We start from the raw sequence: 57671 nt of genomic DNA, 5'->3' as shown, positions 1-57671 counted from the left end.
AATCCTATTTCAATTTTACTAATTACTGCAAATATGTTAATCATGATTGTATTGGTTGGATTTGAAATTATCTGTTTGCTGGAAAATTATAGAGCCTCTAATTATAATGTTCAACTAAAAGCGTATAAGATATTTTTAGTAGGAATATTTAAGGTTGGTAAAATAATAAAGGACGGGAATATTTTAAAGGTAATTCCTGGACTAATGATAGTACCTTTTATTAGTATTCACTTTATAATTCAAGAAGTTTCAAGCATAAAAATATTAAATTATTTAGCACAATCTATTTATGAGAGCTTCCATTATAAGGATATGATTTACTTGTTGATTTTTGTTATATTAGTAGTAAGTCTGCTCTCAGCATTTATTTTTCCTTTTGTTACGCTGGGAGAAAAAAATGCAATTGATGCATTTTTGGTTAGCTTTCGTGTCATTGGTGGAAAAGCAAAGAAATCTTTTCGTTATTTGATTGAATGGAATATCATGCTGTCTATATTTATTTTGCTTATAAATGCTCTTGCAATTGTAATTTCTGCCTTGATTATATCATTATTGTATAGCTCGGATGTTGCACTTGCCAATTTGCTGATTGTATACGACTGGATTAAATTATTAAGTGGTTTTTTTAGTAATATGGTCGGGATAGCAGGAAATATAGCATTTATATTTAGTATTTATTCGCTTTATCGTTTTAATACACTTGAGGAATATAAGGATGAATTAAATATTTATACTGCGTTGACAAATAAAACTTTCAAAGCGGCAACCTTTATGATTAGTCTGTTGATTGTAGTGATTGAATTCGTATATAGCTATAAGATGATTGAAAAGAGTACACAAATAGCGCAAGAGATATTAGTAACAACTCAAGTTACAGCTCATAGAGGCGGAGCCTCATATGCACCGGAAAATACAATGATAGCATTAAAGGCAGCCGTAGAGGTAAAGGCAGATTACGCTGAAATTGATGTTCAGGAGACGAGAGATGGTGTTGTTGTTTTATTGCATGATTCTAGTTTAAAAAGAACAACGGGCTATAACAAATATATTTGGGAAGTTAATTATGATGAAGTAGCTAGATTAGATGCAGGAAGTAAGTTTGGAAGTAAGTTCGCAGGGGAGAAAATCCCGACATTAGATGAGGTGATTGAGTATTGCAAGGGAAAGCTGAATCTAAACATTGAGATAAAAAATAATAGACATAATGAAAATATAGCTCAACGTGTTCTTGAGGTAATTGAAGAAAATGATGCTCAGGATTTTTGTGTTATTACTTCAATGGATTATGCATTGCTTGGTGACGTGAAAGAGATTAATCCTGACATCAGAACAGGGTATATCCTTAAGATGGCATATGGAAACTTTGAAAATAACGTCAATGCTGATTTCTTAAGTATAAAGCATACCTATGCGACCAAAAAGGTAATTACAGCAGCTCATAGCTGTGGTAAAGAGGTGCATGTCTGGACAGTTAATTCGAGGAGTGATATAGAAAGAATGAAGCTTCTTGATGTAGATAACATAATAACCGACAGGCCAGTAACAGTAAGAGAAGTTCTTGCAAGTGAACAAAGTGGAGCAGGATTTATTGAGCTTCTGAAAATTATAACAAGGTAGAACTTTGTTATGAAATTAGAGACATTTGATTTTAATATTGGAGGAATTACAATGATAAATTTATTAAAGCCATTATCCTTTATACCGGCTATTTTAATGATGTACATGATATATTCTTTTTCAGCTGATAATGGGACCACATCTTCAGACTTAAGCTACAAGGTAAGTGAACAGATAGTCGTAACAGCAAATCAACTAATCAGCCTAAACCTTAGCAACGAACAAATTAGTTATTATAAACAAAGAATACACTATGCAGTGAGAAAAGCGGCTCATATGACGGAGTATGCATGCCTTGCGGTAGCAATTGCATTTCCCCTGTATGTGTATGGGATAAGAGGAATTTGGCTTATGATATTGACTGGAAGCATATGCATTACCTATGCAACATTAGACGAGTACCATCAGTCTTTCGTGGCAGGAAGAACAGCTTCCAAAAAGGATGTTGCAATAGACTCCATTGGAATGATACTCGGTGTTATTGTAGTAAGAATTGTTGGATGGACAGGAAGAATGACCGTATTTAGACCTAGAAGGAAACGTAAGAGGAGAAAATAAAATGACAAATGATATGACCGTTGGGAATCCAAGAAGCTTGATTTTTAAGTTTGGCATACCACTTGTAATAGGCAATGTATTTCAGCAATTATATAATATTGTGGATTCAGCAGTAGTAGGGCGATTTGTAGGAGTAAATGCACTTGCAGCGGTTGGGGCAACAGGCTCCATTGTATTTTTGATTATGGGAGTAGTAATGGGAATGACAAGTGGATTTTCCGTACTGATTGCGCAAAGTTATGGTGCTAAAGATGAAAAGAGAGTACGTCATTTTACTGTTATGTCAGGTTATCTGTCTGTTATTACAGCAATCATTCTTACCATTATGACGCTATTCGGGATAGATTCTGTATTAAGGATAATGAAAACACCGGAAAATATTTTTAATGATTCTAGTACATATACTAAAATAATATTTGCAGGTATTGGCATTACGATGATTTATAACTTATTGTCAGCGATTCTAAGAGCATTAGGAGATAGTAAAAGTTCACTGGTATTTTTGGCTATTGCATCAGTTGTCAATATTGTATTAGATCTTTTTTTTGTTATAGTTTGTAAATTAGGTGTATCGGGAGTTGCATATGCTACCGTGATTGCACAGGCAGTATCTGCAATATTATGCTTTGCTTATATCAAAAAGAAATATCCGCTCTTAAGAATAACCAAAGAGGATTTAGAATTTTCAGGAAGCAGTGCCATAAATCTAATGAAAATAGGAATACCAATGTCGCTTCAGTTTTCTATTACGGCTATGGGAGTTATGATCATTCAAACGGCTCTTAACGTATTAGGAGCAGTTTATATTGCTGCCTTTACAGTAGCAGGTAAAGCACAGCAAATCATTACACAGCCATTTCTTTCATTGGGAGCTACCATGGCAACCTATGTCGGTCAAAATATAGGAGCGGGGCAAAATGAACGGATTAGAAAAGGGGTAAATGAGGCAATTGTGTTATCCTTGTGCTACAGTGTAATTGCTGCAGTCATATTGATTTTTTCTGGCCATTATCTGGTTGAAATCTTTGTGTCAGGTGATGAAACACAGGTAATCGAAACTGCTCAGAGGTATTTTAATATAACGGTCGGATTCTACCCCGCATTAGGTCTGATTTTTATTTACCGAAACGCACTTCAAGGTTTGGGAGACGGTTTGTTCCCAATGCTAGGAGGATTGTTTGAATTAATGGCAAGAGGAGTGGTAGCATTTACATTAGCTCGGATAATCGGATTTTCTGGGGCATGTTTAGCAGAGCCAGCAGCATGGATTAGTGCATTGATTCCTATTATTCCGGTATACTATATTCGAATGAATAAGATAACTAAATCAAAAATTAAGGATAATGTAATGCTTAAGTAATTGGTTTGTAAAATATATTAGATATGATAATAAGCGGTCATTTAAAACTGCTTAATATTGACAGATAAAAATTTGCTATAAAAATGAAGGAGAACTTATGAAAAAGAATAAATATCTAATCGTATTATTAATGGTGGCATTAGCAGCCGGCTGTAAAGGTAAAGATTCAAAAGATACATTAGCACAGACAGAGATTACGACACAGGATAATTCAACCGATCAGACAACTGACACAGAGAATGCTCAAGAAGAAAATCAGGCAGGAGCAGTTAGTAATACAGAGGAACAGCAGTCAGTTCAAACATCAAGCACAAATGATGATACAACATCTGACGAAGCACAAAGCAATCAGACAACTTCAGAAAATCAAACGACAGAGCAGGAAGAACAACCAATAGAGCAGATTTCATTGGATGGTTTAAGTACGGAATCAAAAGGCTGGGGTCAAGGTGGAAATGTAGATGATAATAATGTTCCTGTTGGCTGCACCATGTATCAGAATCAATACGGATATTTAGGCGCAGACTTTGTAAGAACAGATTCAGATGCAGTATTTTTAACTTTTGATGAAGGTTATGAATACCCAGAAGCTAATTCACCAACGGGTAATACAGCCAAAATATTGGATACCTTGAAAGAGAAAAATGTAAAGGCGGTATTTTTTATTACTCTTCCATATGCAAAGTCTAATCCTGACTTGGTAAAAAGAATGATAGAGGAAGGACATGTTGTCGGTAATCATAGTGTAAATCATCCATCAAATGGTTTGCCATCTCTAGCAACGGTAGAGGATCAGCAAAATGAATTAATTGGTGTACATGATTATGTGCTTGAGAATTATAACTACACAATGGATTTATTTCGTTATCCAACAGGAGCATTTAGCGAGCAATCATTGGCAATTGTACATAATTTAGGTTACAAATCAGTATTTTGGAGCTTTGCATATAAAGATTGGATAACAGATGCACAGCCAGATAAGACCGAAGCGCTAAAAACAATGAAAGAAAAGCTTCACCCAGGTGCGATCTATCTACTTCATGCTGTATCAACAACAAATACAGAAGTGTTAGGAGATTTTATCGATGCAATTAAGGAAGCTGGATATGATATAGAACGTTATGAATAGTAAAGAAACAAAGTTCCTATACGGAGTGCATATATAATAGGAAATTTAGAGTGATTTCTACTCAATCCAAAAAGCTGTCAGAATTTTTCTGCCAGCTTTTTGAATAATACAATTCTAATTCCCTTTTAATTTCCAAATGACTTCTTGGGCATAGGTTTCAGCATTTTTGATGTCTTCTTCATTTGGATGAAGCATAGCATTATCAAAATTTTTAATTAGATTATTTAGTATATAATTTTTTTCATCTCCTAGGAGCTTTTTCTCATATTCGTTTCTGATTGTAATCGGCATCTTTCCTTGACATAAAAAGCAGCCTAAGTAATTATTATCAAAGGGTATAATGTTTGAAATTTTACTTTCAATATGGTTAAAATAAGATTGATTAAAGCCATAACCACATGTGCCAAAGAGAGCAATATTTTTCCCATGAAGTTTTTTGAGAAAAGCAGAAATAGGCTCAGGGGCTAATCCCTGATGTAAATAAAATCCTATAAAATAGTTTTCAGCAAAATCTGTTGTGATACTGCCGTCTATTTTACAAATATCTTTAGAAGAAGATGAAATAGACTGATATATTGCAGCAGCTATTTTTTCTGTGTTACCAGTGACGCTTAAATATAAAACAGCATATTCGCTCATAATGATACCCTCCATTTAAAAATAAAAGCTTGTTTAGGTAAAACACATTTTTATATAGGTTTATTGCTAAAGGATCAATTTTTAAAAGGCAGGCAAGAAAAAGGAATGGTATATACTACTTATAATCTAGCATATACACGAAAAATTAAAAATTATGTACATATAAATTATTATAAAATAACATTGATGATTATAAAAATAAAGTGTATAATAGCCAAATAGGTCTATATTTAGTGAATAGGAGAGTAGGTAAAATGAAAAAAGTTAGAACAAGATTTGCACCTAGCCCGACAGGAAGAATGCACGTCGGTAATTTAAGAACTGCATTATATGCATTTTTGATTGCAAAACATGAAGGCGGAGACTTTCTTTTAAGAATAGAGGATACAGATCAGGAAAGATTTGTAGAAGGCGCATTAGAAATAATTTATCGTACATTAGCTAAGACTGGATTAGTACACGATGAAGGTCCGGACAAGGATGGTGGAGTTGGTCCTTATGTTCAAAGCGAGAGACATGAGCAGGGATTATACTTAAAATATGCAAAGCAGTTAGTAGAAAAAAAAGAGGCTTATTATTGCTTTTGCGATAAGGAAAGACTAGAATCGTTAAAGCAAGAGGTTGCTGGAAAAGAAATAGTAGTGTACGACAAGCATTGTTTATCACTTTCTAAGGAAGATGTAGAAGCAAATCTGGAAAAAGGTATTCCGTATGTAATCAGGCAAAACAATCCATCAGAAGGAACAACAACTTTTCAGGACGATATTTATGGTGAAATAACGGTAGATAATGCAGAACTGGATGATATGATATTAATCAAGTCGGATGGTTATCCTACTTACAATTTCGCAAATGTAGTGGACGATCATTTAATGGGAATTACACATGTAGTCCGGGGTAATGAGTATTTATCTTCATCACCTAAGTACAATCGTTTATACGAGGCATTTGGATGGGAAGTCCCAACATATGTTCATTGCCCATTGATAACAAACGAAGAGCATAAGAAGCTAAGCAAACGAAGCGGACATTCCTCTTACGAAGATTTAATAGAACAAGGGTTTTTAACAGAAGCAGTCGTTAACTTTGTTGCTTTATTAGGATGGAGTCCGGAAGATAATCAAGAAATTTTTTCTTTACAGGAACTGATTGAAAAATTCGATTATCATCATATGAGCAAGGCTCCAGCTGTATTTGATGTGGTAAAGTTAAAGTGGATGAACGGTGAATATATAAAAGCCATGGAAATGGAGCAATTTTATGAAATGGCAAAGCCATATATTGAAAAGGTAATTACAAAAGACTATGATCTTAAGAAAATTGCAGGAATGGTTAAAACAAGGATAGAAATATTTCCTGATATAGCTGACTTAATTGACTTTTTTGAAGAAATTCCAGAATATGATAAAGCAATGTATACACATAAGAAAATGAAAACCAATGCGGACACTTCATTGGAGGTATTAAAGGAAATGCTCCCTATATTAGAAGCACAAGAGGATTACAGTAATGATGCTCTATATGATGTTTTGTTAAAGTTTACAGAGCGAACAGGCTATAAGAATGGATATGTAATGTGGCCAATTCGAACGGCTGTTTCGGGGAAACAAATGACACCGGCCGGTGCGACCGAAATAATGGAGGTCATTGGTAAAGATGAATCTATCAAAAGAATTAAAGCAGCAATAGAGAAACTTAGTGATTAATTTGTTAGAAAACATAACAAATTATTAGAATTAGCTGGCAGATTGGAAAGTCGATTCTGCCAGTTTTTTCTATCAGAAGTTCACGTTTGGGTTAAAGTATGAAATCTTATAGAATAAAGCATTATCATCTTCTTATATTCAACAAATACGATTGTTTTAACTTAAATTATTATGGGTTATAATAACTTAATTAGTACAACAGCAGCATTCCAATTACAATATATATAAAGAGGTAAAGATGTATGGAATTAAATTATAAACAAAAGGCTTTGCGTAAGGATATGATTAGGATTACGTTGGTAGTGGCAGCATCAATCGTTATGGCTTTAAATATCAAGAGTTTTGTAAAAGCCGGAGAGCTTATTCCGGGAGGGTTTACAGGTCTTACTATTTTAATTCAGCAAATTGGGAAAAAATATTTCCATCTGAATATATCGTTTGCATTTGTAAATTTATTATTAAATTCTATACCTGTAATTGTAAGCTTTCGACATATTGGTAAGAAATTTACAGTTTATTCTTGTATAATGATTATTCTTACCAGTATTTTTACAGATATCCTGCCTACGTATGCGATTACTTATGACATACTTTTAATTAGTATATTTGGTGGCTTGGTTTCCGGAGCAGCAATCAGTATGTGTCTGTTTGCAGATGCGACAAGCGGAGGGACTGACTTTATTGCAATTTTTTTATCAAAAAAACATGGTATTGATGCATGGAATTATATTTTGTTTGGTAACGCAGTGATTCTACTCATTGGCGGTTTCCTTTTTGGGTGGGACAGAGCACTGTATTCAATTATTTTTCAGTTTACATCGACGCAGGTGCTTCAAATATCTTATAAAAGATATAAAAAAAATACACTATTTATTATTACAGAATTTCCAGAGCAGGTAGCCAGAGTGATAAGTGAATCTACAAGACATGCATCTACCTGCTTCAGCGGATTTGGTACTTTTGAGAAAAGACAAAGAACTATGGTATATTCAGTGGTAGGCAGAGAAGAGGTAAAAAAAGTAGTTTCCAGAATTAGAGACATCGATGAACATGCATTTATTAATATTGTTAAGACAGAACAGCTTGAAGGTAATTTTTATATCCGGCCAAATGATTAGTTAGAAAGACATAGGAAACTAATTAAATTTAACTCAAAAGCTTTAGGAAAGTGGAAGATATGATATTAAGAATAAAAGCGCAGTAATTATTAATATTGTGTTTTTTTATTTAACAAAATGTGTATTATATCATATTGTATTTTGAGTAAGATTATATTTTAGTATTTTAATCTTCTTAGTATATTAGAAAAGGAAAGAAAAATTATGGCTTTAAATGATCAATATATACTGGGATATACTCCTATTTTTGACCTTACAGGAAGAGAGGAAATTACACAAAATTTACAATTAGTTGTAAATCCATTTGCTACCAGTGGAAATCTAGTTGGTACGGTAACTTCAGGTGGAGTTGGTTTAAGTGGGGCAACAGTAAAGGTATACGATATTAATGATAATCCAATAGAACACACAAATACTGGTGGTACTGGACAGTTTACAATTGCTAATCTGCCAGTTGGATCCTATAAAGTTACAGCTATTAAAGATGGTTATCTTTTACCACTTACTACACCAATAACAATTTTATCCAATAGAAATACCACAGTTACAATTATTTTAACGGCAGATGCAGAAGCAAATTTAAATGTTGTATATGGAATAATAAGAACAACCAATGGAGAAACTCCTCTAAACGATGCAGTTGTTAGCTTATATAGTAATACTCTACCAGACCCCACACTTATCATTACTACTTCAACAAATGATCAAGGACAATATATATTCGGTTTGATTCCTGAAGGTGATTATTATGTGACAGCAGCAAAGCAAGGATATTATACAAACCAAAGTGCACCATTTAGTATTACAACAAATGAATTTATTAATAGCCAAATCTCATTAATCGAGGATACTTTATCCAATACAGGCACCATTAGCGGCTTTATCAAAGAAAGTATATCAAATATTCCAATTAGCAGCGCAGGCGTGGCTTTATATTTAGTAACAAATGGAGTGGAAACACTTGTGGATACGACCAGAACCAATGTTTCCGGTAAATATTTATTTGTCAATGTAAATCCAGGCACTTATATCATAAAATCAACTAAGCAAGAGGAAATATAGATAATGCTAATCAAGGATATTTATATACTAAAAGGAAGTAATCCAGTTGAAATAAGCGAAAATGAAAATATTACAATTAACTTAGAACTTGATAAGGCACCTATACAAGAAAACACACTCTTAACAGGAAATGTAAGTTCAAATGGCAAACCAATAAGTAATGCTACAGTTGTAGTACTGGATAAAAGCAGTAATCAAATGTTTCATACTGCAACTGATGAGAATGGGATGTATCAATTTTGCAGCGTACTAAGTGTTGGAAAATATAAAGTAATTGCTTCTGCCATAGGCTATATGACATCTGGTGTAGTAACTGTTTGTATTAAAGAAAATGAGGTTATACAGCAATCGTTTGAATTAGAAAGAAGTATAATTTATGAAAATGGTATTGTATATGGAAAAATATTAGAAAATTGCAGCAAAAAGCCAATTGACGATGCAAAAATTTATTTGAAATCTATAGATGATATAGACCATGTATTTTATTTCACTACGTCTAATCATAATGGTCAATTTTTGATTTATAATGTTTTACCCGATATTTATATTATAGAAGTAAAAAAACAAGGGTATATATTTACGAAACCATTAGAAATAACAGTTGAAAAATTTGATCGAATTAGTTTATATTTTGATTTGATTAAAGAAAATGCTTCAAGTAATAACACAATAAGTGGATTTGTAACTTCTAATACTAAAGCAGTTATAGAGGCAGTGGTAATTTTATATAGGTTAGATGAATTTGCATGTGAGAAAGTGATACAAATACAAAAAACGAATGAATGTGGTTTTTACTTTTTCGCAAATATAGACAAAGGCTCCTATTTAGTAAAAGCTAAGCTTCAAAATGATGTGATTTATGAAGAACAATTTATCGTTTCATAATTTAAATTAGAATAAAATTTAGAGGTCAATAATTGTAATAGTAAGCAATTATTGACCTTTTCTTGTTTCATAGGAGAACCTTGTTGTGGTAACGTATTGCTTTGATTCCTCGTGAAATAAAAATACTATGCGCACGAGTGCAAGTGGAAAATGTCACTATGTGACAGCATTTGGCGTGGCAAAGCGGTCAAGTCCCTCATGAGTGAGGGATTAGGGAGCTGATGCGGACTTGTCCGCTAGTTCACATTAATTTTATATCATAAAGGTATTGACAAAAATACGATACAGAATTATACTAACTGTGTATTAATTAAATATACAGTTAAGCACACGTAAGCACAGTGGAGGGTTATTTTGAATATTATAATATCAAACAGCAGTGATATACCAATCTATCAACAGCTTAAGAATCAGATAAAAGAAGCAATCTTAAGCGGAGAAATAAGGGATGGAGAATTGCTTCCATCCATAAGGAATCTAGCGAATGAAACAAGGGTTAGTGTACTTACGACGAGAAGGGCCTACGATGAACTTGAGGCAGAAGGATTTATTAAAACGGTTCATGGAAAAGGGAGCTTTGCAGCCTCCGGCAATCTAGAATTACTAAAGGAAGCAAGACTTAAGCAGGTAGAGGAAAAACTGATAGAGGCTTATAATATAGGAAGAGCAATTGGAGTGTCGAAAGAAGATATGCGGACAATGATGGATATATTATTTGAAGAAAATGGGAGGTAAGTCAAATGGACTATGCATTAGAAATCAAAGGACTAGAAAAATGCTATTCGAAAGGGAATAAGGTACTGAAAGGAATTGATATTAAGATTGAAGAGGGAATTGTTGCTGGTTTTATAGGAATGAATGGGGCAGGAAAGACAACGACAATCAAATCAATCCTTGGACTGGTTGTTCCCAATGCCGGTGAAATAAAAATATTTGGAAAGTCTTTCAAGGAAAATGAAAAAGAGATAAAAAATCGCATTGGTATTGTCTTTGACAATGGATATTTGTATGAGGATTTGAAATTGTCAGAAATGAAGCAGATATTTGCAGCAGCTTATACAAAGTGGGATGAGGATAACTATAAAAAGTATATTAAAAATTTTAATTTAAATGAAAAACAAAAAGTGAAAGAATTATCTAAAGGGATGAAAATGAAATTTTCACTTGCTTTAGCGCTGTCACATCATGCAGATTTGTTGATTATGGATGAACCAACCTCAGGACTTGATCCTAAGATACGTAAGGAGTTTTTGGATATTATACGAGAATTTATAATTGATGTAGGCAAAACAGTATTTTTTTCTACTCATATTACTACTGATTTGGATAAAATCGCAGACCAAATTATCATGTTGAACGCCGGAGAGGTGATTTTTAACAAAGATAAAGATATTTTAATAGATGAGCATGCCTTGGTCAAGGGAGATAAGACGATTCTTACAAATGATAACAGAAAATGGTTTGTAGCATTGGAAGAAAGAGGTTTTTCCTTTGAAGGGCTTACCAATCAAAGAGAAAGGGTAAGACAAGAAATGAAACAAGCACTATGTGAAAGACCGACAATTGAGGATATCATGGTTGCATATATGGGAAGGTAGGGTGTACTTATGTATTTATCACTAGTCAAGAAAGATTTTAAGATTGTATTGCGTGGGAATTTAGGAATATTAGTTGCACAAATGCTATTTATTCTAATCATTATATCTGTCAATATGGGTATCGTCGGGTACGGCGTTATGGTAACTGCTTTTGGCTGGCAGCTTTTGCTTAGTGTCAGTACAGAGGAAAAGAAAAGTAGATCTTTGGCGCTATTAATTGCAATGCCCTATGAAAAAGGCAAAATAATTACGACAAGGTATGTAAGTCCCATGCTTGGCTTTGCGGGGATAACGCTCATATACGAAGGCTTGGCTTTAATCACAAATATGAATGACTTTTTCATTATTAAGCCTTTGACCTATGACGTAATAGCTATAACTATGTGTGCGTATGCATTATTTATTAGCATTACAGTACCCCTTTATCTGATACTGTCGGATAGTGTTGTAAGAGGAATTACGATATTCTTAATTCTTGGAACAGTTTGGATAGGATATTTTTTATGGAATAATATTAATATCCGAAACAGCTTGTTAACAATGACTTTTATTACAAATCATTTTCACATTGTTTGCATTATAGTTTCAATCATCAGTTTAGTAATATCCAGAACTATTTCATTGCAGATATTTAAGAAAATCGAATATTAGGAGAATATTATGAATTTTAATCTTATTAAAAAGGAATTTTTATTAATGAAGCGCAAGCTATTTATCTATATGATTTTATGCCTGGGACTAATCGTTTTTGCGAAGCTTTTTGTGAATCAGGAAATAATAGAAAATATTTTGGTTGGAGCAATCGGAGCCTTATTTTCATATTTTATAACAATCATTCTATTTGAAGCAGAGGAAAAAGATAAGGCTGAAGCTATCATGGTGACACTACCTTATACGAGAAGAGAAATTGTAAAAGCAAAATATAACTACCTGATATTCGTCAGTGTGTCATTTTACTGCCTGTGTATGTTATAAAGCGGATTTCTAGTTTTATTCCAAATAGGGACATTTTGCACATCTGGCATACTTTATGGATTGTTTGCAAGTATCGTTATTTATGGTTTAATGATTCCTTTTTTTATTCGCTTTCATTATGTAAAGGCTACAAATGTAATGATGCTTAGTATTATGGGAATCAATGCCTTTGTTGTACTTTATTCTAAGAATTTCGTTGCGTTAATCAGTCCAATAAATAGTCTGAAACAAATAGATCTTATAAAAGCAGGTATCTTTTCAGTTTCAGTTATTGTTATTTCTTATATGTTATCAAAATTTTTCTATCAAAATAAAGAATTACTATGATACAAAGTGTGGGCTAAGCTCACACTTTGAGTCATGTTATTTAATTAAAAATCCTAGCTCGTCTAATTGTTTTTCTATTTCATCAAGAATTAATTCACTGTCTGCTTCTACTGTATGAGAATGAATGTCTCCACCAAGTACTTTTAAGGGAACTGCATTGGAATTTTCTACTTTTTTAACAAATGCATCTACATCGCGTCTGGACGATAGGTTTAGGTTGGCAGTAATACTGCCATAGACTTCGTGATGTACAATTACATTTTTAACAAATCCACCGAAATCTACAATACAATATAGTTCATCCCTGATTTGATTTGTGTCATGTGATACGTTAAAAATACGGACAATATTAGACTGTGTATCAGTATATAGTAAATATCCTCGGTTGGTTGATAGAATATCATAATTAGATGCCTTTAGAACTGCGATATCCTGAACAATAATCTGTCTGCTTACTCCTAATTGATTAGAAAGGGTATCTCCGGAAACCGGAATTTTAGAGTTTTGCAAAGTTTCAAGAATTTGTGTTCTTCGTTTTTCTACATCCATAAATAAGTTCCTTTCGTATGAATAGTTACTAATAGTTTATAAAAGTATAGCCTATATGAAAGAATTTGTACAGAGCCTGTTTAAAAAATAATAAGCTTTGATTTTAGACGAATATAGAGTACAATAAAGAATATAAATATCAAAGCTGAAAGGTTATATTAGCTTTTGGCATCTAACACTTATCTGATTATGATACCAGTAAATTTGGAGGCAACATGAATTTTAACTTAAATAATGGACAAAAGCAGGCAATCAGACATGGAGAAGGTCCTTGTATAGTGATCGCACCGCCAGGAAGCGGTAAAACTGCTGTCATTACACAAAGAACGAAATATTTAATTGAACAGCAAGGAATAAATCCTGCCAATATATTAGTCATTACATTTACAAAGGCAGCGGCGACTCAAATGAAAGAGCGTTTTGGGACACTAATGGGAGGAGCTTCTCCTGTTTCCTTTGGAACCTTTCATGCAGTTTTTTTTACGGTACTAAGACATGCTTACGGTTTTCGGGCCGAAAACATTTTAAAAGAGGAACAAAGAATTGAATTCTTAAGGGATATTATACATAGATTTGATCTGGAAATTGATGATGAAATGGAATTTATTTCGGATATTACAGGAGAAATTAGTTTAATAAAGAATGACAGAATTTCTCTGGAACATTATTATTCTACTAATTGTCCGGAGGATGTATTTCGTAAAATTTATCTGGAATATGATAATAAATTAAAAAATGCCAGACTGATTGATTTTGATGATATGTTGGTTTATTGCTATGAATTATTTAAAGTACGAAAGGATATATTAAATGCCTGGCAAAGTAAATACAAATATATTTTGATAGATGAATTTCAAGACATAAATAAAATACAATATGATATTATACGCATGTTAGCAAAACCAAATAATAATTTGTTTATTGTAGGAGATGATGATCAGTCTATTTACCGATTTCGTGGTGCTAAACCGGAGATAATGCTTAATTTTGATAAGGACTATAAGAATGCAAAGAAAGTATTGCTCAACACGAATTACCGTTCTACTCAATTAATTGTAGAGGGTGCTGTCAGAGTTATTCATAATAATAAGAGTCGTTTTGAAAAAGAGGTTAGAACTGTACAGGGGGAAGGTACACCAATTGTAATTAAGACGCTGAAAAACCAAGAGGAGGAAAACAAGGAACTGATTAACCAAATATTGGAATGCAGACAAAGTGGCGGTGATTTTTCCGATATTGCTATTTTGTATCGTACGAATACACAGCCGCGTATTCTTGTAGAAAAGCTGATGGAATACAATATACCTTTTAAAATGCGGGATATACTACCTAATATTTATGAGCATTGGATTACTAAAAATATTATTTCCTATATTCATCTTGCAACAGGCTCAAGGGAACGAAAGGAATTTCTTCAAATTATAAACAGACCTAAGCGATATGTAAGCCGTGAATGCCTTGATAACAAGCAGATTTCTTTTGAATATATGAGAGAATTCTATAAGGACAAGGATTGGATGCAAGAGAGGATTAATAAGCTGGAATATGACTTGAGGTTGCTAGCAAACATGCCGCCTTATGCTGCTATCAACTATATCAGACAAGGAATTGGATATGAGGAATATCTGCAGGAATATGCTAAATACAGAAGAATTAAGCCGGATGATTTAATTGATACTTTAAATGAAGTACAAGAAAGTGCCAAATCATTTAAAACTTTTGGAGAATGGTTTGTACATATAGATGAATATACCAATGAATTAAAGGCTCAGCTTAAGAACAGAAACTGTAACCATAATAGTGTTTCTCTCGCCACGATGCATAGCGCAAAGGGGCTGGAGTATAAGCGTGTCTACATTATTGATGTAAATGAGGGAATCACACCATTTCGCAAGGCAGTAACAGAGGCAGACTTAGCAGAGGAAAGGCGAATGTTTTATGTTGCATTGACTAGAGCAAAAGAGCAGCTATATGTCTATTCGCTGGAAGAGCGGTTAGGAAAGAAGCTTGAGGTGTCAAGATTTGTCGGAGAATTAATCGTAAATAAACAAGAATTAGTACCATCTAAGGAAATTATTCATAAGAAATATGGAGAGGGGGTTATTAAAGCGGTTGATAAGGATAAATTAATTATTTATTTTAAGAAAAATAAAAAGATTTTGGTATTGGATACTAATTTTTGTATCAGTAATCAATATATTAAGCTTAAGAAAGAGGATAGCATGTTAATATGATAGATAAAGAAAATTTTGTTTCTTTCAATTTTCTGAAAAAAGAAAATTATACTGGAAGTATGCAGGGAATGAGATATCAATTAAGCAAAGAAGAGGAAAATGAAGTTTTTAAGCTAAGAACAACCATTTGGCCGGAGCCATATTCTTTTCAGGTTACAAAAGAGGAGAAAAAACAATCGCATGATTTTGAATTTAGTAAGGATGGTAAAGACGAGGCAGTCGACTGGCTGAATCAGCAGTATGATCAGCAAAAAGAATTCTGGGATAAAGTTAATCCTTATAAATAACAAAAACGCTTATAAAAAGAATGATTGCTGATATGCAATCATATCCTTTATAAACGTTTTATAAAACCATAGTGAAGACTAAAACCTTGAATTATTCCTCATCTATTTCGTCAAATTCTTGAGAATCCAATAATTCATCAAAGGCATCAGCAACCATTTCATATTCGTCATCATCTTCAATGTTAGTTAGCTGAGGCTCTTCATTTTCATCCTCACTATAACGGTATAAGAACACTTCTCCGTCGTCATTATCTCCGTCTTCGTCAAGTGGGAGCAGTGCAATATAATCTTGGTTATTTACCGGGAAAATGGTTAAAATAGCACATTCTACTACCGTATCATCATCCAATGTTAAAGTAACGGTAGAATCAACATCAAACCCATATTCTTCATTGCATCCGCAGTCACAATTTTCGTCATGTTTACTCATTTCTATTCCTTTCTTCATATAAATAATTATTCTTAATAATTAATTGCAAGTATGTTTAATGTATCAGAATTATGAATGAAATGCAATATAAATATGGATTATATTTCTAAAATAAATATTGCAAAACCAACAAATGATAAATACAAGCGTACATTATGTTCCAATTATATTAAATATATATTAAAAAGAGGATAAATTAAAAAAAATGTGTTGACTTTATCCAGTTTTATAATAAAATGAAAATGGTAGAATTTTATAAAATTTGAGAGGAGAAACTTTCGTGGTTAGCAGTAGTACAAGTGAAGAACGTACCAGTCAAGGTTACAATGGGAATAGGAATAATGGGGGACGGCAAGAGTATAAGCCGAGAAGTTATAACAAGGACTATAAATCTGGTACAGACACAGAAAAAAAAGATTACAGAAATAGTAATAATGGTGAAAAAAAGGATTACCGAAGTAATTATAACACGGAAAGAAAAGATTACAAAAAAAGAGATGGAAATGATAAACCATATAATAACAACAGATATAATAAGGACGATGATTATGGTCAATCAAGAAATTCAAGAGCGGGGAATAACCACGGTAAGGACTATAAAACAAGAAACAACGATTCAAGAGGTGGTACTGCACAGCAAAAGGAAACAAAAGTTAGAGAACAACAGCCTGATAAAGTAGATATTGTTAAAAGATTAGAAAAAGAAAAAAAAGTAATGCAAAAGAAAACAGAAGCGAGTAAAAAAGCAAAAGGAGCTAATGCAAGACCACAGGTAAAAGTAAAGAGAACAAATAATATTGATTGGACGAAGGAATATGAAAATGATTCATTTGATGATGATGACATGTTCTATACGTATTGATAATTAAAATAAAGTCATAAAAAACTTAAAGGGTTATAATTAATTAAAACATGAGCTGCCGGATCATTAATAAATTCGATGGATTAATCAGTTTCAATTGAGTTATGGCTCTTTTTGTAATTTGTGTATAAAATTTTTAATCACACTGTAAAATTAAAATAACAGCTTCTTTCTAAATCAAAAAGTCTAAAGTACTATTGCAGTTATATGTAATTATGTTAAAATATTCTCAAGTTAATTCTTATTAATACAGTTCAAAGAGTTGAGGTGAAAACATGGCAGATATACGTATAGAATATAGAGCAGATCCAGCTAGGTGTCCTATATGTGGGGCAGATTATAGACAAGTTATACCAGAATTGGTGAAATGTGTGAAATGTGGATTTGAAGAAAAAAGTGTTTTTGGAATCATAAAAGAGTACATAGATAAAAATGGTGTTACCACCATGTCTGATGTTGCAAAGGGATGCAAGCTACCAATAAGAAAAGTAGATTATTATTTAAGAAGTGGACAATTAGAAATTCCTGAAAACTCGGAGATATTTATAAAGTGCAGAAGATGTGGTATCGATATCAGATATGGAAAATATTGCAGGGAGTGTGCATTGATATTATTAAAGGATATAACCAACTCCTTTGAAATAAAAGAAAGTGAAATAGGGGAAGTTCCAAGGAAGATGGAAGGGAAAATGCGATTTATTAATAAAGAATGATTACATATGGATATAAATTGAGACAATGTAGTAAAATGCGTGCTATGTTGTCTTTTTTATATTTTTCAGTTGAATAGGATTTGGGTGTTAAAAGCACTGATGCAGGAGGCATATATGCAAGTATTCATCTGCTTTAAAATTAAATAGGTAGTAAAAGTCTAAGATTCTGGCAATGCTATAGCTGAAATCTTTTTATTTTATAGGAAGGAGCTTGTTGAGGTAACGTCGCAAAAAGGAATTCTATTGAAGCAGTAACCCTGTTGAATGAGGGAGTATGAGTTAACCTTTTTTATTGAATTTGTAAAAATTTCTTGACAAAAATTTGGAAAGTATATATACTTTGGATATCAAACTATTTGTAAATCAAAACAATGTAAAATAAAGGAGAAAATTAACATGTTAGAAAGAATGAAAGAAATTATAGCGGAACAATTAAGTGCACAAGCAGATACAATTACACTAACCACATCCTTTAAAGAGGATTTAGGAGCAGATTCTTTAGATTTATTTGAATTGGTCATGGCACTGGAAGATGAATATTCCGTTGAAATTCCGTCAGAGGATTTAGAAAAATTAACTACGGTAGGAGAAGTAATCAATTATTTAAAGGAAAAAGGCGTAGAATAATATGAAAACCAGAGTGACAGAGCTTTTAGGTATAGAATATCCGATTATCCAGGGGGGAATGGCCTGGGTAGCAGAACATAATCTTGCAGCAGCAGTATCAAAAGCGGGTGGCTTTGGGCTTATTGGAGCAGCAAATGCCCCTGTAGATGTAGTAAGAATGGAGATTCGAAAAGCAAAGGAAATAACTGATAAGCCTTTTGGAGTTAACATTATGCTATTAAGTCCTTATGCCGAGGACATAGCGAGAATTGTAGTGGAGGAAGGTGTTTCGGCTGTTACAACAGGTGCAGGAAACCCTGAGAAGTATATGGATATGTGGAAAACTGCAGGCATTAAAGTAATTCCTGTTGTTGCATCTGTAGCTCTTGCCAGACGTATGGAGCGTTACGGAGCCGATGCAGTTGTTGCAGAAGGGTGTGAGTCTGGCGGACATATCGGAGAACAAACAACGATGACCCTGCTTCCACAGGTAGTGGATGCAGTAAAAATTCCAGTTATTGCAGCAGGTGGAGTAGGTGACGCAAGGGGATTTGCAGCAATCAGAATGTTAGGAGCTGAAGCAGCTCAAATTGGTACTCGTTTTGTTGTAGCTAAGGAAGCAGTCGTACATGAAGCTTACAAAAAGCGTATTATCAGTGCAAAGGACATTGACACAGAAGTAACAGGAAGAACAACAGGGCATCCGGTGCGATCGCTTCGAAATAAAATGACTAGAGAATATTTGAAATTAGAAAAAGAAGGGGCATCCTTTGAGGAATTAGAATACATGACACTAGGTTCTCTTCGTAAGGCAGTTGTAGATGGAGATATGATAGACGGTACCGTTATGGCGGGTCAGATTGCAGGCTTGATAAAGAAAGAGCAGTCATGCAGTGAGATTATACAAGAAATCATAAACGGCGCAGATAAATTACTAGGTATTTAAATAAATTTTGAGTTTAGGAGTTATTACATGAGTAAAATAGCTTTTGTATTTCCAGGACAGGGAACGCAATACTTTGGAATGGGAAAAGATTTTTATGACAATAGCAGTGAAGCAAGGAAGATATTTGATATAGCCAGTAAGCTGGGAAATATTGATATGGAACAGCTTTGCTTTGAGGAAAATGATAAGCTTAATATTACAAAGTATACGCAGATTGCAATGCTTACCGTTTGTTGTGCAATTTTGAAAGAGATTGAAAGCTTAAGCATCAAACCATTGGTATGTGCTGGCTTAAGCCTTGGCGAATACAGTGCATTGGTATGTGCTGGCATACTTAACTTTGAAGATGCTTTTAAAATAGTACAAAAGCGAGGTATTTTTATGCAGGAGGCAGTGCCAACAGGCGGTGCTATGGCAGCGATTATTGGTTTTGATACACAACAAATTGAAAATATATGTGAAGAAGCGAAGGGAATTGTTCAGATTGCAAATTATAATTGTCCGGGGCAGATTGTAATATCCGGAGTAGAAGAAGCAATAGAGGAAGCGTCCCATGCTTTGACAGCAGCAGGGGCAAAGAGAGTAATAAAGCTAAATGTAAGTGGCCCATTTCATTCAAAGCTGCTTTGTCAGGCAGGGAAAAAACTTAGAGAAGTACTTGTGAAAGCAGAATTTAAGGATATAACAATACCCTATGTAAGCAATGTTACTGCAGACTATGTTACAGATAAGAAATGCATTGTAGATTTGTTGGAAAAACAGGTATTTTCTTCTGTAAAATGGCAGCAAAGTATAGAAAAGATGCTTGAATCAGGAGTGGATACCTTTGTTGAAATAGGACCTGGAAAGACCTTATCAGGTTTTATTAAAAAAATTGATAAATCGGTGAAAGTAATAAACATAGATAAATATGATGATCTGGGCAAGTTGGATCAAATTAAATAATAATACTTAAATTACATTGATTGGAGTGAGGAAATGTTAAAGGGAAAAGTAGCATTAGTAACAGGAGCAAGCAGAGGAATAGGAAGAGAGATCGCAATCTCATTAGCCAAAGAAGGTGCATTTGTGGCAGTTAACTACAATGGCTCCAAAGAAAAGGCAGATGAGGTAGTAAAGCAGATACAAACCCAAGGAGGCAGTGCCAAAGCGTATCAGTGTAATGTAAGTGACTTTGAGGCAACAGCCAATTTAATTTCAGAGCTTGTAAAGGAGCATAAAAGAATTGATATATTAATAAATAATGCAGGCATTACAAAAGATAATCTTCTCATGAAAATGAAAGAAGAAGAATTTGATGAGGTAATTAATATTAATCTAAAGGGAGCCTTTAACTGTATCAGACATATTTCCAGACAAATGCTGAAGCAAAAGGGGGGTAAAATAATCAATATTTCATCGGTATCCGGTATTCTGGGAAATGCAGGCCAGGCAAATTACTGCTCGTCAAAGGCAGGAGTAATTGGTTTGACAAAAGCAACAGCCAGAGAGCTGGGAAGTAGAAAAATCACCGTAAATGCGGTTGCACCCGGCTTTATTGATACAGAAATGACTCAAGTGCTCTCAGAATCAGTAAAAGAAAGTGCAGTTAGTCAAATACCTCTTGGAAGATTTGGGCAAGGTAAAGAAGTTGCTGATTTGGTTTGTTTTTTAGCCTCAGACAAGGCTGACTACATTACAGGTCAGGTTATCAGTGTAGATGGCGGAATGGCAATGTAATTGCATCAACAAATCAAGAAAAGGAGTAGTTTATGAGAAGAGTAGTCATAACAGGAATGGGTGCTATTACACCTATCGGATTAAGTGTAGATGAATTTTGGAGCAGTGTTAAGGAAGAAAAGATAGGTTTTGGCGAAATTACCAAGTTTGACATAAGTCAGTTTAAGACAAAATTAGCGGCAGAGGTAAAGGGCTTCGAGGGAAAAAATTACATGGACATAAAAGCAGCGAAAAGAATGGAATTATTTTGCCAGTATGCTGTAGCTGCTACGAAAGAGGCAATTAAAGATGCAGCAATTGATATAGAAAAAGAAGACTCCTACCGAGTCGGAGTTTCGGTTGGCTCAGGGATAGGAAGCCTACAAGCATTAGAAAGAGAACATTCTAAACTGTTAGAAAAAGGTCCTGGAAGGATCAATCCGTTATTAGTTCCTCTTATGATTTCAAATATGGCAGCAGGAAATGTCTCGATACAGTTTGGTTTAAAAGGAAAGAGTATTAATGTTGTAACGGCTTGTGCAACAGGTACTAATTCAATTGGAGAAGCGTATAGGAGCATACAATGTAATGAGGCAGAGATAATGGTGGCCGGAGGAACAGAAAGCTCTATAACCCCAATTGGCATAGGAGGCTTTGCAGCGCTGACGGCACTTTCAGATTCCTCAGACCCGCTTCGTTGCTCCGTTCCGTTTGATAAGGAAAGAAGTGGTTTTGTAATGGGCGAAGGTGCAGCCATTGTCATTCTTGAAGAACTTGAGCATGCTAAAAAGCGCGGTGCTAAAATTTATGGAGAAATAGTAGGCTATGGTACATCCAGCGATGCTTTTCATATTACCTCACCTGCAGAAGATGGAGAGGGAGCAGCAAGGGCAATGCTAAATGCAGTAAATGAAGCAGGGATTAACCCGGAAGATATCGTTTATATTAATGCACATGGAACAAGTACTCATCACAATGATTTATTTGAAACAAGGGCAATTAAGTTAGCTTTTAAAGAGCATGCATATCAAATGAAAATAAATTCGACCAAATCAATGATAGGACACCTACTTGGGGCTGCTGGCGCTATTGAATTTATTACTTGTTTAAAAGAAATAGAAGAAGGGTATATTCATCCGACAGTAGGCTATCAGGTAAGGGATGAAGAATTGGATTTAAACTACATGCCCCAGGGTGAGTATATGGCAATTGAATATGCATTAAGTAATTCATTAGGCTTTGGTGGTCATAATGCAAGTATTTTAGTAAAGAAATACAGCGAGGTATCATAATGGAATTAGAAAGTATTATTAAATTAATTAAAGCAGTATCCGAATCTTCCGTAACAAACTTTGAATTTGAAGAGGAAAATATAAAGCTGGTTTTAGAGAAGAATATAGCGACACAGATGATTTCGGCTGCGCCGGCTTCAATTCAGCAGCAGATTGCAGAGCAATCGGTATGTTCACAGAGTATCAATGAGGATAAAAAAATTGTTAAATCAATATTAGTGGGAGTTTTTTATAGTGCGTCCGGACCAGAAGAGGCTCCCTTTGTGAAAATTGGAGATACTGTGAAAAGGGGTCAAATCATTGGAATTATTGAAGCAATGAAGCTTATGAATGAAATAGAATGTGATTGTGATGGAATTGTAGAAGAAATTTTAGTAAATGATGGTGACATGGTAGAATATGGTCAGCCATTGTTTCGGATAAAGGAAGTGTAAAGATGTTGGGTATTAAGGAAATCATGGATATTATACCACATAGGCAGCCATTTTTGTTGATAGACCGAATCGAAGAATTAGAAGCAGGAAAAAGGGCGGTTGGAAAAAAATGTGTATCCTATAATGAACCATTTTTTAATGGACATTTTCCAGCAGAACCAGTTATGCCAGGAGTTCTTATCATTGAAGCACTAGCCCAGGTAGGAACAGTTGCTATGCTAAGTGTTCCTCAAAATAAGGGAAAGATTGGATATTTTGGTGGAATCAATTCAGCCAAATTTAGAAAAAAGGTAGTACCAGGAGACGTACTTACCTTAGAGGTTGAAATTATAAAGCAAAAGGGACCTATGGGAATTGGCAGTGCCAAAGCGTATGTAGATGGCAAAGTGGCAGTAGAGGCTGAATTGACATTTGCAATAGGTTAAAAGAGGTGCTTAGTATGTTTAAGAAAATATTAATAGCAAATCGCGGAGAAATTGCAGTGAGGATAATACGTGCTTGCAGGGAGATGGGAATTGGAACGGTAGCAGTTTATTCCACTGTGGATAAGGAGGCACTTCATACACAACTGGCTGATGAAGCAATCTGCATTGGTCCGGCACCAGCAAAAGACAGCTACTTAAATATGGAGAGAATTATCAGTGCGTGTATTGCAGCAAAAGCAGATGCAATCCATGCTGGGTTTGGCTTTCTTTCAGAAAACAGCAAATTTGTGGATATGTGCTCAAAATGTAACATAGTCTTTATCGGTCCTTCTGCTGATGTAATTAATAAAATGGGTAACAAGGCGGAGGCAAGAAATACCATGATTACTGCTAATATACCAGTTGTTCCCGGAACGAAAGAGCCTGTCTACAGCGCAAAACAAGGTAAAAAATTTGCCGATGAAATCGGTTATCCTGTTATTGTAAAGGCATCAAGCGGCGGTGGTGGAAAGGGTATGAGAATTGTTGAAAACAAGGAAGAATTTGAGCATCAGTTTAATACCGCCCAAATTGAATCTGTTAATGCTTTTGGTGATGATACGATGTATATAGAAAAATATGTTAGAAATCCAAGACACATAGAATTTCAGATATTGGCAGACAAATATGGAAATGTTGTTCAGCTTGGAGAAAGAGATTGTTCTATACAAAGGCATCATCAAAAATTAATAGAAGAGTCCCCTTCAATTGCAATCAGCAAAAAGTTACGAAAAAAGATGGGCGATACTGCAGTCAGGGCAGCCAAGGCGGCAGGCTATGAAAATGCAGGAACTATTGAATTTTTACTAGATAAAGATGAAAAATTTTATTTTATTGAAATGAATACAAGAATTCAGGTAGAACACACTGTAACTGAGACAATTACAGGAATTGATTTAGTACAGGAACAGATTAAGATTGCCATGGGAGAAGCCTTAAGCTTTACGCAGGAGGAAGTTTGCCTTGATGGGCATTCTATTGAGTGCAGAATTAATGCAGAAAATCCGGCTAATAATTTCAGCCCGAGTCCTGGTAAAATAACAAATCTTCATCTTCCAGGCGGTAAAGGAGTGCGTATTGATACAGCATTGTTTTGTGGTTATACGGTACCGGCCGTATATGATTCCATGATTGCAAAGGTAATTGTACACGATTCAAGCAGAGAAAAGGCAATTAATAAAATGAGAAGCGTCCTTGGAGAATTTATTATTGAAGGTATTTGTACAAATATTGATTTTCAATATGAAATTCTTAATAATATAGATTTTAGAGCTGGAAATATCAGTACTGACTTTATCAGTCAGACATTTCGAGAAAATAGCAGTAATTGAGCGCAGGAATCTGTTGAACAATGGCTTTATTGATAACCAATTTAGAATTAGGAGATAGGCATATGTTAAAGTTTAAAAAAACAACATATATTACAATAAATAGAAGCAATGAGCGAACAGTTAAGCCGGTAGGTGAGGGTGATTTAATGAATGAACCACATATTCCGGAAGGTATGTGGAAAAAATGTAATGCCTGTCAAAGCATGATTTATACAGAAGATATTATGAATGGCAACTACACCTGTAATAAGTGCGGAAATTACTTTCGTATTGATGCTAAAACAAGAATTAGTATGGTTACCGATAAAGGCAGCTTTATTGAATGGGATACAGGGATTGAAAATAGCAATCCTCTTGATTTTAAGGATTACAAAGAAAAAATAAATACTCTTCAGGAACGTACTAATTTAGATGAGGCAGTAATTACAGGTGAAGCAATGTTTCATGGTGAAAAGGCTGCAATTGGAGTGTGTGATGCGGGCTTTTTGATGGGAAGCATGGGATATGTTACAGGTGAAAAAATAACTAGAATGATAGAGAAAGCCACAGATAAAAAACTTCCAGTTATTATTTTTGCGTGTTCAGGCGGAGCAAGAATGCAGGAGGGTATCGTATCATTAATGCAAATGGCTAAGACCTCAGCCGCCCTGAAAAAGCATTCCGATGCGAAGTTATTGTATATTACGGTACTTACAGATCCAACCACTGGCGGTGTAACTGCAAGTTTTGCAATGCTTGGCGACATTATTATGGCAGAGCCTGGAGCTTTAATTGGCTTTGCAGGACCAAGGGTCATCGAGCAGACAATAGGACAAAAGCTTCCGGAAGGATTTCAAAGAGCAGAATTTTTAGTAGAACATGGATTTGTAGACAGAATCATAAGAAGAGAAGAGACAAAGGATATTTTGGCAAAATTAATCAAGGTTCATACGTCAACACCTGAGGTTGAATTAAACAACATAGAGCATTTTGATTGTGAAAAACTTATGGAATATACAGGGACGAAATATAAAAAGACAGCATGGGAGCAGGTTCAAATAGCCAGAATGTCAGATCGTCCGACAGCACTGGATTATATCAATGAAATTTTCGATGTGTTTGAAGAATTACATGGTGACAGATTATTTGGCGATGATAAGGCTATCGTTGGCGGACTTGGTATTCTAAATGGTATGGCAGTAACTGTTATTGGTGAGCAGAAAGGCAGAAATACGAAAGAAAATATAGAGCGAAATTTTGGTATGCCGTCTCCTGAAGGTTACCGAAAAGCGTTACGTTTGATGAAACAGGCAGAAAAATTTAAGCGTCCCATTATTAACTTTGTAGATACACCGGGTGCATTTTGTGGTTTGGAAGCAGAACAAAGAGGGCAAGGTGAAGCAATTGCCAGAAATCTAATGGAAATGTCAGGCTTAAAAGTACCTGTACTAAGTATTATTATTGGCGAAGGAGGAAGTGGTGGTGCACTTGCACTTGCGCTTGGTAATGAGGTTTGGATTATGGAGAATGCTACTTATTCGATACTTTCGCCAGAGGGTTTTGCCTCTATATTGTGGAAAGACAGTAAAAGAGCCGATGAGGCAGCAGAGGTAATGAAAATTACTGCAAATGATTTAAAGAAGTTAAATATAGTAGAACGAATCATTCCGGAACCGGATAAGTTGGATTGTACAACAATTAGCAAATTAAATGAATATTTTAAATACCACATAAGTCAGTTCTTACTAAAATATCACAACTTCACGGAAGACGAAATAATAGAAGAACGATATCACCGATTTAGAAATATGTAGTGGAGGAAAAAATATTGGAGATAAAACCGTTACAAATTGGAGAATTAGTTGCTAAGGTGCCCGTTATTCAGGGAGGTATGGGAGTTGGGATAAGCCTTTCAAACCTTGCAGGAAATGTTGCAGCCGAGGGGGGAATAGGTATCATTTCAACTGCTCAAATCGGGTTTAGAAGTAAAGAGTTTAATAAAAATCCTATGGCTGAAAATTTAAAGGCAATAGCAGAAGAGATTAAAAAAGCGCGTGAAATAGCAAAGGGCGGTATAATCGGTGTTAATATCATGGTAGCAACGAAAGACTATGAGGAATATGTAAAAGCTGCAGTAAAAGCTGGTGTAGATTTAATTATATCAGGTGCTGGTCTTCCTACTATTTTACCAAAGCTAATTGAAAGCTCCAAAACAAAAATTGCACCGATTGTTTCCTCTTTAAAGGCGGCAGATATCATATGTAAGCTTTGGGACAGAAGATACAAAAAATCTCCTGATCTAGTTGTGATAGAAGGTGCAAAAGCAGGAGGACATTTAGGCTTTTCTCTTGAAGAAATCGAAAGCTTTAATCAGGATGAGTATGATATGGAAATTGAGAAGATTATTAAACTGGTTGACGAGTATGGTAAAAAGTACGAAAAGCAGATTCCTGTTGTTGTTGCAGGAGGGGTATATACACGTGAAGATTTAGAGCATTATATTAATCTTGGTGCAAGCGGTGTGCAGATTGCAAGCCGATTTGTCGGTACTTATGAATGTGATGCAGATATTAAGTATAAAGAAGCCTATATCAAGGCAGCAAAAGAGGATGTTGTTATTGTAAAAAGTCCAGTTGGTATGCCAGGAAGAGCAATTCATAACGCTTTTCTTGAACGGTTAAAGCAGGGGCCAATAAAGGTAGAGGGTTGTAAAAATTGTCTGTCTCACTGTGATCCGGCTACGATACCATATTGTATTACGCAGGCATTAATCAATGCTGCAAAGGGAGACATAGATAATGGTCTTATATTTTGCGGAGACAATGTGTACCGTGTTGACAAAATGGTACATGTAAAAGACATTATGGATGAATTTAAATAAATGTATATAAAATCAAATGGCTGCAGTGTAGTTGTTTGATTTTTTGTTTATTATGATATCTAAGTTTCAATCCATCGTATTTTTTCATAGTATATAGTAATGAGTCCGATGGAGAAATAAAGTGAATTATGTAAGAAAAAAACTAAATTATAATTACGCATCAAACAAACATATTACTGGTAAGGGTGTAACGATAGCGGTAATGGATACGGGAATTTATCAGCATAGTGACTTTGAAAATCGAATAATTGGCTTTAAAGACCTGATTAACAATAGAGTGGGGATTTATGATGATAATTCACATGGGACCCATGTGTCTGGAATATGTGCTGGAAGTGGATGGCTGTCAAATGGAAAATATGCGGGAATGGCGCCAGGGTGCAACATAGTTATGATTAAAATATTAGATGAAAATGGAAATGGCGAAACCACTTCTGTAACAGAAGGCATTAATTGGATTTTACGAAACAGGCAAAGATATAACATAAGGTTATTAAATATATCGGTCGGAACGCTTCCGCGTACAGGTGCAGATGAAAAGTCAGCCATTATTGAGAGCGTAGAAGATGCATGGGATAAAGGCATTGTTGTAGTGGCTGCTGCCGGCAACAGCGGACCTGCTGGTTATACAATAACAACGCCCGGAATCAGTAAAAAAGTAATTACGGTAGGTTCTTCGGATGATGGGCAGCAGGATGCTTTTGGAAGAGTGAAGATGAATTATTCAGGCAGAGGACCGACCTTATCTTGTATCTGCAAGCCGGATATTGTAGCCCCCGGAATGAATATCACCTCTTGCAATGCAATGAATTTTAGAGATGGCAAGGCCTATTCAGTAAAAAGTGGGACTTCTATGTCTACGCCTATAGTAACAGGAGCAATTGCTCTTTTATTGGAGAAGTATCCTGATATGGGAACAAGGGATGTTAAAATCAGAATTAAGGAAAGGGCAGAAAATCTTGGTCTTCCACGTAATAGGCAAGGTTGGGGCGCGTTGGATATTGAACATTTATTAAGTGATTAATAAGAAAGGTTCAGGTTACCATAAATCTGAACCTTATTACTGTTTACAAAATGATATTATGGGCATATACTGTTAGATACAAGGTTAATATTGGAGGAAGTTATGAAACAAAAATTATTAGTAATATTAGCAATTATTATATGCTTTGGTATTTCGGGATGTCAAAGCAATCAAAATACAAAAGCAAAGCAAACAGACTCAAAACAGTTAGCAGAGGATGCAGCGGATGCAGAGGATAGCAGCAATTATTTTGATGTGAACATAACCTTTGAGGATCAGTCAAGAGAAGAAAAGGATGAGAATGGAGCATTATTACTAACAATTACTGGTAATCTGCCAATAGTAACAGTAGAGGGAAATGATGTTGCAACAGAGAAAATAAATGCCTATTACAAGGAAAGTCAGAAAAATCTGGAAGATCAAATTCAGGAGTACATACAATACGCAAATGATGATTATGTGAACGCAGATGCAGACAGACAAAAATACTGGAATGGATATGCACTTGGAGAGAGCTATCAAACGGCAAGGGTCGATTCGTCCATTATTAGTATTATTGAAGATTCCTATGAATATGCAGGAGGAGCACATCCTAATTCCTATCGTACAGCACAAAATTTTGATACAATAACGGGAGAGCTTCTCAAGCTAGAGGATATATTTACGGATACGACAAAAGCAAAAGAATTTGTGAATGAATATTTATTAAAGCTTATGAAGGATAGAGTAGAGGAATACGGATATTTTGAGGACTATGAAAACAGTGTTGGTGACATATTAACGGACGATACCTGGTACTTATCAGATGAGGGATTAGTAGTAATTTGCAATGAATATATTGTTTCGCCTCATGCGGCCGGTATTCAGGAATTTGTAATTCCTTATTCTGAATTTCCTTATTTAGTGGAACAATATCAGAAGCATTAGTTTAGAACATAATAAAGTGCCTCTATTTTATCAGAAGTAGAGGCTTTTTGAATGAAAGGAATTAGAAAATGCAATACGATTACAGTGAAACGGTTGAATATTTATTGCATTGGTTTGATTATAACGCCAGAATTTTGCGCTGGCGAATTGAGCCTAGTGCATATTATATATGGATATCTGAAATCATGCTACAACAGACCAGAGTAGAAGCAGTAAAGACTTATTTTGATCATTTTGTGGAGGAATTACCAGACATCAAAGCACTTGCAGAATGTGAAGAAGAACGGCTTTTAAAGTTGTGGGAAGGTCTAGGATACTATAATCGTGTTCGAAATTTACAAAAGGCGGCACAAATTATTATGAAAGACTATCAAGGACAGTTACCTTCTGATTATCAGGAGCTGCTAAAGCTTCCGGGTATTGGCTCTTATACGGCAGGAGCAATTGCATCAAATGTATATAATATTCCTGTTCCATCCGTGGATGGCAATGTACTTCGGGTGGCCAAGCGTATTGCGGGAAGCTATGATGATATCACTAAGGCAGCAGTGAAAAGGCAGCTAGAAAATGATTTAAGGGAAATTATGCCAGAGGATCGACCGGGAGATTTCAACCAGTCACTTATGGAGCTTGGAGCGGTGATTTGCATTCCAAACGGTAAGCCGTTGTGTGAACAGTGTCCTGTAATGCATTTGTGCAAGGCTTTTCAAGAGGGAATACAGATGAAAATTCCAGTCAAATCACCCAAAAAATCAAGAAAAATAGAAGATAAAACGCTATTATTAATTGAATTTCAATATATAGAAAAAAAAGAGAGAAGTGAGCGGTTAATCAATTATTATGCGATACAAAAGAGGATGCAAAAGGGCTTGTTGGCAGGAATGTGGCAATTGCCTAGTTTGGAAGGAAAGAAAAGTACTTTGCAGATTAAAAAGTACTTGCAGACTTTCATACAGTGTTATCAGAATAATTTTGACATTGCAATAGAGCCGTTGGAAGAAAGTAAACATATATTTTCTCATATTGAATGGCATATGAAAGGCTATCATATTAAGCTGATACAAAAAAAAGAGTCAGCCAAGGTGGAAGATGCAAAAGCTCAAATTAATGAGTTGTTAGTATACTCAGGGGCAACAAAGCAACAGGATTTGACATGGATCCAGGCTAAGCAGCTTAAGGATTATGCACTGCCGTCTGCGTTTGATGCTTATAGAGGATATATACAATAGAGGAGGAGTCTAGAAAACGAATGAAGAATGATTTTTCTAAGGGGAGTGTTATAAAAAATATTTTAAATCTAGCATTTCCAATGACAATGGCACAATTAATCAATGTTTTATATAATATAGTGGATCGTATTTACATAGGGAAAATTCCTGAGAATGCTACTTTATCATTGACAGGCCTTGGTCTGGCATTTCCTATTATTACTATTATTACTGCATTTGCAAATTTGATAGGTATGGGAGGAACTCCACTATTTTCTATAGAAAGAGGCAATCAAAATGAAAAGGAAGCAGAATATATATTGGGAAATTCCTTTTGTATTTTATTGATATTTTCAGTTATTTTAACAACTAATACCTATCTTTTTAGACGACCTTTGCTCTTTTTGTTTGGTGCAAGCAGTGCAACCTATCCTTTTGCCGATGCGTATTTGAAAATATATCTAATTGGAACGGTATTTGTATTAATAGGACTGGGCATGAATAGTTTTATTAATGCGCAGGGCTTTGGAAGAATAGGGATGTTTACAGTTGTCATAGGGGCTATTGCTAATATTATATTAGATCCGATTTTTATTTTTGCATTTGGTATGGGAATCAAAGGTGCTGCGTTGGCAACCGTCATATCACAAGCATTATCAGCCATATGGATTATAAAATTCTTAGTAGGAAAAAAGACAATTCTAAGACTTAAGGTGAAATGTTTGCAACTAAATGTAGATCGAATTAAAAAGATTTTATCTTTGGGCTTATCCGGTTTCATTATGTCTATTACAAATGGAGCAGTTCAGATTATGTGTAATGCAACCTTGCAAACCTACGGCGGAGATTTATATATTGGTGTTATGACTGTAATTAATTCGATAAGAGAGGTCATTTCTATGCCGGTTATGGGTATAACAAATAGTGCACAACCTGTTATTGGATACAATTATGGAGCAAAAGAATATGGAAGAGTAAAAACGGCCATTCAATTTATGTCATCCGTCTGTATTGCTTATACATTAATTGCTTGGGGAATTTTAAATATTTTTCCAAACTTTTTCATAGAGATTTTCAATAAGGATACGGATTTGGTTAATGCAGCCATTCCCGCTCTTAAGATATACTATTTTGGATTTTTTATGATGGCATTTCAATTTTCAGGTCAGTCAACCTTTGTTGCATTGGGAAAAGCAAAACAGGCAGTCTTTTTCTCTCTGCTAAGAAAAGCAGTTATCGTAATACCGCTGACAATATGGCTGCCCCATATTAGTAATCTTGGAACTAATGGGGTGTTTTTAGCAGAACCAATTTCAAATTTTATTGGTGGTTTAGCTTGCTTTATTACGATGCTTATTACTGTGATTCCAGAGTTAAGGAAAAAAGGAAATGAAAGATCTGCTATCGATTGCAATTGAAGCATTTAGAAAATATCATGAATTCGCCATGGGAGCAGAAGAATATTATTGGATTATATTAATAGGGAAATTTTCTGGATTTCCCTATTAATTAATGTAAAGAGTAAGCATACATGCAGACAAAGTTATTACGTAATTGTTGCTAATCAAAATATCCTCTTAAGCAGAGACAAAAAAAGATAAGGTTTCAACGAAATATCTTATTTGGGATAAACAAGACGAGTTTCGTCAATTTGATATAATACATCATTTAAGAATTTATTAGAAAGATAATTTGCCATAGGAAGATTCATATCCAGATAGTTACCACAATCCTTTGCACTTGCACCGGGTATCTCATCTTTGTAATCTCTTATAAATTCAAACATCTCGGTTAATAAAGGAATGATAACCCTGGATTCGTAATCACCTGAAAGAAGAAGATAAAAGCCGGTTCTACAGCCCATAGGTCCAAAGTAAATAATTTTATTTCCATATTCCTTATGATTTCTGAGAAAGGTAGCGGCTAAATGTTCAATTGCATGCATTTCAGCGGTGTTCATGACCGGTTCACCATTTGGCTTAGTCATGCGGATATCAAAGGTAGTGATAAGGCCATCCCCAACCGGGTCTTTTCGTGATACATATACTCCTGGTATCAATTTAATATGGTCAATTGTAAAGCTGGTTATTTTCTCCATAAAAACCTCCTTATTAAAAAAGTAATTTGTCATTCTATTTCATTTTCTGTTTGAAATATGACAACATATATTGTATCATATATTGTACTTTGAATAAAGCTTATCTATTATAGCTAAGTATTTAGTCCGAATTATTACAAAAGAAAAGGAGAAAGCAATGAAAAAGAGGACTTATATCATAATTTGTGCAGTGATATTGATTATATTAGCGTTAAATAAAGGAAATGATAAATACGATCGCATGTTTTTGATGAATTCTTTTAATATAACAAATGCTTCTGCTCAGAACCGATATAGTGCAACCATATATGGTGATGAGACAAATGCGGGCGTCTTTGCGAATGGCCCTGATGTAAATTTAGATAAAGGTGAGTATATCTTAACCATTCATTATAAGGCAGATACCAATAAAAATTATGTTAATATTACTTCTAAAATAGATGGTAATGATGTAGTTCTAAGTGAAGAAGAAAGTTGTTTATATTATGAAGAAACATCAAAAGAAATACGTATTATAGCAAAAAAGGATATAGAAAATTTAAAATTCGAGGTAGAATTTGGTGGTATAGGCACGTTCATACTGGAAAGTGTTGAGATAGAAAGTGTTGAGAATATTTATAATGACAGCCTAATGACAGTGTTTATTTTTGCATTAATTTGTACAGCAATAGGAATCTTAGGATATGGAAAAAATATTCAGAATAGAAAGGAAAAGCTAGAGGTTGCTTTAGCATTGATTATTATAACTGTATGCTCAAGCTATATCCTTTTAGGTAATTCTCTTATATGGGGGCATGATATTAATTATCATTTAAATCGAATTCAAGGAATTAAAAATGCACTGCTTAGCGGACAATTTCCTGTTCGAATCCATACAGGTTTATTGGAAGGGTATGGATATGCAAGTCCGTTCTTTTATCCAGAATTATTTTTATATATTCCGGCACTGTTAAGAATAATGGGAGTGTCTTTAGTAAGCGCGGTTCAAGCTTTTTGTATTCTTATTAATTTTATGACTGCATATTTTATGTATTTAGCCGCCTTTAAGATTTCCAAATCAAGATATATTGGTATTATAAGCAGTGCATTTTACGTGTTATCTATTTACCATTTATGTGATATGTATACACGTTTTGCACTTGGAGAAGTTCTGGCAATGACATTTATACCTTTGATTATATATGGTATTTATGAACTTTTGTATGGCGATGAGACAAAATGGAAATATGCAGTGGCAGGAGTGACAGGTGTGTTACAAAGTCATATCCTTACTATGGTATTTACAATTCCTCTTATCCTGATAGCATGCATGATATGTATAAAAAAACTGCTCAACAAGAAACGTTTCTTTTCGTGTGTGAAAGCGGTTTTGGCCTGCCTGTTATTAAATATTTGGTTTTTGATTCCGTTTTTACAGCTTATGAAAGAGGATATCAATTTGGAGCAGCTAGAAGAACCAGTTGCTAATTATGCACTTTATATTTCACAGTTGTTTGAATCTTTTACCGGAGCCACAGGAACCAGAAATGTAGTAGGAGCTGCTACTGGAAATGTTATGCCAACACATATAGGCATTATATTAATTGTGACAGTAATTCTTGCTTTATATAATATTTTTAATAAAAATATTGAAGCCCGAGAAGAAAGAAAAGTAGTGGGAGTGTTGATTCTATTTGGTTCTTTAACTGCCTTTGCAACTACTTATTTATTTCCATGGGAATATTTACAAAGTATTCCTATGCTTCATGATGTAGTGACAAAGGTTCAATTTCCATGGAGATTACTAGCCTATGCTACGGCATTCTTTTCTATCGCAGGTGCGTATGGAATTTATTATTTATTCAAGAGCGAAGAGCTAAGAAAATTAATGATTATTGTGAGTTTGGCTGTCGGTATCATACCAGCCGGAATGTTTTTAGATGATTTTAATACAGGCAAAATTACAGTTTACCGTGGAGAAACAATTGACGAGAATCGAATAGCTGGCGGAGAATACCTTTATACAGATACAAATCCTGATCTGATTAAAGAACGAGGAGATATAACACAAACATCTAGTGACAGGCTGCTCATTACCAATTATTCCAGAAACCTAGGATCAATTGTATTAGATTTAGAAAATACAAGTACAAATCAAGAATATATTGAAGTACCATTATTGTATTATCCTGGCTATATAGCTGAATTGGAGTCAGGTACAAGACTTACAATTGAAAGAGGAGAAAATAATGTTATGAGGATTGATGTACCAGCAGATACAAAAGGAGTACTTACTATCAAATATCGTGGCAGAAAGCTGTGGGATTTGTGCACTGCTGTTTCAATTTTAACGTTGCTGAGTTTACTGTTGTGGAATCACAGGAATAAATTATCAGTCTTATTGGGCAAGAGGAAATAATACATTTGACAATTATTATTCAAAATAGTAAACTGAATACAGATAATTCATAAAACAAAAGTTACACGTCCTTATGGATGTGTGCTTTTTAATTGGAGGATATACAATGATTGGTGATAAGAAAGTACTTTTTAGCGGCATGCAGGCAACCGGTAATTTAACAATTGGGAATTATTTAGGTGCGTTAAAAAACTGGGTTAATATAGGCGATGAATACGAATGTTTTTTTAGTGTAGTTGATTTACACTCCATTACGGTAAGACAGGATCCGGCAACTTTGCGAAAAAGGGCAAGAGAACTTCTGACTCTTTACATAGCGGCGGGACTTGATGCAGAGAAAAACTGTATTTATTATCAGTCGCATGTTTCTGCACATGCCGAATTATCATGGATTCTTAACTGCTTTACTTATATGGGTGAGCTGAACAGAATGACACAGTTTAAGGATAAATCAGCAAAAAATGCCGACAATATTAATTCTGGACTTTTCACTTATCCGGTTTTAATGGCAGCAGATATTTTATTATATCAGACAGATGTAGTGCCGGTTGGAATTGATCAGATGCAGCATTTAGAAATTGCAAGAGATATCGGAACAAGATTTAACAGTATTTACGGCGATGTTTTTACAATACCTGAGATTTATATGGGCAAAGTGGGACGTAAGATTATGTCATTGCAAGAGCCATCTAAGAAAATGTCCAAGTCGGATGAAAATCCAAATGGAAGCATATATCTTACTGATGAGCCAGATGCTATCATCCGCAAATTCAAGCGTGCTGTGACTGATTCAGGCAGTGATGTCATATATTCTGAGGATAAGCCGGGAATCAAGAATTTGATTGATATATATTGTGCAATTACAGGCAAAGAAACCAAAGAAGTAGAAAAGGAATTTGATGGAAAAGGTTACGGCGATTTTAAGCTTGCAGTAGGAGAAACAGTGATGGATTGTTTAAAGCCAATTCAAGATAAACAAAAGGAATTATTAAAGGATAAACAATACATTGACGGCGTAATTAAGAATAATGCTGAAAAAGCAAATTATTTTGCTACAAAAACCCTTCGTAAGGTTCAAAGAAAGGTAGGTTTCCCGGATAGGGTGAAATAATTAAGCCAGACGAAACAATAAAAGGAGGAATATTATGAATTTAACGATTGATGAGGCTATAAAGGTTTTGGATATGCAGGAAGAAATTCTACAATTTTCTCATTTTACAAATGATGATGCATGGGAGCTAGGAAATATGATTGTTGCGGCAGCTAAGAAGCTTGATGTGGCAATTGCAGCAAGTATTCGATTAAATAGCGGTTACATCATATTTCAGCATTGCTTTGATGGGACTAATTTATTAAATGAAAAATGGCTAAGCCGTAAATATAATACGGTTAAAATGACAGAACGAAGCAGCTTGTATGCCTATATGCTTTTGCAGCAAAATGGAGAAACCTTTGAGGACTGGGGCGTGAATTCCAAAGATTATGCCGCCTGCGGGGGAGGTTTTCCAATTCGTGTGGAAGAGGTGGGAGTAATCGGTGCCGCCGTTATTACAGGACTTGATCATGTAACAGATCATGATTTGCTTATCAAATGCATCAGCAAGTATCTGCATGTTGATGAAGTTCCGCGAATTAAAGCAATGTAAGGCTTTATGGTTATATTAGTATTTGCATGTCATCAGGCAGTGGAGCAACAAATTCCATTGCCTTTTTTGTTACCGGGTGGTTAAAGATTAGCCTATGCGAATGCAAGGCTTGCCTGTTAATATCCCTATAATTGGGATTATATATAAAATCTCCGGGCAAGGGATGTCCGATATGCTTCATATGAACTCGTATTTGGTGAGTGCGTCCTGTTTCAAGTGTAATTGAAGCCAAAGAATAGTCATTTCTATATTGTAAAAGCTTATAGTGAGTGATGGCTCTTTGACCATTTATTGTATCAACGCAACGTTCAATAATTGAGTTATCTTTTCGATTAATCGGAGCATTAATTGTTCCGAATGTATTCAATCTGCCCTCTGCGACAGCAAGGTATTCACGGTGTATTTCCCTTTTCCTTATCATTTCAGATAAGATACAACTGCTATACATATTTTTGGCTAACAAAACGAGTCCTGTCGTATCCCGATCCAATCGGTTTAAACAGCGAAAAACAAAAGGAAGACTTTGAACCTGATAATAAAAGGCTAATCCGTTAGCTAAGGTGTTATCAAAATTATTTTGTGAAGGGTGTATGGCAATATGAGCTGATTTGTTTATAACAATGATATCTTCGTCTTCATACATAATATTTAAATCCATTTTTACAGGGACGATATGTTCAGAGGAAGTTTCCTCTATTATATTAACTGTCAAACAATCACCGATATTAAGAACAGTGTTAATGTATACCCAGTTTCCGTTTAATAAAATTCCATTTTCTGTTTGCTTGAGATGGATAATGACATGACGGGAATATCCTTGTTCTCTAAGAAAATCACCTATTTGATAAAGCGTGTATTGATTGTCTATGATATATGTTAAAGTTCGATTCATGGTTTTAATTCTCCCACGGTGTTATAAAATATTTTTTGGATAAACTAAGTAATGTTATTAATTATAACATAAGAAAGAAAAATTACCAGTTAAGACTTGATAAAAAACATTATCATAACTGAATCATACCAGATAGGGTTTGATGAAAGTTTTCTTGACTAATTTTTTGTTGTACCGTAGAATAGAGGGTGGTCGCTTTTTGTAGAAATAGGAGGAATGGCAGAATGGAGAGGCAGATTCAAGTTCAGGAAAATAAGATGGGTGTAATGCCTGTCAATCAATTATTGATATCAATGTCGTTGCCGATGGTTATTTCCATGTTGGTACAGGCAATGTACAATGTTGTAGATAGTATATTTGTTTCAAGGGTGGGAGAAAATGGAAACGCATTAGTAGCTGTCTCCTTAGCATTTCCGATACAGAATCTGATGATTGCAGTCGGAGTTGGTACAAGCGTAGGAATTAATGCTTTATTATCAAGGTGTTTAGGAGAAAAGAAATTCAAAGAAGCAAACTTAACCGCATTAAACGGAGTGTTTCTGGCTCTGTTAAGTTATCTTGTATTTGCAGTATTTGGATTTATATTTTCTCATAATTATTTTGCAAGTCAAACAGAGGATGCACAGATTATTACATATGGGACGCAATACTTATTTGTTTGTACGGTATTTTCATTTGGTATGTTTATGCAAATTACAATGGAAAGGCTGTTGCAATCAACAGGAAAGACTTTCTATAATATGATTTCGCAGGGAACCGGGGCTATCATTAATATTATTCTGGACCCAATTCTAATATTTGGTTTGTTTGGAATGCCAAAGCTAGAAGTAATGGGAGCAGCAATTGCAACGGTTATTGGTCAGATTGTCGGTATGAGTTTATCCATTTTCTTTAATGTGAAAAAGAATGAAGATATTCAATTGAATTTCAAAGCTTTCCGCCCACATCTTTTGACTATTAAGGGAATCTATTCAGTAGGTTTTCCATCCATTATTATGCAGTCAATTTTTTCTGTTATGACCTTTGGACTTAATAAAATACTGCTTATGTTTTCTAGCACGGCGGTATCCGTATTTGGGGTTTATTTCAAAATGCAAAGCTTCATTTTTATGCCAGTGTTTGGGTTAAATAATGGTATGGTTCCTATTGTTGCATACAATTTTGGTGCCAAAAAGAAGAGACGTATTATTGATACCGTTAGGCTAAGTGTTATGATTGCAACTGGAATTATGCTGATAGGCTTTCTAATCTTTCAAATCTTTCCTGTCCAGCTTTTAAAAATGTTTGATGCGTCAGATGAAATGTTGGCAATTGGTGTGGTTGCGCTTAGAACGATTAGTGTCAGTTTCGTTTTCGCAGGATTTTGCATCATCTTATTATCCGTATTTCAAGCGTTGGGACATGGAGTACTTAGCCTTATTGTTTCAATAATAAGACAGCTTGGAGTTATACTGCCTGCAGCTTATTTGTTAGCTAAATTTGTAGGATTGAATGCGGTTTGGTTTGCTTTTCCAATAGCGGAAATTTTTTCGGTGAGTTTAAGTATATTCTTCTTAAAGAGAATCTACGATAAAACAATTCGGAACTTAGAGGAAGAGTAAGAGTTAAATGTGATTATTAATTAAGCCAGATGCTGATCAATCATGAAATAAAAAATAGAAAGCTGTTTATGCTTTCTATTTTTTATTTCATGATTCTTTTTTTTGACATTTTGGACAAACCCCGAAAAATTCAAGATTATGACCAGTGATTTTATAATTCGTTTCTGAACAAAGATTTGCTTCAAGGCTCTCTAAGGGACAGGAATCGATTGGGATACACTCGTTACATTTTGTACATTTCAAAATATGCTGGTGTGAATGAGTGTGTATTTTATAATAAAGCTTGCCATCCTGATAAACCGTCTTGGTAACAATATTTTTGTCAGCCAATGCATTTAGCGCCCGATAGACAGTGGAAAAGCTCATTTTAAGCTCTTTGCTAGAAAGCTCCATGATTTCTTCAGCAGTAAGCGGAGCAGCTGCATTTTCTAGTATGGTAATAATTATAGTTCTCTTTTTGGTTTGTTTTAAATCAGCAGATTTTAAAATTGAATTATTCACAGCATTGCTCCTTAATCATAATATCTATTAAATCATAGGATAGTATTCTGAAAATGTCAATACTGTGAGACTGAATAGTAAAAAATACTGTGAGACTGAATAGTAAAAAATAGTTCTAAAAGGTAAAAACAAAAATCAATTCTGTTTAAATTGATAGTAATATTACCAAATAATTAAAGTTATGTTATAATTTAGCAGGAGAGTAATAAATAATTTTAGAGGAGAAGAGGTATGGACATGCTTATTAGCTCAATTAAAACGCAATATAAAATGATTGTTGAAAAGAAAAATTATTATTTAATGTTCTTGACAATATTTATATATGTATTAATTAATTTTTTTACTAATGTTTTTAAATATGCGAGTAGAGATGTAACAGAAATGTATCATCCAATGAGACTTCTGTTATTAGCAAACACGGGATATTATTTTTATTTTTTTATGTTACTTTATCCAATTATTGTAATTATTCCAGCGTCATTCTCTTATATTTATGATCAAGATATTAATGAGCAAATATTTATTCAATCAAGAACAGGAATTAAAAACTATTATTTTGGTAAATTGATTGCCACGTTTCTATCTACTTTTAATATTTTTACAATTCCTTTTCTAGCAGAAATAATTTTGAACAGTATTGCGTTTCCCAATAATGCAACAGGATTATTGTCAAATATGAGTATATATGAAAGTACAGAATTAGAGTCAATACATAGATTATTACTTCCAAATTTATATATACGTTCAATCTATTTATACGTTATATTATTAACTATAATTTGGGGTATTGTTTCAGGAGTGATTGCTACTTATGCTTTGACAATATCAATTATCATAAAATTTAAATACAAAACATTTTTATTTTTGCCTATTTATATATTATCATATGTTTTGTATGAGGTACAATATATCTTACCACAAATAGATAAGACAACCTACTACTTTTTCTATTTTGATATATTTGATACATCGAGAAAAAGCCTAATGGGTTATATACTTTGTATTTTAATGATGACAGCATCATCAATACTTTTGGCAATGTATAAGTCAGGTCAGGATTCATTATTATGAAAGTATATTTTAAATATTTAGTGTATGGTATATTTTGTGGAATATTTCAAATGCTATTATATTTTAGAATAGGAGAAAAAGTACTGTTTTCTGATATTATTTTAGTATTAAGTTTTTATAAACCTATATTTTATATATCATCTATAATGGACATGGTTATGAACTTAATTCCTATTTTTATATTTCAAATTTTATATGGAACATACATATATAGACATTTTTGCTCAGCGAGTGTTTATTATTTTACAAGATGTACAAATAGACGAAAATGGTTTTTAAAAGAATCTATAAAATTATTTGGTTATATAATTTTATATTTAATTATACTGCTTATTTCTAGTACTTTATTTTGCATGTTAAATTTTGAGGTTGTTTTTGATAAAGGTTCTATACAGTTAATGTGTTATTTTCTAATTATTTTTTCTGTGTGGTTTTATATAACGACTATCAGTATAAATATTATTTCTATATTAATTGGAAGTCATTATTCAGTTGCAGTTGTTTTAAGTATACAACTTATTTTAGTTCTGTTATTAAATGTTTTTGACACCTGCATACCGTTTGAAAATAATTTAGCAATAAACATTATTTTACTTAAAATAAATCCAATCTCCCATTTAGTAATAAGTTGGCATAGCAGTAAAATTCCTTATGTAAATAAACTTATAAATTTATTAGATATTAATTTTGTTTATGATTCATCTATCGTCTATTTAGGATTGCTCGGTGTGATTATTACAATGGTAGGTTGTATAATTATAAACAATAAGCAAATTATTTATTTCAATAGAGAAACAGGGGGATTATAATGCAATTATTAGCAAAAGATATAAATAAAAAAATTAAGAATAAAAATATTTTAATAGATATTAATTTAAAGTTAGATAGTGGAAATATATATGGTTTTGTTGGAAGAAATGGTTCAGGGAAGACGATGTTGTTTCGAGCATTGTCTGGACTAATGAAAATTGATTCAGGGGAAATTATTTACGATAAAAAAATTCTACATCGAGATATGACTATATTGCCCAATATGGGAATTATTCTAGAAAACGCTGGCTTATATCCTGAATTTACTGGTTTTAAAAATTTAAAATTACTAGCACAAATTAATTCAAAAATTGATTCAGCTCAAATTAATGAAGCAATTATAAGAGTTGGATTAGATCCACAGGATAAGCGTATTGTAAGAAAATATTCATTGGGTATGAAACAGAGAATAGTTTTAGCACAAGCTATTATGGAAAAGCCAGATGTATTATTATTGGATGAACCAACTAATGCACTAGATGATAGTGGTGTTGAACTTATTAGAACTATTATTTTAGAAGAAAAAAAACGTGGAGCACTTATTTTAATTGCAAGTCACAATAAGGAAGATATTCATTTATTGGCCGATAAAGTTTATTATATGGATAATGGAAATATCATCGATAGGGTGGTGTGAAATGAAAGTCAAAAAATGGAAATTAATTATAATTGTATTATTTGTGATTGCCATAATAGTAGCATTAGTAAAAAGACAAGAATATACAAATATTTTGTTAGATGAAAATAATTTAAAACAGTTTTTTGTTGCCCCATTACCAAATGAAATTCTTCCAGATTCAATGGAGGTTTATAAAGAACAACTTTTGCAAAGTCCAATTGTTTTAAGAGTTAAGGCTGTGGGAACAAGAGAGTATAGTGCTAAAACTATTAAACAGCAAGCAGAAGTATTAGAAGTTTATAAAGGTAGTGGAATTAATGTACAAGAAGAGATTGATATATTAACTACAAGAAACTCATTTGATTTTGAAGATATGACTTTTAATTTGGGATTTACAAATTTAATGCAAAAAGATAATGAATATTTAGTTTTCTTTGATGAAAAGATCAATAGTCCATATAAAGGAGATAATATATACAGAATCTCAGACTTAATAATAAACCCCATTTTTAATTATAATGACGTTGAAAATATCATAACTCCGGATGAAGAATATATTCCTTATTCCTTAGTGTTAAATAATGAGTTTATTGTTGGTGATTCAATTGCACTTGAAAGAATTCTGGCATTCAAACATGAATTACTTGAAATGTATCCAAGATAAATCAAAATACAGAGGTCAATTATAAAATAAAAGCTTGACACATATCCCTAATTGAAGTATATTAAATGCGAATGAGTTGCATTTGCATTTAATAAAAAGAGATTAAGATGATCACGTAAGAGAGGGATAGGTGCAAGTATGATAAAGTATGTATCAAAGAAAATGAATAAAGGCTATGGACTTTTAATATTTTTGGGAGTGTTGCTAGCTATGCTTGGTGGATGCGCTTCAAATGATAAAAAACAAGAGGATGGGAAATTAAAAATATATACCAGTTTTTATACGATGTATGATTTTACTAGTAAAATAGCAGGAGATAAAGCTGAGGTTGTTAATTTGGTAGAAAACGGTACTGAGCCTCATGACTGGGAACCATCAACTACAGATATGACAAAGCTTGAAGAGGCAGATATGCTTGTTTATAATGGAGCAGGTATGGAACATTGGATTGAACAAGTTACATCTTCCCTTGAAAATAACATTGTCTTGGTAGAGGCATCTAATGGAGTCGAATTAATCAGCGATGAGCTTTCTCAAGGGAATAGTGATCCTCATGTTTGGCTGGATGCAAAGAATGCTAAAATTGAAATGGAAAATATCAAAAATGCACTTGTAAAAATAGATGAAGAAAATGCACAATATTATGAGTCAAACTACGAAAAATATGCTACAATGTTTGATGAACTGGATTCTGAGCTGACAAACCGATTGGGAGCTTTAAAAAGTAAAAATATTATTGTTTCGCATGAAGCATTTTCTTATTTGTGTAAAGCGTATGGACTGACTCAGGTATCCATTGGAGATCTTGAGGCAGATGCAGAGCCGGATGCAAACCGTATTGCACAGATAGTAGAGTTTGCAAAAACAAATCAGGTCAAAACCATATTCTTTGAAGAATTAGTTAGTCCTAAGGTGGCTAATGTGATTGCTAATGAAGTTGGAGCAGATACGGCTGTATTAAATCCGGTGGAAGGTTTAACCGAAGATCAGATGGATGCAGGAGAAGATTACTTTTCTATTATGAGAAGTAATATGGATGCATTGGAGAAAGCATTAAATTAGAAATAGGTGATAGTATGAGTGAGATCCAAATTGAAAATGTTAGCTTTGGCTATGAGGATGGAATGGTACTTGAAAATGCAAGTATGGAAATCAAAAAGGGTGATTTTGTTGGTATCATTGGCTCGAATGGTACCGGCAAAAGCACCCTCATTAAATTAATGCTTGGACTGCTTCCTCTAAAAACAGGCAAAATAGTAATAAATGATCATAATATAGGCTACGTTCCACAGGTTGGTCTTGCTGTGAAAGCAGATTTTCCTGCTACAGTGCAAGAAGTTGTTATGCTTAATCTGTATCAGGAAATAGGTCTTTTTAAACGTCCGGGTAAAAAGCACATAGAATTAGTTGACAAAGCATTAGAAACAGTTGGAATGCTTGATAAGGCAGATAAGCAGATTGGAAAGCTCTCAGGAGGCCAACAGCAAAGAGTCATGATTGCAAAAGCATTAGTTGCATCTCCAGAAGTTCTTATATTGGATGAGCCTGCGGCAGCAATTGACAGTGAAAACGAGCAGCAGCTCTATCACTTGCTTCAGCGGTTAAATGTAGATAAGAAATTAACCATTATCATGGTGACCCATTCTATCGAAAACGTTGAACAATCAATGAATAAGATTTATGTTATAAAAAATAAGTTAGTTACCAGGAGGAAATAGTATGCTGCTTCAATATGATTTCATGAGAAAGGCATTTATTGTCGGAATATTATTGGCAATTATTATTCCCTGTATTGGTATGATCGTAGTTCTTAGAAGACTTTCGATGACCGGAGATGCGCTAAGCCACATGTCGCTTGCGGGAGTAGCACTGGGTTTGGTAATCGGAATTAATCCCGTTCTTGGTGCCACCTTGGCCTGCATTATAGCAGCATTTGGAATTGAGTTTATCAGAAAAAGGTTTAATCATTATGCGGATATGGCAATTGCAATTATTATGTCAACAGGAGTTGGTCTTGCGGGGGTGCTTTCGGGTTTTGTCAGCAATACTTCAAATTTTAATAGCTTTTTATTTGGTAGTATCGTAGCAATTACTAATTTTGAATTGGTTATGGTTATTTTAATTAGTGTTATCGTTATGCTCACTTTTGTGTTATTATATAAAGAACTAATGTATCTGGCTTTTGATGAAAACAGTGCCAGACTTTCCAAGGTTCCTGTGAAAGCAATTAATTTTATTTTTACATTGCTGACTGCCTTAACAGTGTCAATTGCATCAAGAACGGTAGGAGCACTCATTATATCTTCATTGATGGTAATTCCTACCGCATGTGCAATGCAATATGGAAAAAGCTATAAGCAGACGTTAATATATTCCATTGTTTTTGCTGTGATTTTTACTGTAATTGGACTAACATTATCGTATTATAAGGGACTCAAGCCAGGAGGTACTATTGTGCTGACTAGTGTTGTTTTTTTATTAATCACATTAGCGGTAAAGGGAAGAAAACCAAATTAGAGCACATAAGCTTTTTATGTGATATTTAAAGTACAGCAGGAGGAATCAATGAAAGTAACATATGTATACCATAGCTGTTTTGTAGTGGAGCTTCAAAACAGTATTCTGATATTTGATTATTTTAAGGGAGGCATCCCGATATTAAATAAAAATAAAATAATTTATGTATTTTCCAGTCATGAGCATCAGGATCATTTTTCGTTAACAATCTTTAGTGAGCTTGAGAGATATTCTAATGTAAGATATATTTTTTCCAATGACATTAAGCTTAATAAAGGTTATCTCGAAAGGAATCATGTGAATCCAGCAGTATTAGAGAATATTGTTCATGTACAAGCCAATCAGCATTATGATGTGGATGATATAAGAATAGAGACTTTGAAATCGACTGATAAAGGAGTTGCTTTTCTGATTCAGGCGGAGGGAAAAGAGATATATCATGCAGGTGATTTAAACTGGTGGCATTGGAATGAAGAGACAACGGATTATAATCAGAAAATGGAGGAACGGTTTAAAAAGCAGATCGCACTTATCAACAATCGAAGCATTGATCTTGCTTTTCTGCCGGCTGATGCAAGACAGGAGGATTATTTTTGGTGGGGATTTGATTATTTTATGAAGCAAACGAACACTAAGATTGTATTTCCAATGCATTTTTGGGAGGACTATACGGTAATTGACAGATTGGAAAAGATCGCTTTTAAACATGGTTATGGTAGTAATTTATATAGTGTAAGAGGGGAAAGACAAGAATGGGTGATACAAATTTAAACTATTTGATTATAGGCCTTGTGCTTGTAATTATTATGCTAGTCTATTTTAAGTATAATGAGATTCAAAACAAGAAAGATTTTATTAAAAAGGTAAAAAAGCAATGGGGTAATATTCCTAACAGAAATTACACTCAGGATCAGATAACAGGAATAAAAAGGTACTTTTTAAATAAAAGTAAAAATCAATTCATTATTGATGATGTAACTTGGAATGATCTAGATATGGATTCTATTTTTATGATGCTAAATAATACAAACTCATCCATTGGTGAACAGTATTTGTATTATATGCTAAGAACGCCAAGTTTTACTCAGGAAGAGCTTGAAGAGAGAAAGAAAGTCATAGATTATTTAGAGCAAAACGAAGAGGTAAGAATTCAATTGCAATGTATGTATGGAGAAATTGGAAGGTCGGGTAACTATTCTTTAAGTGATTATATCTATAATCTTACTGAATTAGGTGATAAAAGCAATCTTTTTGAGTATGGTATCATGGGACTTGCATTTTTATCAGTTATTTTCGCTTTAACAATTCCAACCTATGGAGTACTTATATTTGTTGGCGTTTTAATCTTTAATATAGTGCAATATTACAGATGTAAGGGAGCAGTAGAACCTTATTTTGTCTCCATTGCTTATATAAACAGACTTTTAATCGGCTCAGCAACCTTTATAAAAGCTATGCCGTCAGAATTGAAAGAATATGCTGACAAAGTAGACACGGTAAGAGGACAGTTTAAAAAATTTAAAAAGCATGCAAGATGGATCAAAGCAGGGAAGAAAGCGACTGGCTCATTTGAAGAAATTGCAATGGACTACATTAAAATGTTTTTTCATATAGATCTGATTAAATTCAACTATTTGCTTAAGGAGGTTAAGCAAAAGGTTACTTATATTGACGAATTAATTGAAACGATGGGAAAGATTGAGTCTTGTATAGCAATTGCTTCTTTTAGAGAATACTTAGAATATTATAGTATTCCAAAGCTTATTAATGATGAGCAGGTATCAATTAATGCTGATGATATGTATCATCCTATGATAAGCAATCCAGTGACTAACAGTATTAGTGAAACAAGCAGTGTGCTGCTTACAGGTTCAAATGCTTCCGGTAAGTCAACATTTTTGAAGACAGTTGCAATCAACGCTATTTTAGCACAAACCATTTATATGGCAATGGCAAAGAGCTATCAGTCAAATTTTTACAGAGTTTATTCTTCAATGGCTCTTACGGATAACCTGATGAGTAATGAGAGCTATTATATAGTAGAAATAAAATCTTTGAAAAGAATATTGGATGCAGCAAGAGAAGAACCCCCAATTTTATGCTTTATCGATGAGGTATTAAGAGGAACCAATACAATCGAAAGAATTGCTGCCTCTGCGCAAATTCTGAAAAGCTTAAGCCAAAAAAATGTTATGTGTTTTGCAGCAACCCATGACATTGAGCTTACCCATATATTAGAGAAGCTTTATCATAATTATCATTTTGAGGAAGAAGTAAAGGATAATGATATTCTCTTTAACTATGAACTAAAAATCGGTCGGGCAACCAGCAGAAATGCAATTAAGCTGCTTCATATTATCGGTTATGATAAATCAATTATTGAACAGGCAGAAGAGGCGGCAGCAGATTTTATGGAAAATAACAGTTGGAGGATTCTTAAGTGAAAGTAAATATTTATACAGATGGTGCAGCAAGAGGAAATCCTGATGGGCCGGGCGGTTTTGGAACGATTTTAACCTATGAGGACTCTAAAGGCATGATTCATACAAAGGAATTGTCAGGAGGTTATAAGAAGACAACCAATAACAGAATGGAGTTAATGGCAGTCATAAGAGGATTGGAGGCCTTGACGAAACCGTGTGAAATCGATTTGTATTCAGATTCTAAGTATGTAACAGATGCCTTTAATCAGCATTGGCTTGAAAGTTGGATTAAAAAAGGTTGGAAAAGAGGAAAAAATGAACCGGTCAAAAATATAGACCTATGGAAGAGACTATTAGAAGCCAAAAAAATTCATACTGTAAATTTTATATGGGTTAAGGGGCATGCAGGACATGAGATGAACGAAAGATGTGACTATTTAGCAACCAGTGCTGCTGATGGATCAGACTTAATGGAGGATACTGATTCTTAAAAAAAGCTTAACATTCTTACTATTATTAACGAAGTATTTATTTCTTAAAAAATTTATGTTATGTTATGATTACGTAGTTAAATTTATATAATGAAAGAGAAATGATTTATGAAAAAGCATATGAAAGTAATATTTTTTATATCAGTATTGTTTATAATATGTGTTGGTTTATTTGGCGTAATTCATGGAGAACACAAATTCGGGGAAAATATTTCTGATTACAATTGGATATCAAAAGAGACTGCACAATCAAAAGAAACGCAAAAATCTGATCAGAACAGTAAAAGTGGAGTTTTAAATGGTAGTACAGCCGATAATACACAATCAAAAGAGGATACTACAAAAGAAAGTAATTCAGAGGAAGATTCTGCAAGTGAACTAAGGGCAATAGCAGAAAGTGACAAGACGGAAAAGCAGCAGTATTTAGACAGACTTGATAGTATTGTTTCTTATTATGAGGAGTTATGGAAAAAGTCTGACTCACTTGGTACGGTAGGGATGAAAGAACTCAAAAGTCAAGAATACACAAAATGGGATGATGAATTAAATACAATCTATCAATTAATTAAGAAAAAATTATCAGAAGAAGAATTCATTCCGATTAGAGATGAAGAACGTCAATGGATTGATTCACGCGATAAGCAGGCAGCACTGGCTGCAAGTGAAAGTGCAGGCGGCACAATGGAAGGCTTAGAGTATATGGCGGTAATGACAAATGTTACGAAAGAAAGAACCTATGAGCTTGTTGATATATATTTTGAAGAATAGTATTGAAAACAAAAATAGCTTGTGTTACGATAAAAGATAGCAAGGTTAAGGAGGACTAACGATGTCAACAAATGTTTATGACATTCTGCTGGAAAGAGGTTTTATTGAACAAACTACTCATGAAGCGGAAATTAGAGAATTATTAGGTAAGGAAAAAGTTACCTTTTATATAGGTTTTGATGCTACTGCAGATAGTTTAACAGCAGGGCATTTTCTTACGGTTATGGCAATGATGCATATGCAAAGAGCAGGGCACAGACCCATTGCTTTGCTTGGGGGCGGTACGACAATGATTGGAGATCCTTCCGGTAAATCAGATATGCGTACTATGATGACACGGGAGACAATTGATCATAATGCAAAATGTTTTCATGAACAGCTTTCGAGATTTATCAGCTTTGACAATAACAAGGCTATCGTTGCTAATAATGCTGATTGGCTATTGGATTTAAATTACGTAGAATTTTTAAGAGAAATCGGTGTTCATTTTTCAGTAAATAAGATGCTGACAGCAGATTGCTATAAGCAGAGGATGGAGAAAGGTTTAACTTTCTTTGAGTTTAATTATATGCTGATGCAGTCTTATGATTTCTGGAAATTGAATCAATTATATGATTGTAAGTTGGAGCTTGGTGGTAATGATCAGTGGTCAAATATCATTGGTGGTGTAGAGTTAATCAGAAGAAAGGAACAAAAGCCTGCATATGGTTTGACCTTTAAGTTATTGACAACCAGTGAAGGAATTAAAATGGGTAAGACGATGAAAGGAGCAGTCTGGTTGAATCCAGAGAAAACTTCTCCTTATGAATTTTATCAATATTGGAGAAACATCGAAGATGTAAAAGTAGAAGAATGTTTGGGACTTCTTACATTCTTACCAATGGATGAAGTACGTAGACTCGGTGCCTTAAAGGATGCTGAAATTAATCATGCGAAAGAAGTTCTTGCTTACGAGATTACTAAGATTGTACATGGTAATGAGGAAGCAGTTAAAGCACAAGAGGCTTCTAAATCATTGTTTGCAAATGGTACAAAGAGTGCAGATATTCCAACTACTATCTGCAAAAAGGAAGAGTTAGAAGCAGGAATTGATTTAATTACACTTATGGTAAATACCAAGCTTGCACCAACACGTTCAGAAGCAAGACGTTTGATTCAGCAAGGTGGAGTGACCGTAAATGATATTAAAGTAACAGAATTTGACAGAAAGTTTACTTTGAATGATTTGGATAGTGATGGTGCCTTATTAATTAAAAAGGGTAAAAAGGGTTATCATCAGATTAAAGCAAATTAGGAGGCGATGATATGGAGTTCATAAGTACATTTTTAACATCAGGAGTTGAAATGATAGTTTTTATGGGTATTATGGTATGTGGTATCGTAATAGGAAAAAAACTAAGAGACAAAAAAGATGAAAAGAATGCAGTACAACAAAAACAAGATTTATGATTAGATTTTAAAGCTTTAAATGTAAATATGACATAGAAAGAGAGCCGAGTTATTAGGTTCTTTTTTTAGTTCATAGGAAATTGTTGTGGTAAATTAATGTTTTTATTAATGAAAATGAGAATATTAAGAAAATAGTAAGAATTGATACATTGACAAAACTAGTGTCAAAATGTATATTAAGTGTATTAAGACTAATAATACAGTTAATACAGAATTATTAATAGTCGGAAAGGAGACTTATTATGATTGTAATTGACTATAAAGATAAGAGACCTATCTATGAACAAGTTGTGGAAAAATTTGAAAATTTAATTATACGAGGAATATTGGAAGAAGGCAATAAATTACCATCTGTAAGAAGCTTAGCAATTGAGTTGTCTATTAACCCAAATACAATTCAAAAGGCTTATATGGAACTTGAACGTTCCGGATATATTTATTCTATTAAAGGAAAGGGAAACTATGTAGCAGCAGGAGATGAAATTGAAAAGAGAAGAAAAGAAGCGATTATAGAGCAGACTACAGAACTCGTAAAATTAGTTAAATCGCTTGGAATCACAAGAGAAGAGTTTATAAAAAGTTTAAACTACGTTTTTGAGGAGGTAGAATTATGATAGAGGCTGTAAATGTATCAAAGAGCTTTCACGATATTAAAGCAGTAGACAGCATATCTGCAACAATCAAAGAGGGAACAGTATTTGGTCTGATAGGTACGAACGGAGCCGGTAAAAGTACCTTTCTTCGAATGGCATGTGGAGTGTTAAAGCCGGATCAGGGCGAAATACTAATTGATGGTTTGTCAGTTTATGAAAACGAAGAAGCAAAATCAAGGATTTTTTATATATCTGACGACCAACATTTTTTTTCAAATGCGACATGTAATGACATGAAACTTTATTATAAGTCATTTTATAAAAATTTTGATATAAACAGGTTTGATGAATTGATGCTAAAATTTGATTTAGATGCCAAAAGAAAAATTAATACATTCTCGAAAGGAATGAAAAAGCAGGTTTCCATCATTTGTGGAATTTGTGCAAATACAGAATATTTGTTCTGTGATGAAACCTTTGATGGTTTAGACCCTGTGGTGCGTCAAGCTGTAAAGAGTATTTTTGCCAATGAAATTGAAGAAAGAAATCTAACCCCAGTAGTAGCATCGCATAATCTTAGAGAATTAGAGGATATATGTGATCACGTAGGTTTGCTGCATAGGGGCGGTATTTTATTGTCTAAGGATCTAGAAGAAATGAAATTCAACATTCATAAGATCCAGTGCGTATTAAATGATGAGAAGAAAGAAGAAGTATTATATGGAAAGCTTGAGATTATAAAAAAAGAAAAAAGAGGCTCTCTTTTAACTGTTACTGCAAGGGGAACACAAATAGAAATTGTAGATACTATTAAGGAATTGAATCCATTATTTTATGAAGTACTTCCACTTTCATTGGAAGAAATATTTATTAGTGAAACGGAGGTAGTTGGTTATGACATCAAAAAGCTTATATTTTAATTTGCTAAAAGAAGATATAAAGCGAAGAATTTGGACATTGTCACTTTCTATGCTTGTATTTTTTGTTGGACTGCCCATTCATGTACTACTAAGGCTGAATAGAATAAAGAAAATACTTGAAACGGTAGGTATTGAAAAAGCTCGTTTGGGCTATGCAAGCTTCGCCAATAATGATGGAATAGGAATCTTACTTGCAATAACGGCAGCGGGTGCTATAATCTGTGGAATAAGTGGATTTTCATACCTGTATTCAAAGAGTAAGGTAGATTTATACCATAGCATCCCGGTGAAAAGAGAAAAGCTCTTCGTTATCACATATATAAATGGAGTTATTATATATGTCGTTCCCTATTTGATTAATATTTTAATCTACTTTATGATTGGAGCTTCCAAGCAATATTTATCAGGGGTGGCAATAAGAGGAGCTATGTTTGCATTTGCAGTAAATTTAATCGGATATTTGTTCATTTACAGCGTTACGATTGTAGCGGTTATGATGACAGGAAATCTAATCGTAGGGATACTTGGAACAGCCGTTTTTATGGTATATGCACCCATTTTATTACTTGTCAAATCGGTGCTTTATCAGACTTTCTTTACCACTTACAGTGCAGCAGGAGAGACGAATAATTACTTGGCCTATGTGTCACCTGTATTTGCTTATAATCAACTAGTTAATTATATGGGAAAAAGTGGATTTGCGACCAAAATGATTGGATTAATCCTAGGTTTTATTATTGCTTCAGTATTAGGAGCACTTTTATATAAGTTCCGTCCTTCAGAAGCAGCAGGAAAATCAATGGCATTTAAAATAACACAGGCACCAATTAAAATTTTAATTGTATTACCGACTGCATTAGTTGGGGGATTGTTGTTAATGACTATATCAGAAACAAGTTCTTTTGTTTGGATGTTATTTGGTGTTATATTTATTAGCTTTTTGTCACATGGAATGATAGAAATAATATATAACAGTGATTTCAAATGTATTATTGAAAATAAAATTCAGCTTGTTTTGTGTATGATGTTGTCAGTGGTAATTGTTGGATCGGCAAAATTAGATTTGGCTCATTATAACACTTATATACCTAAAGAAGATAAAATTGAATCAATAAGCATTGACCTGGAATATTTTGAGAAGGATATTAACTATTATGATAAAACATTGGATTTGACCAATAATTATAATAATTATATTGATTCCACTGTTTATAAATTAAAGAACATGAAACTTACAGATATAAAAAATACTTATCAATTCATTCAATATGCCATAGCAAACAATGTAGATACAAAAAAGCTGCAACATTATAGTTTTCAAACATATACGAGCTTTACTGTGAAATATAATTTAAAAAATAATAAGACAGCATATAGAAGATATACAGTAAATATAACTGATGCGATGGATTATTTTAACCAATTATATGATGATGATACATATAAGGAATGTGTATACCAGATTTTATCCTTGGATAAAAGCCTTGTAAACGTAATTCAATATTACAATGTTTCGAATGGTATTGATGAAGCCATTAAGCTTTCAGTGGATGAAAAGCAAGAGCTGTTAAATTTGCTTTGTGAAGATATTAGAAGCCTTACAGCAACTGAGGTAGCTAAGAGTGTTCCCGTTACAGAATTGATACTTAGACTAGGGGAAAATAATGTTAAACAATCCTATTATATTTACCCAGAATTTACAAAAACAATCGAATTTATGAAGTCTTTGGGCATCAGTTTAGACAGTAGTATTGATACAAAGAATATTGCTTCTATTATAGTAACAGATTATAACTATGAGATAGAAGAAGCAGAGAATAGTGAAGATTACGACAGCATGTTTAAGACATATAAGTTTACTGAAAAAAAAGAGATTGAAGAGATTGCAAATGCACTTGAATCAGGACGACTTATATATAACAATATTAATATTCCAAGCAATTTAAATGCCTGCATTATGTATAATGACGGCAGCGAGGACAATGAGTTTTCTAGTATTAATATTGAAGAATTGCCAGAAAGTATAAGACAGGAAATGGGTTATTAACAATAGTTTATAACTGTTTGCAATTGACAAAGATATTAAATAATTTTATAATAGAGAATGCTAGCTTAAGCTGGCATTCTTTTTAAAATAGGATGTTCTTCTAAAATTTCTATTTTATAAAAAGCACGTTTGGACAAGTTATTTACTGTTACGTAGATAAGAGTAGTGGCTTTGGAAATAGATTCAATCATATTATAACCTAGGAGGAAATGTTGTGAAGAAGTATAGCGTGAATGAACTGAGAAAAATGTATTTAGAGTTCTTTGAAAGTAAAGGACATTTGGTAATGAACAGTTTTTCTTTGGTTCCTCATAATGATAACAGTTTATTAATAATTAATTCGGGAATGGCTCCGTTGAAGCCATATTTTACGGGGCAGGAGATCCCGCCAAGAAAGAGAGTTACCACATGTCAGAAATGTGTTCGTACAGGTGATATTGAGAATGTAGGTAAAACAGCAAGACATTTGACTTTTTTTGAAATGCTTGGAAATTTCTCCTTTGGAGATTATTTTAAACATGAGGCAATTGCATGGAGTTGGGAATTTTTGACGGAGGTTGTTGGTCTTGATGCACAGCGATTATATCCATCAATTTATTGCGAAGATGAAGAAGCCTTTGAGATTTGGACGAAAGAAATCGGTGTTGATGGCTCTAGAATTACTCGTTTTTACCGTGATGAAGAGGGAAAATGTGATAACTTCTGGGAGCATGGTGCAGGTCCATGCGGACCATGCTCAGAGATATATTATGACAGAGGGATTAAATATGGATGCGGTAAGCCAGATTGCAAGGTTGGCTGTGAATGTGACCGATTTATGGAAGTTTGGAATAACGTTTTTACCCAGTTTGATGGAGACGGTAAAGGCAATTATACAGAACTTGATCAAAAAAATATAGATACAGGTATGGGATTGGAACGACTTGCAGTTGTAATTCAGGATGTCGATTCTGTATTTGATATTGATACAATGAAGGCAATTCGTGATAAAATATGTGAAATGGCAAATGTTTCCTATCAGATGGAGGAAGTTAAGGATGTATCAATACGATTGATCACGGATCATATTCGTGCATCAACCTTTATGATATCGGATGGAATTTTGCCTTCGAATGAAGGACGTGGTTATGTTTTAAGAAGATTAATCAGACGTGCTGCAAGACATGCCCGTTTATTAGAAATTGATGTACAATGTCTTGCTAAATTAAGCGAAACTGTAATAAAGGAATGCAAGGACGGCTATCCTGAATTAGAGTCAAAAAAAGAATTTATTCTTAATGTATTAACGCAGGAAGAAAATAAGTTCAATAAAACAATTGACCAGGGACTTGGTATTTTATCACAGATGCAGACTGAAATGGAAGCCGCAAATCAAAAAATGCTTTCTGGAGAAAATGCATTTAAATTGTACGACACCTATGGATTCCCTCTTGATTTAACAATGGAAATACTTGAAGAAAAGGGCTTTACAATAGATGAAAAAGCGTTTCATTCAGCGATGCAGGAGCAAAAGCAGAAAGCTCGCAAGGCTAGAAAAACTACGAACTATATGGGCGCAGATGTTACTGTATATGAGTTGATTGATACGGTGGTTACTTCAACCTTTGTAGGCTATGACCGACTGACACATAGATCTAAAATTAAGGTATTGACAAGTGAGACTGAGATTGTGGAAGCTTTAACGGATGGCGAAGTAGGAACTATTATTGTGGATGAAACACCTTTTTATTCAACTATGGGCGGACAGAATGCAGATACTGGTATAATAAAGACGGCTGAAGGAGAATTTATAGTTGAAGACACTGTTAAGCTTTTAGGGGGCAAAATCGGACATATTGGAAAAGTGAAAAAGGGAATGCTAAAGACAGGTGATATAGCTGAATTAGCAGTTAATGAAGAAAATCGATTGGATACTTGCAAAAATCACAGTGCAACTCATTTATTGCAAAAAGCATTAAGAGAAGTATTAGGTTCTCATGTGGAACAGGCAGGTTCTTTTGTAGACGGCAGCAGACTACGCTTTGACTTTAGCCATTTCTCGGCGATGACAGAGGAAGAGATTACTCAGGTTGAGAAGATTGTAAATCAAAAGATAGAGGATAATATTGAGGTTGTTACAAATGTAATGGACTTAGAGGAAGCAAAAAAAACAGGTGCCATGGCTTTGTTTGGAGAAAAATACACAGATAAAGTGCGTGTCGTAAAAATGGGAGATTTTTCTACTGAATTATGCGGTGGTACTCATGTTACTAATACAAAAGAGATATCTGCATTTAAGATTATTTCAGAAAGTGGAGTTGCTGCTGGAGTAAGAAGAATTGAAGCAATTACAGGAAATGGCGTATTAGTTTACTATTCTGATTTAGAGAATACACTTAAATCGGCCGCTAAGCTTATCAAAGCGACCCCGGCAACCTTAGAAGAAAAGCTTTCACATTTATTAAATGAAATGAAAAGTATTCAAAGTGAAAATGACAGCTTAAAGAGTAAGCTGGCAAAGGATGCTCTTGGTGACGTTATGGATCAGGTCATTGAAGTAAATGGGGTTAAAGTACTTGCAGCCAAAGTAGATGGTGTTGATATGAATGGGCTAAGAGAATTGGGTGATCAGTTAAAGGATAAACTTGGAGAGGGAATTGTAGCAATTGCTTCTGTTTTAGATGATAAGGTTAGCTTAATGGTAACGGCAACTGACGGTGCGATTAAGCGTGGAGCACATGCGGGTAATATTGTAAAGAATATTGCAGGCTGTATTGGTGGCGGCGGAGGCGGCCGTCCAAATATGGCACAGGCAGGAGGTAAGAATCCAGCTGGTATCGATGATGCGATACAAAAGGTGAGAGAAGTAGTGGAGGATCAAATTAAGTAATTTTTTGTATTTTTTGTCTTTAAAGTAAAAAATATATTGACATATAAGCGGATAAGCAATATAATCATAATAGTGCAATAAAAAATACCCATACAGTTGTATTTAGCACAATACGCAACTGGAGGGAGGTTAGGTGTGAGACTATGTCAAATGTAATCGTAAAAGATAATGAGACTTTAGATAGCGCTTTACGCAGATTTAAAAGGAACTGTGCAAAAGCCGGTATTCAGCAGGAAATCCGCAAAAGAGAGCATTACGAAAAACCAAGTGTAAAACGTAAGAAGAAATCTGAAGCAGCGAGAAAACGTAAATATAATTAATATTAAATAAGACCTCAGTTATTTAGACTGAGGTCTTTTTTTGTATAACCATAAAAATAAACCTCCGGCTATGCCGGTGGTCCCTCGGTTTTGCTTTAGCTTTAAGTAAAAAACCTCCAGCGTTATAATATGTAA

Annotated in this window: 58 protein-coding genes (1 of these 58 only partly in view); 52 read left to right on the top strand and 6 right to left on the bottom strand. The window is 34.0% G+C overall.

Features of this window, described 5'->3' with window-relative positions:
* From C8E03_RS04410 to C8E03_RS04395, 4 genes are all read left to right on the top strand, one after another.
* Positions 1 to 1617, top strand: partial view of a glycerophosphodiester phosphodiesterase gene (locus C8E03_RS04410; RefSeq protein ID WP_170122888.1) — the 3' portion only. 192 nt of this gene lie to the left of the window's left edge; 1617 of the gene's 1809 nt are visible here — the last part of the coding sequence; its start codon lies off the left edge, out of view; it ends in the stop codon at positions 1615 to 1617.
* Between the two features lie 51 nt (positions 1618 to 1668).
* Positions 1669 to 2175: a VanZ family protein gene (locus C8E03_RS04405; RefSeq protein ID WP_242993366.1), complete on the top strand. Its 507-nt coding sequence runs from the start codon at positions 1669 to 1671 to the stop codon at positions 2173 to 2175.
* Position 2176: 1 nt separating this feature from the next.
* Positions 2177 to 3535 carry an MATE family efflux transporter gene (locus C8E03_RS04400; RefSeq protein ID WP_110290376.1) on the top strand — a complete coding sequence of 453 codons (1359 nt, stop codon included), beginning with the start codon at positions 2177 to 2179 and terminating at the stop codon, positions 3533 to 3535.
* Positions 3536 to 3632: 97 nt separating this feature from the next.
* Complete coding sequence (locus C8E03_RS04395; RefSeq protein ID WP_110290375.1) at positions 3633 to 4664, top strand: polysaccharide deacetylase family protein; 1032 nt, start codon at positions 3633 to 3635, stop codon at positions 4662 to 4664.
* A 114-nt stretch (positions 4665 to 4778) separates the two neighbouring features.
* Here the strand turns inward: C8E03_RS04395 and C8E03_RS04390 are convergent, their stop codons facing one another.
* Positions 4779 to 5303 (bottom strand): flavodoxin family protein, encoded by a 525-nt coding sequence (locus C8E03_RS04390; protein ID WP_170122887.1) that lies wholly within the window; start codon positions 5301 to 5303, stop codon positions 4779 to 4781.
* 254 nt (positions 5304 to 5557) lie between these two features.
* Between C8E03_RS04390 and gltX the strand changes: the two genes are divergently transcribed.
* The 8 genes from gltX (at position 5558) to C8E03_RS04350 (ending at position 12647) form a co-directional block, all read left to right on the top strand.
* Positions 5558 to 7009: a glutamate--tRNA ligase gene (gltX, locus tag C8E03_RS04385; RefSeq protein WP_110290373.1), complete on the top strand. Its 1452-nt coding sequence runs from the start codon at positions 5558 to 5560 to the stop codon at positions 7007 to 7009.
* 242 nt (positions 7010 to 7251) lie between these two features.
* Complete coding sequence (locus tag C8E03_RS04380) at positions 7252 to 8127, top strand: YitT family protein (RefSeq protein ID WP_110290372.1); 876 nt, start codon at positions 7252 to 7254, stop codon at positions 8125 to 8127.
* Between the two features lie 204 nt (positions 8128 to 8331).
* Positions 8332 to 9189: an MSCRAMM family protein gene (locus tag C8E03_RS04375; protein ID WP_110290371.1), complete on the top strand. Its 858-nt coding sequence runs from the start codon at positions 8332 to 8334 to the stop codon at positions 9187 to 9189.
* Positions 9190 to 9192: 3 nt separating this feature from the next.
* On the top strand, positions 9193 to 10074 hold the full coding sequence (locus tag C8E03_RS04370; RefSeq protein ID WP_110290370.1) for a carboxypeptidase-like regulatory domain-containing protein: 882 nt from the start codon (positions 9193 to 9195) through the stop codon (positions 10072 to 10074).
* Between the two features lie 354 nt (positions 10075 to 10428).
* On the top strand, positions 10429 to 10809 hold the full coding sequence (locus C8E03_RS04365) for a GntR family transcriptional regulator (RefSeq protein WP_110290369.1): 381 nt from the start codon (positions 10429 to 10431) through the stop codon (positions 10807 to 10809).
* A 5-nt stretch (positions 10810 to 10814) separates the two neighbouring features.
* Positions 10815 to 11672: an ABC transporter ATP-binding protein gene (locus tag C8E03_RS04360; protein ID WP_110290368.1), complete on the top strand. Its 858-nt coding sequence runs from the start codon at positions 10815 to 10817 to the stop codon at positions 11670 to 11672.
* Positions 11673 to 11681: 9 nt separating this feature from the next.
* Positions 11682 to 12323, top strand: a complete 642-nt coding sequence (locus C8E03_RS04355; protein ID WP_110290367.1) for an ABC-2 transporter permease — start codon at positions 11682 to 11684, stop codon at positions 12321 to 12323.
* Positions 12324 to 12332: 9 nt separating this feature from the next.
* Positions 12333 to 12647 carry an ABC-2 transporter permease gene (locus C8E03_RS04350; protein ID WP_110290366.1) on the top strand — a complete coding sequence of 105 codons (315 nt, stop codon included), beginning with the start codon at positions 12333 to 12335 and terminating at the stop codon, positions 12645 to 12647.
* Positions 12648 to 13010: 363 nt separating this feature from the next.
* On the opposite strand, the gene C8E03_RS04340 is transcribed toward C8E03_RS04350, so the two are convergent.
* Positions 13011 to 13523 carry a transcription repressor NadR gene (locus C8E03_RS04340; protein ID WP_110290364.1) on the bottom strand — a complete coding sequence of 171 codons (513 nt, stop codon included), beginning with the start codon at positions 13521 to 13523 and terminating at the stop codon, positions 13011 to 13013.
* Positions 13524 to 13738: 215 nt separating this feature from the next.
* Here C8E03_RS04340 and C8E03_RS04335 point away from each other — a divergent pair, with 215 nt between their 5' ends.
* Both C8E03_RS04335 and C8E03_RS04330 read left to right on the top strand, forming a co-directional pair.
* Positions 13739 to 15757: an ATP-dependent helicase gene (locus C8E03_RS04335; RefSeq protein WP_110290363.1), complete on the top strand. Its 2019-nt coding sequence runs from the start codon at positions 13739 to 13741 to the stop codon at positions 15755 to 15757.
* Positions 15754 to 16044, top strand: coding sequence for a hypothetical protein (locus tag C8E03_RS04330; protein WP_110290362.1), 291 nt, complete (start codon positions 15754 to 15756; stop codon positions 16042 to 16044). The genes C8E03_RS04335 and C8E03_RS04330 overlap by 4 nt, the downstream gene beginning before the upstream one ends.
* 91 nt (positions 16045 to 16135) lie before the next feature.
* Here the strand turns inward: C8E03_RS04330 and C8E03_RS04325 are convergent, their stop codons facing one another.
* Entirely contained in the window at positions 16136 to 16474 is a 339-nt protein-coding gene (locus tag C8E03_RS04325; RefSeq protein WP_110290408.1) for a DUF1292 domain-containing protein, read from the bottom strand.
* Between the two features lie 280 nt (positions 16475 to 16754).
* Between C8E03_RS04325 and C8E03_RS04320 the strand changes: the two genes are divergently transcribed.
* The 16 genes from C8E03_RS04320 to C8E03_RS04245 all read left to right on the top strand — a co-directional run bounded on the left by C8E03_RS04320 (position 16755) and on the right by C8E03_RS04245 (position 32257).
* Positions 16755 to 17336, top strand: a complete 582-nt coding sequence (locus tag C8E03_RS04320; RefSeq protein ID WP_094377688.1) for a hypothetical protein — start codon at positions 16755 to 16757, stop codon at positions 17334 to 17336.
* A gap of 275 nt (positions 17337 to 17611) precedes the next feature.
* On the top strand, positions 17612 to 18049 hold the full coding sequence (locus C8E03_RS04315; RefSeq protein WP_094377687.1) for a hypothetical protein: 438 nt from the start codon (positions 17612 to 17614) through the stop codon (positions 18047 to 18049).
* A 396-nt stretch (positions 18050 to 18445) separates the two neighbouring features.
* Positions 18446 to 18676, top strand: a complete 231-nt coding sequence (acpP, locus tag C8E03_RS04310; RefSeq protein ID WP_094377686.1) for an acyl carrier protein — start codon at positions 18446 to 18448, stop codon at positions 18674 to 18676.
* Between the two features lies 1 nt (position 18677).
* Complete coding sequence (gene fabK, locus C8E03_RS04305; protein ID WP_094377685.1) at positions 18678 to 19601, top strand: enoyl-[acyl-carrier-protein] reductase FabK; 924 nt, start codon at positions 18678 to 18680, stop codon at positions 19599 to 19601.
* Between the two features lie 27 nt (positions 19602 to 19628).
* Positions 19629 to 20546 (top strand): ACP S-malonyltransferase, encoded by a 918-nt coding sequence (fabD, locus tag C8E03_RS04300; protein ID WP_110290361.1) that lies wholly within the window; start codon positions 19629 to 19631, stop codon positions 20544 to 20546.
* A gap of 33 nt (positions 20547 to 20579) precedes the next feature.
* Positions 20580 to 21320, top strand: a complete 741-nt coding sequence (gene fabG / locus C8E03_RS04295; protein WP_094377683.1) for a 3-oxoacyl-[acyl-carrier-protein] reductase — start codon at positions 20580 to 20582, stop codon at positions 21318 to 21320.
* A 32-nt stretch (positions 21321 to 21352) separates the two neighbouring features.
* Complete coding sequence (fabF, locus tag C8E03_RS04290; RefSeq protein ID WP_110290360.1) at positions 21353 to 22591, top strand: beta-ketoacyl-ACP synthase II; 1239 nt, start codon at positions 21353 to 21355, stop codon at positions 22589 to 22591.
* Positions 22591 to 23025 carry an acetyl-CoA carboxylase biotin carboxyl carrier protein gene (accB, locus tag C8E03_RS04285; RefSeq protein WP_110290359.1) on the top strand — a complete coding sequence of 145 codons (435 nt, stop codon included), beginning with the start codon at positions 22591 to 22593 and terminating at the stop codon, positions 23023 to 23025. The genes fabF and accB overlap by 1 nt, the downstream gene beginning before the upstream one ends.
* A gap of 2 nt (positions 23026 to 23027) precedes the next feature.
* Entirely contained in the window at positions 23028 to 23450 is a 423-nt protein-coding gene (gene fabZ, locus C8E03_RS04280; protein ID WP_094377680.1) for a 3-hydroxyacyl-ACP dehydratase FabZ, read from the top strand.
* Between the two features lie 14 nt (positions 23451 to 23464).
* Complete coding sequence (locus C8E03_RS04275; RefSeq protein WP_094377679.1) at positions 23465 to 24820, top strand: acetyl-CoA carboxylase biotin carboxylase subunit; 1356 nt, start codon at positions 23465 to 23467, stop codon at positions 24818 to 24820.
* 62 nt (positions 24821 to 24882) lie between these two features.
* The gene (locus C8E03_RS04270) at positions 24883 to 26613 is read left to right on the top strand and encodes an acetyl-CoA carboxylase carboxyltransferase subunit alpha (RefSeq protein WP_094377678.1); all 1731 of its coding nucleotides are present in this window, start codon (positions 24883 to 24885) and stop codon (positions 26611 to 26613) included.
* Positions 26614 to 26624: 11 nt separating this feature from the next.
* The gene (locus tag C8E03_RS04265; protein ID WP_110290407.1) at positions 26625 to 27680 is read left to right on the top strand and encodes an NAD(P)H-dependent flavin oxidoreductase; all 1056 of its coding nucleotides are present in this window, start codon (positions 26625 to 26627) and stop codon (positions 27678 to 27680) included.
* Between the two features lie 121 nt (positions 27681 to 27801).
* Positions 27802 to 28704: a S8 family peptidase gene (locus tag C8E03_RS04260; protein ID WP_110290358.1), complete on the top strand. Its 903-nt coding sequence runs from the start codon at positions 27802 to 27804 to the stop codon at positions 28702 to 28704.
* 102 nt (positions 28705 to 28806) lie between these two features.
* Positions 28807 to 29631 carry an RsiV family protein gene (locus tag C8E03_RS04255; RefSeq protein ID WP_110290357.1) on the top strand — a complete coding sequence of 275 codons (825 nt, stop codon included), beginning with the start codon at positions 28807 to 28809 and terminating at the stop codon, positions 29629 to 29631.
* A gap of 68 nt (positions 29632 to 29699) precedes the next feature.
* A complete protein-coding gene (locus tag C8E03_RS04250) occupies positions 29700 to 30860 on the top strand; it encodes an A/G-specific adenine glycosylase (RefSeq protein WP_094377676.1) in 1161 nt (386 codons plus the stop codon).
* A 20-nt stretch (positions 30861 to 30880) separates the two neighbouring features.
* Positions 30881 to 32257, top strand: coding sequence for an MATE family efflux transporter (locus C8E03_RS04245; RefSeq protein WP_094377675.1), 1377 nt, complete (start codon positions 30881 to 30883; stop codon positions 32255 to 32257).
* A gap of 200 nt (positions 32258 to 32457) precedes the next feature.
* Here the strand turns inward: C8E03_RS04245 and C8E03_RS04240 are convergent, their stop codons facing one another.
* The gene (locus C8E03_RS04240; RefSeq protein WP_094377674.1) at positions 32458 to 32937 is read right to left on the bottom strand and encodes an S-ribosylhomocysteine lyase; all 480 of its coding nucleotides are present in this window, start codon (positions 32935 to 32937) and stop codon (positions 32458 to 32460) included.
* A 157-nt stretch (positions 32938 to 33094) separates the two neighbouring features.
* On the opposite strand from C8E03_RS04240, the gene C8E03_RS04235 reads away from it, so the two are divergent.
* The 3 genes from C8E03_RS04235 (at position 33095) to C8E03_RS04225 (ending at position 36981) form a co-directional block, all read left to right on the top strand.
* On the top strand, positions 33095 to 35335 hold the full coding sequence (locus C8E03_RS04235; protein WP_110290356.1) for a hypothetical protein: 2241 nt from the start codon (positions 33095 to 33097) through the stop codon (positions 35333 to 35335).
* Between the two features lie 106 nt (positions 35336 to 35441).
* Complete coding sequence (trpS, locus tag C8E03_RS04230; protein ID WP_094377672.1) at positions 35442 to 36446, top strand: tryptophan--tRNA ligase; 1005 nt, start codon at positions 35442 to 35444, stop codon at positions 36444 to 36446.
* 34 nt (positions 36447 to 36480) lie between these two features.
* Positions 36481 to 36981, top strand: coding sequence for a heme-degrading domain-containing protein (locus C8E03_RS04225; RefSeq protein WP_094377671.1), 501 nt, complete (start codon positions 36481 to 36483; stop codon positions 36979 to 36981).
* 10 nt (positions 36982 to 36991) lie between these two features.
* On the opposite strand, the gene C8E03_RS04220 is transcribed toward C8E03_RS04225, so the two are convergent.
* Positions 36992 to 37873, bottom strand: a complete 882-nt coding sequence (locus C8E03_RS04220; protein ID WP_110290355.1) for an RluA family pseudouridine synthase — start codon at positions 37871 to 37873, stop codon at positions 36992 to 36994.
* Between the two features lie 224 nt (positions 37874 to 38097).
* Here C8E03_RS04220 and C8E03_RS04215 point away from each other — a divergent pair, with 224 nt between their 5' ends.
* A complete protein-coding gene (locus tag C8E03_RS04215) occupies positions 38098 to 39474 on the top strand; it encodes an MATE family efflux transporter (protein ID WP_110290354.1) in 1377 nt (458 codons plus the stop codon).
* Positions 39475 to 39561: 87 nt separating this feature from the next.
* Here the strand turns inward: C8E03_RS04215 and C8E03_RS04210 are convergent, their stop codons facing one another.
* Positions 39562 to 39975, bottom strand: coding sequence for a Fur family transcriptional regulator (locus C8E03_RS04210; RefSeq protein ID WP_094377668.1), 414 nt, complete (start codon positions 39973 to 39975; stop codon positions 39562 to 39564).
* Between the two features lie 231 nt (positions 39976 to 40206).
* Here C8E03_RS04210 and C8E03_RS04205 point away from each other — a divergent pair, with 231 nt between their 5' ends.
* The 18 genes from C8E03_RS04205 (at position 40207) to rpsU (ending at position 57536) form a co-directional block, all read left to right on the top strand.
* The gene (locus tag C8E03_RS04205; RefSeq protein WP_110290353.1) at positions 40207 to 41046 is read left to right on the top strand and encodes a hypothetical protein; all 840 of its coding nucleotides are present in this window, start codon (positions 40207 to 40209) and stop codon (positions 41044 to 41046) included.
* On the top strand, positions 41043 to 41855 hold the full coding sequence (locus C8E03_RS04200; RefSeq protein WP_110290352.1) for a hypothetical protein: 813 nt from the start codon (positions 41043 to 41045) through the stop codon (positions 41853 to 41855). Before C8E03_RS04205 ends, C8E03_RS04200 begins: the two co-directional genes overlap by 4 nt.
* Positions 41855 to 42493 (top strand): ATP-binding cassette domain-containing protein, encoded by a 639-nt coding sequence (locus tag C8E03_RS04195; protein ID WP_110290351.1) that lies wholly within the window; start codon positions 41855 to 41857, stop codon positions 42491 to 42493. Before C8E03_RS04200 ends, C8E03_RS04195 begins: the two co-directional genes overlap by 1 nt.
* 1 nt (position 42494) lies before the next feature.
* Complete coding sequence (locus C8E03_RS04190) at positions 42495 to 43139, top strand: hypothetical protein (RefSeq protein ID WP_094377667.1); 645 nt, start codon at positions 42495 to 42497, stop codon at positions 43137 to 43139.
* Between the two features lie 138 nt (positions 43140 to 43277).
* Positions 43278 to 44201, top strand: coding sequence for a metal ABC transporter substrate-binding protein (locus C8E03_RS04185; RefSeq protein WP_330410682.1), 924 nt, complete (start codon positions 43278 to 43280; stop codon positions 44199 to 44201).
* Positions 44202 to 44215: 14 nt separating this feature from the next.
* Complete coding sequence (locus C8E03_RS04180; RefSeq protein WP_110290350.1) at positions 44216 to 44857, top strand: metal ABC transporter ATP-binding protein; 642 nt, start codon at positions 44216 to 44218, stop codon at positions 44855 to 44857.
* A gap of 1 nt (position 44858) precedes the next feature.
* On the top strand, positions 44859 to 45656 hold the full coding sequence (locus tag C8E03_RS04175; RefSeq protein ID WP_094377665.1) for a metal ABC transporter permease: 798 nt from the start codon (positions 44859 to 44861) through the stop codon (positions 45654 to 45656).
* 48 nt (positions 45657 to 45704) lie between these two features.
* Positions 45705 to 46427 (top strand): MBL fold metallo-hydrolase, encoded by a 723-nt coding sequence (locus tag C8E03_RS04170; RefSeq protein ID WP_110290349.1) that lies wholly within the window; start codon positions 45705 to 45707, stop codon positions 46425 to 46427.
* Positions 46409 to 48100: a MutS-related protein gene (locus C8E03_RS04165; RefSeq protein ID WP_110290348.1), complete on the top strand. Its 1692-nt coding sequence runs from the start codon at positions 46409 to 46411 to the stop codon at positions 48098 to 48100. The genes C8E03_RS04170 and C8E03_RS04165 overlap by 19 nt, the downstream gene beginning before the upstream one ends.
* Positions 48097 to 48570: a ribonuclease HI gene (rnhA, locus tag C8E03_RS04160; protein WP_094377662.1), complete on the top strand. Its 474-nt coding sequence runs from the start codon at positions 48097 to 48099 to the stop codon at positions 48568 to 48570. Before C8E03_RS04165 ends, rnhA begins: the two co-directional genes overlap by 4 nt.
* Before the next feature lie 108 nt (positions 48571 to 48678).
* The gene (locus tag C8E03_RS04155) at positions 48679 to 49338 is read left to right on the top strand and encodes a lysozyme inhibitor LprI family protein (RefSeq protein ID WP_094377661.1); all 660 of its coding nucleotides are present in this window, start codon (positions 48679 to 48681) and stop codon (positions 49336 to 49338) included.
* Positions 49339 to 49399: 61 nt separating this feature from the next.
* A complete protein-coding gene (tyrS, locus tag C8E03_RS04150) occupies positions 49400 to 50632 on the top strand; it encodes a tyrosine--tRNA ligase (protein ID WP_094377660.1) in 1233 nt (410 codons plus the stop codon).
* A gap of 11 nt (positions 50633 to 50643) precedes the next feature.
* Positions 50644 to 50787, top strand: a complete 144-nt coding sequence (locus C8E03_RS21845) for a hypothetical protein (protein ID WP_170122886.1) — start codon at positions 50644 to 50646, stop codon at positions 50785 to 50787.
* A gap of 242 nt (positions 50788 to 51029) precedes the next feature.
* The gene (locus tag C8E03_RS04145; RefSeq protein ID WP_094377659.1) at positions 51030 to 51401 is read left to right on the top strand and encodes a GntR family transcriptional regulator; all 372 of its coding nucleotides are present in this window, start codon (positions 51030 to 51032) and stop codon (positions 51399 to 51401) included.
* Complete coding sequence (locus C8E03_RS04140) at positions 51398 to 52300, top strand: ABC transporter ATP-binding protein (RefSeq protein ID WP_094377658.1); 903 nt, start codon at positions 51398 to 51400, stop codon at positions 52298 to 52300. Before C8E03_RS04145 ends, C8E03_RS04140 begins: the two co-directional genes overlap by 4 nt.
* Complete coding sequence (locus tag C8E03_RS04135; protein WP_110290347.1) at positions 52275 to 54347, top strand: DUF6449 domain-containing protein; 2073 nt, start codon at positions 52275 to 52277, stop codon at positions 54345 to 54347. Before C8E03_RS04140 ends, C8E03_RS04135 begins: the two co-directional genes overlap by 26 nt.
* A 214-nt stretch (positions 54348 to 54561) precedes the next feature.
* A complete protein-coding gene (alaS, locus tag C8E03_RS04130) occupies positions 54562 to 57216 on the top strand; it encodes an alanine--tRNA ligase (protein WP_110290346.1) in 2655 nt (884 codons plus the stop codon).
* A 143-nt stretch (positions 57217 to 57359) separates the two neighbouring features.
* Complete coding sequence (rpsU, locus tag C8E03_RS04125; protein WP_094377655.1) at positions 57360 to 57536, top strand: 30S ribosomal protein S21; 177 nt, start codon at positions 57360 to 57362, stop codon at positions 57534 to 57536.
* Positions 57537 to 57671: the final 135 nt, after the last annotated feature.

It is taken from the genome of Lachnotalea glycerini (assembly GCF_003201285.1).
In the GTDB taxonomy this organism is placed as follows: domain Bacteria; phylum Bacillota; class Clostridia; order Lachnospirales; family Lachnospiraceae; genus Lachnotalea; species Lachnotalea glycerini.
The sequence above is the reverse complement of the archived record's forward strand: the minus strand, read 5'-3'. Positions and strand labels throughout refer to the sequence as shown.

What these genes read in the sequence shown, in the direction of transcription:
- C8E03_RS04405 (WP_242993366.1), top strand. Translation starts at nt 1,669, where the DNA reads ATGATAAATTTATTAAAGCCATTATCCTTTATACCGGCTATTTTAATG.
- C8E03_RS04400 (WP_110290376.1), top strand. Translation starts at nt 2,177, where the DNA reads ATGACAAATGATATGACCGTTGGGAATCCAAGAAGCTTGATTTTTAAG.
- C8E03_RS04395 (WP_110290375.1), top strand. Translation starts at nt 3,633, where the DNA reads ATGAAAAAGAATAAATATCTAATCGTATTATTAATGGTGGCATTAGCA.
- C8E03_RS04390 (WP_170122887.1), bottom strand. Translation starts at nt 5,303, where the DNA reads ATGAGCGAATATGCTGTTTTATATTTAAGCGTCACTGGTAACACAGAA.
- gltX (WP_110290373.1), top strand. Translation starts at nt 5,558, where the DNA reads ATGAAAAAAGTTAGAACAAGATTTGCACCTAGCCCGACAGGAAGAATG.
- C8E03_RS04380 (WP_110290372.1), top strand. Translation starts at nt 7,252, where the DNA reads ATGGAATTAAATTATAAACAAAAGGCTTTGCGTAAGGATATGATTAGG.
- C8E03_RS04375 (WP_110290371.1), top strand. Translation starts at nt 8,332, where the DNA reads ATGGCTTTAAATGATCAATATATACTGGGATATACTCCTATTTTTGAC.
- C8E03_RS04370 (WP_110290370.1), top strand. Translation starts at nt 9,193, where the DNA reads ATGCTAATCAAGGATATTTATATACTAAAAGGAAGTAATCCAGTTGAA.
- C8E03_RS04360 (WP_110290368.1), top strand. Translation starts at nt 10,815, where the DNA reads ATGGACTATGCATTAGAAATCAAAGGACTAGAAAAATGCTATTCGAAA.
- C8E03_RS04355 (WP_110290367.1), top strand. Translation starts at nt 11,682, where the DNA reads ATGTATTTATCACTAGTCAAGAAAGATTTTAAGATTGTATTGCGTGGG.
- C8E03_RS04350 (WP_110290366.1), top strand. Translation starts at nt 12,333, where the DNA reads ATGAATTTTAATCTTATTAAAAAGGAATTTTTATTAATGAAGCGCAAG.
- C8E03_RS04340 (WP_110290364.1), bottom strand. Translation starts at nt 13,523, where the DNA reads ATGGATGTAGAAAAACGAAGAACACAAATTCTTGAAACTTTGCAAAAC.
- C8E03_RS04335 (WP_110290363.1), top strand. Translation starts at nt 13,739, where the DNA reads ATGAATTTTAACTTAAATAATGGACAAAAGCAGGCAATCAGACATGGA.
- C8E03_RS04330 (WP_110290362.1), top strand. Translation starts at nt 15,754, where the DNA reads ATGATAGATAAAGAAAATTTTGTTTCTTTCAATTTTCTGAAAAAAGAA.
- C8E03_RS04325 (WP_110290408.1), bottom strand. Translation starts at nt 16,474, where the DNA reads ATGAGTAAACATGACGAAAATTGTGACTGCGGATGCAATGAAGAATAT.
- C8E03_RS04315 (WP_094377687.1), top strand. Translation starts at nt 17,612, where the DNA reads ATGGCAGATATACGTATAGAATATAGAGCAGATCCAGCTAGGTGTCCT.
- acpP (WP_094377686.1), top strand. Translation starts at nt 18,446, where the DNA reads ATGTTAGAAAGAATGAAAGAAATTATAGCGGAACAATTAAGTGCACAA.
- fabK (WP_094377685.1), top strand. Translation starts at nt 18,678, where the DNA reads ATGAAAACCAGAGTGACAGAGCTTTTAGGTATAGAATATCCGATTATC.
- fabD (WP_110290361.1), top strand. Translation starts at nt 19,629, where the DNA reads ATGAGTAAAATAGCTTTTGTATTTCCAGGACAGGGAACGCAATACTTT.
- fabG (WP_094377683.1), top strand. Translation starts at nt 20,580, where the DNA reads ATGTTAAAGGGAAAAGTAGCATTAGTAACAGGAGCAAGCAGAGGAATA.
- fabF (WP_110290360.1), top strand. Translation starts at nt 21,353, where the DNA reads ATGAGAAGAGTAGTCATAACAGGAATGGGTGCTATTACACCTATCGGA.
- accB (WP_110290359.1), top strand. Translation starts at nt 22,591, where the DNA reads ATGGAATTAGAAAGTATTATTAAATTAATTAAAGCAGTATCCGAATCT.
- fabZ (WP_094377680.1), top strand. Translation starts at nt 23,028, where the DNA reads ATGTTGGGTATTAAGGAAATCATGGATATTATACCACATAGGCAGCCA.
- C8E03_RS04275 (WP_094377679.1), top strand. Translation starts at nt 23,465, where the DNA reads ATGTTTAAGAAAATATTAATAGCAAATCGCGGAGAAATTGCAGTGAGG.
- C8E03_RS04270 (WP_094377678.1), top strand. Translation starts at nt 24,883, where the DNA reads ATGTTAAAGTTTAAAAAAACAACATATATTACAATAAATAGAAGCAAT.
- C8E03_RS04255 (WP_110290357.1), top strand. Translation starts at nt 28,807, where the DNA reads ATGAAACAAAAATTATTAGTAATATTAGCAATTATTATATGCTTTGGT.
- C8E03_RS04250 (WP_094377676.1), top strand. Translation starts at nt 29,700, where the DNA reads ATGCAATACGATTACAGTGAAACGGTTGAATATTTATTGCATTGGTTT.
- C8E03_RS04245 (WP_094377675.1), top strand. Translation starts at nt 30,881, where the DNA reads ATGAAGAATGATTTTTCTAAGGGGAGTGTTATAAAAAATATTTTAAAT.
- C8E03_RS04240 (WP_094377674.1), bottom strand. Translation starts at nt 32,937, where the DNA reads ATGGAGAAAATAACCAGCTTTACAATTGACCATATTAAATTGATACCA.
- C8E03_RS04235 (WP_110290356.1), top strand. Translation starts at nt 33,095, where the DNA reads ATGAAAAAGAGGACTTATATCATAATTTGTGCAGTGATATTGATTATA.
- trpS (WP_094377672.1), top strand. Translation starts at nt 35,442, where the DNA reads ATGATTGGTGATAAGAAAGTACTTTTTAGCGGCATGCAGGCAACCGGT.
- C8E03_RS04225 (WP_094377671.1), top strand. Translation starts at nt 36,481, where the DNA reads ATGAATTTAACGATTGATGAGGCTATAAAGGTTTTGGATATGCAGGAA.
- C8E03_RS04220 (WP_110290355.1), bottom strand. Translation starts at nt 37,873, where the DNA reads ATGAATCGAACTTTAACATATATCATAGACAATCAATACACGCTTTAT.
- C8E03_RS04215 (WP_110290354.1), top strand. Translation starts at nt 38,098, where the DNA reads ATGGAGAGGCAGATTCAAGTTCAGGAAAATAAGATGGGTGTAATGCCT.
- C8E03_RS04205 (WP_110290353.1), top strand. Translation starts at nt 40,207, where the DNA reads ATGGACATGCTTATTAGCTCAATTAAAACGCAATATAAAATGATTGTT.
- C8E03_RS04200 (WP_110290352.1), top strand. Translation starts at nt 41,043, where the DNA reads ATGAAAGTATATTTTAAATATTTAGTGTATGGTATATTTTGTGGAATA.
- C8E03_RS04195 (WP_110290351.1), top strand. Translation starts at nt 41,855, where the DNA reads ATGCAATTATTAGCAAAAGATATAAATAAAAAAATTAAGAATAAAAAT.
- C8E03_RS04190 (WP_094377667.1), top strand. Translation starts at nt 42,495, where the DNA reads ATGAAAGTCAAAAAATGGAAATTAATTATAATTGTATTATTTGTGATT.
- C8E03_RS04185 (WP_330410682.1), top strand. Translation starts at nt 43,278, where the DNA reads ATGATAAAGTATGTATCAAAGAAAATGAATAAAGGCTATGGACTTTTA.
- C8E03_RS04180 (WP_110290350.1), top strand. Translation starts at nt 44,216, where the DNA reads ATGAGTGAGATCCAAATTGAAAATGTTAGCTTTGGCTATGAGGATGGA.
- C8E03_RS04175 (WP_094377665.1), top strand. Translation starts at nt 44,859, where the DNA reads ATGCTGCTTCAATATGATTTCATGAGAAAGGCATTTATTGTCGGAATA.
- C8E03_RS04170 (WP_110290349.1), top strand. Translation starts at nt 45,705, where the DNA reads ATGAAAGTAACATATGTATACCATAGCTGTTTTGTAGTGGAGCTTCAA.
- C8E03_RS04165 (WP_110290348.1), top strand. Translation starts at nt 46,409, where the DNA reads ATGGGTGATACAAATTTAAACTATTTGATTATAGGCCTTGTGCTTGTA.
- C8E03_RS04155 (WP_094377661.1), top strand. Translation starts at nt 48,679, where the DNA reads ATGAAAAAGCATATGAAAGTAATATTTTTTATATCAGTATTGTTTATA.
- tyrS (WP_094377660.1), top strand. Translation starts at nt 49,400, where the DNA reads ATGTCAACAAATGTTTATGACATTCTGCTGGAAAGAGGTTTTATTGAA.
- C8E03_RS21845 (WP_170122886.1), top strand. Translation starts at nt 50,644, where the DNA reads ATGGAGTTCATAAGTACATTTTTAACATCAGGAGTTGAAATGATAGTT.
- C8E03_RS04145 (WP_094377659.1), top strand. Translation starts at nt 51,030, where the DNA reads ATGATTGTAATTGACTATAAAGATAAGAGACCTATCTATGAACAAGTT.
- C8E03_RS04140 (WP_094377658.1), top strand. Translation starts at nt 51,398, where the DNA reads ATGATAGAGGCTGTAAATGTATCAAAGAGCTTTCACGATATTAAAGCA.
- C8E03_RS04135 (WP_110290347.1), top strand. Translation starts at nt 52,275, where the DNA reads ATGACATCAAAAAGCTTATATTTTAATTTGCTAAAAGAAGATATAAAG.
- rpsU (WP_094377655.1), top strand. Translation starts at nt 57,360, where the DNA reads ATGTCAAATGTAATCGTAAAAGATAATGAGACTTTAGATAGCGCTTTA.